Source organism: Nostoc sp. ChiVER01 (genome assembly GCF_034531155.1).
GTDB lineage: Bacteria > Cyanobacteriota > Cyanobacteriia > Cyanobacteriales > Nostocaceae > Nostoc.
In genome coordinates this window covers 108,623-166,293 of sequence record NZ_JAVRBS010000002.1, presented here as the reverse complement: position 1 = coordinate 166,293, position 57,671 = coordinate 108,623, and the positions used below count along the sequence as shown (strand labels likewise).

48 protein-coding genes and 2 pseudogenes (1 of these 50 cut by a window edge) are annotated in these 57,671 nt (G+C 41.4%); 25 read left to right on the top strand and 25 right to left on the bottom strand.

The window, feature by feature from the left end; genetic code table 11:
* Window positions 1–555: the 3' portion of a hypothetical protein gene (locus tag RMY00_RS03030; RefSeq protein ID WP_322646159.1), read on the top strand. Its footprint begins 408 nt before the window's first position; 555 of the gene's 963 nt are visible here — the last part of the coding sequence; its start codon lies off the left edge, out of view; its stop codon occupies window positions 553–555.
* Window positions 556–733: 178 nt separating this feature from the next.
* On the opposite strand, the gene metK is transcribed toward RMY00_RS03030, so the two are convergent.
* Window positions 734–2,008 carry a methionine adenosyltransferase gene (gene metK, locus RMY00_RS03025; protein WP_322646158.1) on the bottom strand — a complete coding sequence of 425 codons (1,275 nt, stop codon included), beginning with the start codon at window positions 2,006–2,008 and terminating at the stop codon, window positions 734–736.
* 416 nt (window positions 2,009–2,424) lie between these two features.
* A complete protein-coding gene (locus tag RMY00_RS03020) occupies window positions 2,425–3,429 on the bottom strand; it encodes a phosphoribulokinase (RefSeq protein WP_322646157.1) in 1,005 nt (334 codons plus the stop codon).
* Window positions 3,430–4,580: 1,151 nt separating this feature from the next.
* On the opposite strand from RMY00_RS03020, the gene petH reads away from it, so the two are divergent.
* The 3 genes from petH to RMY00_RS03005 all read left to right on the top strand — a co-directional run bounded on the left by petH (window position 4,581) and on the right by RMY00_RS03005 (window position 8,274).
* A complete protein-coding gene (gene petH / locus RMY00_RS03015; protein ID WP_322646156.1) occupies window positions 4,581–5,891 on the top strand; it encodes a ferredoxin--NADP reductase in 1,311 nt (436 codons plus the stop codon).
* A gap of 211 nt (window positions 5,892–6,102) precedes the next feature.
* Window positions 6,103–7,389 (top strand): homoserine dehydrogenase, encoded by a 1,287-nt coding sequence (locus RMY00_RS03010; RefSeq protein WP_322646155.1) that lies wholly within the window; start codon window positions 6,103–6,105, stop codon window positions 7,387–7,389.
* A gap of 162 nt (window positions 7,390–7,551) precedes the next feature.
* Window positions 7,552–8,274 carry a Uma2 family endonuclease gene (locus tag RMY00_RS03005; RefSeq protein ID WP_322646154.1) on the top strand — a complete coding sequence of 241 codons (723 nt, stop codon included), beginning with the start codon at window positions 7,552–7,554 and terminating at the stop codon, window positions 8,272–8,274.
* 7 nt (window positions 8,275–8,281) lie between these two features.
* Here the strand turns inward: RMY00_RS03005 and RMY00_RS03000 are convergent, their stop codons facing one another.
* The 3 genes from RMY00_RS03000 to RMY00_RS02990 form a co-directional block, all read right to left on the bottom strand.
* Window positions 8,282–9,412: a CO2 hydration protein gene (locus RMY00_RS03000; protein WP_322646153.1), complete on the bottom strand. Its 1,131-nt coding sequence runs from the start codon at window positions 9,410–9,412 to the stop codon at window positions 8,282–8,284.
* 158 nt (window positions 9,413–9,570) lie between these two features.
* Complete coding sequence (locus RMY00_RS02995) at window positions 9,571–11,076, bottom strand: NADH-quinone oxidoreductase subunit M (RefSeq protein ID WP_322646152.1); 1,506 nt, start codon at window positions 11,074–11,076, stop codon at window positions 9,571–9,573.
* Between the two features lie 151 nt (window positions 11,077–11,227).
* Complete coding sequence (locus RMY00_RS02990) at window positions 11,228–13,084, bottom strand: NAD(P)H-quinone oxidoreductase subunit F (protein ID WP_322646151.1); 1,857 nt, start codon at window positions 13,082–13,084, stop codon at window positions 11,228–11,230.
* Window positions 13,085–13,711: 627 nt separating this feature from the next.
* Between RMY00_RS02990 and RMY00_RS02985 the strand changes: the two genes are divergently transcribed.
* The 11 genes and pseudogenes from RMY00_RS02985 to RMY00_RS02935 all read left to right on the top strand — a co-directional run bounded on the left by RMY00_RS02985 (window position 13,712) and on the right by RMY00_RS02935 (window position 22,946).
* Entirely contained in the window at window positions 13,712–14,020 is a 309-nt protein-coding gene (locus RMY00_RS02985; protein WP_012410633.1) for a carbon dioxide-concentrating mechanism protein CcmK, read from the top strand.
* A 95-nt stretch (window positions 14,021–14,115) separates the two neighbouring features.
* Window positions 14,116–14,460, top strand: coding sequence for a carbon dioxide-concentrating mechanism protein CcmK (locus RMY00_RS02980; RefSeq protein WP_039748664.1), 345 nt, complete (start codon window positions 14,116–14,118; stop codon window positions 14,458–14,460).
* 6 nt (window positions 14,461–14,466) lie between these two features.
* Entirely contained in the window at window positions 14,467–14,769 is a 303-nt protein-coding gene (locus tag RMY00_RS02975) for a EutN/CcmL family microcompartment protein (protein ID WP_322646150.1), read from the top strand.
* Between the two features lie 95 nt (window positions 14,770–14,864).
* Window positions 14,865–16,529 (top strand): annotated as a pseudogene (locus RMY00_RS02970) (ribulose bisphosphate carboxylase small subunit); the annotation flags it as partial.
* Window positions 16,503–16,877 (top strand): ribulose bisphosphate carboxylase small subunit, encoded by a 375-nt coding sequence (locus RMY00_RS02965; RefSeq protein ID WP_322646410.1) that lies wholly within the window; start codon window positions 16,503–16,505, stop codon window positions 16,875–16,877. The pseudogene RMY00_RS02970 and the gene RMY00_RS02965, both read left to right, overlap by 27 nt.
* A 169-nt stretch (window positions 16,878–17,046) precedes the next feature.
* A complete protein-coding gene (locus RMY00_RS02960) occupies window positions 17,047–17,829 on the top strand; it encodes a transferase (protein ID WP_322646149.1) in 783 nt (260 codons plus the stop codon).
* A 57-nt stretch (window positions 17,830–17,886) separates the two neighbouring features.
* Window positions 17,887–18,675, top strand: coding sequence for a BMC domain-containing protein (locus RMY00_RS02955; protein WP_322646148.1), 789 nt, complete (start codon window positions 17,887–17,889; stop codon window positions 18,673–18,675).
* A gap of 243 nt (window positions 18,676–18,918) precedes the next feature.
* Entirely contained in the window at window positions 18,919–19,860 is a 942-nt protein-coding gene (locus tag RMY00_RS02950) for a LysR family transcriptional regulator (RefSeq protein ID WP_322646147.1), read from the top strand.
* A 102-nt stretch (window positions 19,861–19,962) separates the two neighbouring features.
* Window positions 19,963–21,585: a mucoidy inhibitor MuiA family protein gene (locus RMY00_RS02945; RefSeq protein WP_322646146.1), complete on the top strand. Its 1,623-nt coding sequence runs from the start codon at window positions 19,963–19,965 to the stop codon at window positions 21,583–21,585.
* A 105-nt stretch (window positions 21,586–21,690) separates the two neighbouring features.
* Window positions 21,691–22,191, top strand: a complete 501-nt coding sequence (locus tag RMY00_RS02940) for a GNAT family N-acetyltransferase (protein WP_322646145.1) — start codon at window positions 21,691–21,693, stop codon at window positions 22,189–22,191.
* Between the two features lie 56 nt (window positions 22,192–22,247).
* Window positions 22,248–22,946: a Uma2 family endonuclease gene (locus RMY00_RS02935; RefSeq protein ID WP_322646144.1), complete on the top strand. Its 699-nt coding sequence runs from the start codon at window positions 22,248–22,250 to the stop codon at window positions 22,944–22,946.
* A gap of 38 nt (window positions 22,947–22,984) precedes the next feature.
* On the opposite strand, the gene RMY00_RS02930 is transcribed toward RMY00_RS02935, so the two are convergent.
* The gene (locus RMY00_RS02930) at window positions 22,985–23,185 is read right to left on the bottom strand and encodes a hypothetical protein (protein ID WP_322646143.1); all 201 of its coding nucleotides are present in this window, start codon (window positions 23,183–23,185) and stop codon (window positions 22,985–22,987) included.
* 349 nt (window positions 23,186–23,534) lie between these two features.
* Between RMY00_RS02930 and mnmE the strand changes: the two genes are divergently transcribed.
* Complete coding sequence (mnmE, locus tag RMY00_RS02925) at window positions 23,535–24,956, top strand: tRNA uridine-5-carboxymethylaminomethyl(34) synthesis GTPase MnmE (protein WP_322646142.1); 1,422 nt, start codon at window positions 23,535–23,537, stop codon at window positions 24,954–24,956.
* Between the two features lie 108 nt (window positions 24,957–25,064).
* Here mnmE and RMY00_RS02920 read toward each other — a convergent pair whose 3' ends face one another.
* The 5 genes from RMY00_RS02920 to RMY00_RS02900 form a co-directional block, all read right to left on the bottom strand.
* A complete protein-coding gene (locus RMY00_RS02920; protein WP_322646141.1) occupies window positions 25,065–25,634 on the bottom strand; it encodes a Uma2 family endonuclease in 570 nt (189 codons plus the stop codon).
* Window positions 25,635–25,682: 48 nt separating this feature from the next.
* Window positions 25,683–27,263, bottom strand: coding sequence for a DHA2 family efflux MFS transporter permease subunit (locus tag RMY00_RS02915; RefSeq protein WP_322646140.1), 1,581 nt, complete (start codon window positions 27,261–27,263; stop codon window positions 25,683–25,685).
* Window positions 27,264–27,357: 94 nt separating this feature from the next.
* The gene (locus RMY00_RS02910) at window positions 27,358–28,617 is read right to left on the bottom strand and encodes an MFS transporter (RefSeq protein WP_322646139.1); all 1,260 of its coding nucleotides are present in this window, start codon (window positions 28,615–28,617) and stop codon (window positions 27,358–27,360) included.
* 292 nt (window positions 28,618–28,909) lie between these two features.
* Window positions 28,910–30,388, bottom strand: a complete 1,479-nt coding sequence (locus RMY00_RS02905) for an HlyD family secretion protein (protein WP_322646138.1) — start codon at window positions 30,386–30,388, stop codon at window positions 28,910–28,912.
* 162 nt (window positions 30,389–30,550) lie between these two features.
* Window positions 30,551–31,018 carry a MarR family transcriptional regulator gene (locus tag RMY00_RS02900; RefSeq protein WP_322646137.1) on the bottom strand — a complete coding sequence of 156 codons (468 nt, stop codon included), beginning with the start codon at window positions 31,016–31,018 and terminating at the stop codon, window positions 30,551–30,553.
* 504 nt (window positions 31,019–31,522) lie between these two features.
* On the opposite strand from RMY00_RS02900, the gene RMY00_RS02895 reads away from it, so the two are divergent.
* On the top strand, window positions 31,523–33,187 hold the full coding sequence (locus RMY00_RS02895) for a hypothetical protein (protein WP_322646136.1): 1,665 nt from the start codon (window positions 31,523–31,525) through the stop codon (window positions 33,185–33,187).
* 40 nt (window positions 33,188–33,227) lie between these two features.
* On the opposite strand, the gene RMY00_RS02890 is transcribed toward RMY00_RS02895, so the two are convergent.
* Window positions 33,228–34,886, bottom strand: coding sequence for a glycosyltransferase family 39 protein (locus tag RMY00_RS02890; protein WP_322646135.1), 1,659 nt, complete (start codon window positions 34,884–34,886; stop codon window positions 33,228–33,230).
* 137 nt (window positions 34,887–35,023) lie between these two features.
* Here RMY00_RS02890 and RMY00_RS02885 point away from each other — a divergent pair, with 137 nt between their 5' ends.
* Window positions 35,024–35,668 carry a class I SAM-dependent methyltransferase gene (locus RMY00_RS02885; protein WP_322646134.1) on the top strand — a complete coding sequence of 215 codons (645 nt, stop codon included), beginning with the start codon at window positions 35,024–35,026 and terminating at the stop codon, window positions 35,666–35,668.
* Between the two features lie 150 nt (window positions 35,669–35,818).
* Window positions 35,819–36,274 carry an EVE domain-containing protein gene (locus RMY00_RS02880; RefSeq protein ID WP_322646133.1) on the top strand — a complete coding sequence of 152 codons (456 nt, stop codon included), beginning with the start codon at window positions 35,819–35,821 and terminating at the stop codon, window positions 36,272–36,274.
* 108 nt (window positions 36,275–36,382) lie between these two features.
* Here the strand turns inward: RMY00_RS02880 and RMY00_RS02875 are convergent, their stop codons facing one another.
* The 3 genes from RMY00_RS02875 to RMY00_RS02865 form a co-directional block, all read right to left on the bottom strand.
* Window positions 36,383–37,207, bottom strand: a complete 825-nt coding sequence (locus RMY00_RS02875; protein WP_322646132.1) for a M90 family metallopeptidase — start codon at window positions 37,205–37,207, stop codon at window positions 36,383–36,385.
* 142 nt (window positions 37,208–37,349) lie between these two features.
* Window positions 37,350–39,272, bottom strand: a complete 1,923-nt coding sequence (locus RMY00_RS02870) for an Hsp70 family protein (protein ID WP_322646131.1) — start codon at window positions 39,270–39,272, stop codon at window positions 37,350–37,352.
* Between the two features lie 14 nt (window positions 39,273–39,286).
* Window positions 39,287–40,192 (bottom strand): hypothetical protein, encoded by a 906-nt coding sequence (locus tag RMY00_RS02865; protein WP_322646130.1) that lies wholly within the window; start codon window positions 40,190–40,192, stop codon window positions 39,287–39,289.
* Between the two features lie 454 nt (window positions 40,193–40,646).
* Between RMY00_RS02865 and RMY00_RS02860 the strand changes: the two genes are divergently transcribed.
* Both RMY00_RS02860 and RMY00_RS02855 read left to right on the top strand, forming a co-directional pair.
* On the top strand, window positions 40,647–41,438 hold the full coding sequence (locus RMY00_RS02860; RefSeq protein WP_322646129.1) for a hypothetical protein: 792 nt from the start codon (window positions 40,647–40,649) through the stop codon (window positions 41,436–41,438).
* 111 nt (window positions 41,439–41,549) lie between these two features.
* A pseudogene (locus tag RMY00_RS02855) lies at window positions 41,550–41,783 on the top strand (DUF2945 domain-containing protein).
* A gap of 344 nt (window positions 41,784–42,127) precedes the next feature.
* Here the strand turns inward: RMY00_RS02855 and RMY00_RS02850 are convergent.
* From RMY00_RS02850 to RMY00_RS02820, 7 genes are all read right to left on the bottom strand, one after another.
* Window positions 42,128–42,691: a hypothetical protein gene (locus RMY00_RS02850; protein ID WP_322646128.1), complete on the bottom strand. Its 564-nt coding sequence runs from the start codon at window positions 42,689–42,691 to the stop codon at window positions 42,128–42,130.
* Between the two features lie 290 nt (window positions 42,692–42,981).
* The gene (locus tag RMY00_RS02845) at window positions 42,982–43,836 is read right to left on the bottom strand and encodes a protein-glutamate O-methyltransferase CheR (protein ID WP_322646127.1); all 855 of its coding nucleotides are present in this window, start codon (window positions 43,834–43,836) and stop codon (window positions 42,982–42,984) included.
* Window positions 43,836–44,897 carry a chemotaxis response regulator protein-glutamate methylesterase gene (locus RMY00_RS02840; protein ID WP_322646126.1) on the bottom strand — a complete coding sequence of 354 codons (1,062 nt, stop codon included), beginning with the start codon at window positions 44,895–44,897 and terminating at the stop codon, window positions 43,836–43,838. The genes RMY00_RS02845 and RMY00_RS02840 overlap by 1 nt, the downstream gene beginning before the upstream one ends.
* Window positions 44,898–44,962: 65 nt before the next feature.
* A complete protein-coding gene (locus RMY00_RS02835) occupies window positions 44,963–45,376 on the bottom strand; it encodes a four helix bundle protein (RefSeq protein ID WP_322646125.1) in 414 nt (137 codons plus the stop codon).
* Window positions 45,377–45,443: 67 nt separating this feature from the next.
* A complete protein-coding gene (locus RMY00_RS02830; protein ID WP_322646124.1) occupies window positions 45,444–46,748 on the bottom strand; it encodes a HAMP domain-containing methyl-accepting chemotaxis protein in 1,305 nt (434 codons plus the stop codon).
* A 17-nt stretch (window positions 46,749–46,765) separates the two neighbouring features.
* Window positions 46,766–47,236: a chemotaxis protein CheW gene (locus tag RMY00_RS02825; protein WP_322646123.1), complete on the bottom strand. Its 471-nt coding sequence runs from the start codon at window positions 47,234–47,236 to the stop codon at window positions 46,766–46,768.
* Window positions 47,229–49,439: a chemotaxis protein CheW gene (locus RMY00_RS02820; protein WP_322646122.1), complete on the bottom strand. Its 2,211-nt coding sequence runs from the start codon at window positions 49,437–49,439 to the stop codon at window positions 47,229–47,231. The genes RMY00_RS02825 and RMY00_RS02820 overlap by 8 nt, the downstream gene beginning before the upstream one ends.
* A gap of 798 nt (window positions 49,440–50,237) precedes the next feature.
* Between RMY00_RS02820 and RMY00_RS02815 the strand changes: the two genes are divergently transcribed.
* Genes RMY00_RS02815 through RMY00_RS02805 form a run of 3 tightly spaced genes read left to right on the top strand, consistent with a single transcriptional unit; the run spans window position 50,238 to window position 52,886 of the window.
* A complete protein-coding gene (locus tag RMY00_RS02815) occupies window positions 50,238–50,603 on the top strand; it encodes a response regulator (RefSeq protein ID WP_322646121.1) in 366 nt (121 codons plus the stop codon).
* Between the two features lie 6 nt (window positions 50,604–50,609).
* On the top strand, window positions 50,610–51,224 hold the full coding sequence (locus tag RMY00_RS02810) for a chemotaxis protein CheC (RefSeq protein ID WP_322646120.1): 615 nt from the start codon (window positions 50,610–50,612) through the stop codon (window positions 51,222–51,224).
* Between the two features lie 48 nt (window positions 51,225–51,272).
* Window positions 51,273–52,886 (top strand): ATP-binding protein, encoded by a 1,614-nt coding sequence (locus RMY00_RS02805; RefSeq protein WP_322646119.1) that lies wholly within the window; start codon window positions 51,273–51,275, stop codon window positions 52,884–52,886.
* A gap of 59 nt (window positions 52,887–52,945) precedes the next feature.
* On the opposite strand, the gene RMY00_RS02800 is transcribed toward RMY00_RS02805, so the two are convergent.
* Window positions 52,946–53,791 carry a GNAT family N-acetyltransferase gene (locus tag RMY00_RS02800; protein ID WP_322646118.1) on the bottom strand — a complete coding sequence of 282 codons (846 nt, stop codon included), beginning with the start codon at window positions 53,789–53,791 and terminating at the stop codon, window positions 52,946–52,948.
* A 490-nt stretch (window positions 53,792–54,281) separates the two neighbouring features.
* Here RMY00_RS02800 and RMY00_RS02795 point away from each other — a divergent pair, with 490 nt between their 5' ends.
* A complete protein-coding gene (locus tag RMY00_RS02795; RefSeq protein ID WP_322646117.1) occupies window positions 54,282–54,692 on the top strand; it encodes a peptidoglycan-binding domain-containing protein in 411 nt (136 codons plus the stop codon).
* 134 nt (window positions 54,693–54,826) lie between these two features.
* On the opposite strand, the gene RMY00_RS02790 is transcribed toward RMY00_RS02795, so the two are convergent.
* Entirely contained in the window at window positions 54,827–57,112 is a 2,286-nt protein-coding gene (locus tag RMY00_RS02790; protein ID WP_322646116.1) for an FUSC family protein, read from the bottom strand.
* Window positions 57,113–57,488: 376 nt separating this feature from the next.
* Window positions 57,489–57,671 (bottom strand): hypothetical protein (locus RMY00_RS02785; RefSeq protein ID WP_322646115.1); only part of this gene is annotated, 183 nt, incomplete at its 5' end.

The following is a 57,671-nucleotide window of genomic DNA, read 5'->3' as shown; positions in this document are numbered from 1 at the left end:
ACCACTTTCAATGGAGAGGTAAAACAGTATCTTCTCAACCCTGAAGGTAAGGTGGATGGGCTATTACTCAATAATGGGCTACAGGTGAAATTTCCTCCCCAGATGGCGGACAGTTTAGTGGGGATAATTACCCCAAACACGAAAGTGAGCATTTTTGGCGATCCTGGCTTTTCCACTCGCTTCGGACAGGAAGTGAGAGCCAAAAGCATCACCAATTCTCAAACTGGACAGACTTTAGTCGAACAACCTCCCACAATAGCCCCCCAACCCCCCAACTTAAACAACTACAGTACTTTATCTGCGGAGGGAACTGCTCAGAATTGGTTGGTGGGACATCGAGGAGAAATTAACGGCGTTATTATTTCTAATGGCACTATTGTCAAGTTCCCGCCCCATGTAGGCGAACAGCTAACCAGTATGGCGAACATAGGAAACACAATTCACGCCAAAGGATTCGGCACTCGCAATCGTTACGGCCAGATTTTAGAAGCTACAGCATTGTCAGTTAATGGGCAATCTGTATCTTTGCAACCAAAAGCTATCATCGATCCGTAATACCATTAACAAAAATCTTTGCAACAGATGAATCTACTGTCGGGGCGTTTAGCTTGACAAAGTAGTAGTTTTACTTTTGGATATTCAGATGGCTAGCAAAAAATGAGGGTATCGCTAACTTGTTAAGTTGCTAATACCCTCACGTAGATAAACTAAGTTTTTGCAGTAGCGTACAAGTCTAAGTTAATGCCTGAGCAACTACTGCCGAAAGTGACTCGTTTGCTGCTTGCTTCAACAATTCAGCTTTATCGGTCTGTTCCCAAGGCAACTCTAAATCAGCCCGCCCAAAATGACCGTAAGCCGCGACGTCCTGATAAAAACGTCCGCCTCTTTCACTTGGTAGGTTACGTAAGTTGAAGGCATGAATTATCCCCGCCGGACGGAGTTCAAAGTGCTGGTTGATTAATTCCAGTAAGGTTTCTTCATCCACTTTACCGGTGCCAAAGGTATCCACCAGAATGCTTGTTGGTCGCGCTACGCCAATAGCATAAGACAACTGAATTTCAACTTTTTCTGCTAACCCAGCAGCGACAATATTTTTCGCCACATAACGAGCAGCATAAGCAGCAGAGCGGTCTACCTTGGTGGGGTCTTTGCCAGAAAAAGCGCCGCCACCATGCCGTGAATAACCACCGTAGGTGTCAATAATTATTTTCCGTCCTGTCAGACCAGAGTCTCCCTGAGGGCCACCAACGACAAATTTGCCAGTGGGGTTAACTAAAAAACGTGTTTCCTGGTTAGGCTTAATTTCAATGTCACCAAAAACAGGTTCGACCACTGCTGACCAGAGGTCTTGTTTTATTTTGGCTTGTACCGCCGCCTCATCCGTGATTTCCCCAATACTGGCTGTATGTTGGGTAGAAATTAGAATAGTATCAATACCTACTGGGCGTCCATCTTCGTAGACCACAGTTACTTGGGTTTTACCGTCAGGACACAGGTATGACAATTCACCTGTTTTACGGACTGCTGCCAATCGGCGAGCAATGCGGTGAGCAAGACTGATGGGTAAGGGCATCAGTTCTGGTGTTTCGTTACTGGCGAAACCGAACATTATACCTTGATCGCCCGCACCAATTTTGTCAAATTGTTCATCACTATCTTGTTCGCGGGTTTCTTGAGCGGTGTTAACGCCTTGGGCAATATCTGGTGATTGTTCGTCTAAAGCCAGCAGAACGCTGGTGCTGTTAGCAGAAAACCCATTATTGGCATTGGTATAGCCAATTTCGGCAATTTTCTGACGGGCGAGATTGACGAAATTCACATTGGCTTTGGTGGTTATTTCACCAGTGATTAGCACTAAACCAGTATTAACTACTACTTCAGCAGCAACACGGCTGCTGGGGTCTTGTGTCAGTAGAGCATCCAGAATGGTATCAGAAATCTGATCGCAGATTTTATCTGGATGACCTTCGGTGACTGACTCCGAGGTAAATAGATATCGACGGGACAAAGGAAATTCCTCCTGACTTGAGTTTTTGGCTGAACTAAATGTAGTATTTAGTTCAACTACCTAATTTAACGTGAGTTAGATGAACCCTAACTTTAACTAAAGTTCAAGCCTGCCCCTCTCTGAGTCAGAGAGACATGGTTTTGGGTAGTAAACCTTTTAAAGGTTGTTTGATTCGGCTCGTTAGGTGAAAACCATATAAGCAGTCGAACTCACATTAATTTATGAAATCATAACAATATTTATACTTCAGTAGTTAGTATCTTATTAATATCGATAAAAACCACTAGCTATCAGGTAAGTATCTGTAAAGAAGATCAATTTATACTAATTATTTTGTAGTTAAAAGTATTTAATAACACAAAAAAAGGGGACACTCAGAAGCGCCCCCACAAACTTTGACACAAACACTGCTACTTTTAAACTTGAACTGCTAACTTTGCTTCGGTAGTTGTCAATCGCTCATAGGCAGCACGCATTTTCAAACCTGTAAGCACTTGGAAGAAACCAGTACCATTATTAGAACCTGGATACTCGCGGTGCTGGAGTAACAAGTGAGTCAATTCACCCTGATATTTAGTGGATGTATTGCTGAGATGGGTTTCGATATAAATTACTTCTTCTAAGTTGTCAAATTGACCATCGACCTCTAGCACTGAGACATAGCGGCCGTAGTAAACATCTGAACCGTAGTACAGTTGCATACCAGGATAGGAACAGGTCAGCTTGCGTCCACAAGGAGTCCAATTAATTGTTGACCCTTCATCAAATAGGTAGGTTGGATCAAAGCCTTCCTTACCTTCGCGCTGGAGCATACGTACTCGCAAGACTCTGCGCTCCGTGTCGTTTTTGATCAAGTTCGTGGGTAATACTTGCAGAACCACATCAGCAAATTCTCTTTGTGGTTCAATAAACTTATCAAAGTCAGGTTTGCGGGAATTGATTTGCGCTAAGACATCTTCGTAGCGATGGCCACGTTCAGCCATATCTCGCTGGATTTTCCAGGCAATTTTGACTTCATCGCTAATGTCAAAATAAACACTGAAGTCGATTAGCGATCGCACCCGCTCATCATATAAAGGATGCAGCCCTTCAACAACTATAATGTGATTCGGCTCTATCCGCTCTGGCGGATCAATCAAGCCAGTTTCGTGGTTATAAATCGGCTTATCAATCGCTTGACCACTTTTGAGCGCTTTAATTTGCTCATACATCAGGTCAAAATTGTTTGCTCTGGGGTCTAGTGCCGTTATCCCAGTTTCTTTACGTTGTTTGCGATCAAGAGAATGATAGTCATCCAAGCAAATGACTGTCATTAAATCTTCACCAAACAAATCTATCAAACGACGCAAAAACGTAGATTTTCCGCACCCAGAGTCTCCGGCTACTCCAATCAGTACCACGCGTTCCGGCTTATTTGTCATAAATCTCCTCTAAAATACTAAAATTGTCTCAATATTTTTTCACACAGCAGATTCTGAAGCCAGGAGTTTACCCCTTTGGTTTATCCTGCGTTCTTGCTACCTAGCACATCTATAAGACACCAAGCAAGCAAGCAACAAAAGTAATTAAGTTGCTACTCGTCGGACTAGCCTGAATTTTGGTGCCGGTAAGTATTTAATCCTAGTGGTATATTTGATTTTAACAGAAGGGGGTATCCCATACAAGATTGCTCTCAATAAGAATTAGGGTAGTTCATCAATCATTTTTTTGTTGATTTAGTTGTTAATTTAAAAATGGGGATCAGCATTGCCCATCAGCGTTGCGCCTTTACCAGTCCGCTACTTATGACTATAAACAAGACTTAATGGTATAATTGATTATTGCTGCTAATTTTTTGATATTCCTAAATTGTAATTCCTGCTCGACAATACTTAATATATTCAAAGCAAAAATCTATCCAACGAATGAGCAAAGAACTCAGATTAGTCAAATTTGTGACTGTAAATTTATAAATATGCTCAGATAGAAGCGTTGACGTTATGGCCAAGTACTGATAGGGTTGAAAGATTTTTCACATCAAGTGAAACTGATTACAGTTGCTAAAATCACGATTCTCTATATCGTTATATTTGTAGCTTAAGTTGTCATAGTGATGTCATTGTCCATAGACAGGTCATGAATATAGCTAACAACATTCCCAGATAGTAGATTTAAAGAAGTAAAACCAATTGCAAGAAAACCTTCTGGAATTGGCATTTCTGATTTAAACTCTTGGAGTAGGCAAGCGCAACCACAATTTTTGGAAGTCAACTGAGCAGTATGCTCGTTGGATAATCAGGTAAAAAACTATCTCCCTAATGGGGGTGGTAGTTAACGAAAAAAAGATTAAATTGACTCATTATTAACATTCTCCACAAGACTTATCCTTTACCTTAGAAGGTGAACAGGTGTGTTTTTTGCTATGCCTGCATGTCTTTGGTGAGTGTACTTAGCTAGGCATCAATTTAATGATGCCGTTTTTCCATCATGGCTAGTTTTGTGAAACGAAAATCCGGTAAACTAAAGCTGGCAAGGTAGGGGAATAGTTTTTTTTTGAAAAACGGTTAAGTAAATTATCGGAGTGGTAGAACGAATGTACAATCAAGGTGCTGTTGAGGGTGCTGCCAACACAGAATTAGGTAGCCGTATCTTCCTTTATGAAGTGGTGGGTTTGCGTCAGAGCGAAGAAACTGATCAAACTAACTACCCAATTCGGAAAAGTGGCAGTGTGTTCATCAGAGTGCCTTACAACCGCATGAATCAAGAAATGCGACGTATCACTCGTCTAGGCGGCACAATTGTTAGCATCCAGCCTGTAACTGTTTTAGAACCAGTTAATGGTAAAGCCTCATTTGGGAATGATACAAGCGTTGTCAGTGAGTTAGCTACATCTGGGCAAACTGCTAACAGTGAAGGGAATGGTAAAGCCACACCTGTGAATGCTCATAGTGCTGAAGAGAACAAGGACAAGAAAGGCAACACCATGACTCAAGCGAAAGCCAAAAAAGACCACGGTGACGTTCCTGTTAACACTTACCGTCCCAATGCTCCGTTTATTGGTAAGGTAATATCTAATGAACCGCTAGTCAAAGAAGGCGGTATTGGTATTGTTCAACACCTTAAATTTGACCTATCTGGCAGTGATTTAAAGTATATAGAAGGTCAAAGTATTGGGATTATTCCGCCCGGATTAGACAAGAACGGCAAGCCGGAAAAACTCAGACTATATTCCATCGCCTCGACTCGTCATGGCGATGATGTGGATGACAAGACAGTATCACTATGTGTCCGCCAATTGGAGTACAAGCATCCAGAAACTAGCGAAACAGTCTACGGTGTTTGCTCTACACACCTGTGTTTCCTCAAGCCAGGGGAAGAGGTAAAAATTACCGGGCCTGTGGGTAAGGAAATGTTGTTACCCAATGACCCTGATGCTAATGTCATCATGATGGCAACCGGAACAGGTATTGCGCCAATGCGTGCTTATCTGTGGCGTCAGTTTAAAGATGCAGAAAAAGCAGCTAACCCAGAATACCAATTTAAAGGATTTTCTTGGTTAATATTTGGCGTACCAACAACTCCAAACCTCTTATATAAGGAAGAACTGGAAGAAATCCAACAAAAATATCCTGATAACTTCCGTCTCACTGCTGCTATCAGCCGCGAACAGAAAAATCCCCAAGGCGGTAGAATGTATATTCAAGATCGCGTAGCAGAACATGCTGATGAATTGTGGCAGTTGATTAAAAATGAAAAAACTCACACCTACATCTGCGGTTTGCGCGGTATGGAAGAAGGTATTGATGCAGCCTTAACTGCTGCTGCTGCTAAGGAAGGCGTAACCTGGAGTGATTACCAGAAGCAACTCAAAAAAGCTGGTCGCTGGCACGTAGAAACTTACTAAATTTAGTCATTAGTCGTTAGCGAAGGACAAAGGACAAATGACATAGACGCGCTAGCGGTGAAGCAGCGCGGTCTTGGGGGTTTCCCCCATGAGCGACTGCTGAACCCGAAGGGCTTCCCGCAGGGTAGGACAAATGACTAAGGAAGCAGGATAATCAGTAGGTAGGGCAAACGCTCTACCTACAATTGTTATTAGTGAAATTGGGTGCAAAATGGGTGTGAAACTAGGAATACTGGGATTAGGCACCGTGGGAACGGGAACAGTGCAGTTGTTGCAAGATAGCGCTGGGCGTCACCCATTGTTGCAAGAGATAGAAATCTATCGGGTGGGAGTACGATCGCTCGATAAACCCCGTGCAGTAGAATTGTCTACGGAAGTCTTAACTACAGATTTAGAATCAATTGTCAACGATCCGGCGGTAGATATAGTTGTCGAGGTGATGGGTGGACTGGAACCGGCGCGATCGCTCATCCTCAAAGCTTTAAGTAATGGGAAGCATGTAGTCACTGCCAATAAAGCAGCGATCGCCCGCTTTGGGGCAGAAATTTTCACAACGGCTAATGAAGCTGGCGTATACGTCATGCTAGAAGCTGCTGTGGGTGGTGGTATTCCGGTGATTCAACCCCTAAAGCAGTCTTTAAGTGTTAACCGTATTCATACTGTAACTGGCATCGTTAACGGTACAACTAACTACATCCTGACACGGATGCAAACAGAAGGCAGCAACTTCAATGATGTCTTAGCTGATGCCCAGCGCTTGGGTTATGCTGAGGCTGACCCCACAGCCGATGTCGATGGCTTAGACGCAGCAGATAAAATTGCTATTCTGGCATCATTAGGCTTTGGTGGACGCATCAACCTACAAGATGTTTATACCGAGGGGATTCGGCAAGTTAGCAAGACAGATATTGCCTATGCCGAGAAATTGGGATTTGTGATTAAATTGTTAGCGATCGCTAAACGTGATACTCCCTCATCTCCTCTTTCTGTGAGAGTTCACCCTACTTTAGTGCCTCAAGCCCACCCTTTGGCTAGCATCAACGGCGTTTACAATGCCATTCTTGTCGAAGGAGAACCCATCGGACAAGTAATGTTTTTTGGCCCCGGTGCTGGTGCTGGTGCAACCGCCAGTGCTGTGACATCAGATATTTTGAATTTAGTTGCTGTCCTCAAAACTAATACAGCAGTTGCAAATCCCTTATTAGCTTGTAGACATCAGGAATACTGTCAAATTGCGCCGATGGCAGAATTGATAACTCGGTTTTACGCCCGTTTCCTTACCAATGACCAACCTGGAGTTATCGGTAAATTGGGTACTTGCTTTGGTAACTATGGCGTTAGCTTAGAGTCAATTGTCCAAACTGGCTTTCAAGGGGAACTTGCAGAGATTGTGGTTGTTACACATGATGTGCCAGAAGGTAATTTTAGGCAAGCTTTGGCAGAAATTCGGGATTTGTCAGCGATCGAAAGTATTCCCAGCTTACTGCGTGTACTTTAAGATTAGTCGGGAGTGAGGCTCGTCTAGTCGCTTTGCTCCAATTTCTAATTACTCTAAAGGAGTATAATCTCCATCTGATACAAACCAAGCTGCGAGTAAAACTTGCTTAACTACGCAAGCTAAACTAAAAAATAAACTTCACCCCAGCGCGAGGCTAGACTTATGACCTCTGCAACCGACCCATCCATCATCCTCACTCCTTTCCCCGACCATACGCAACTACCAGAGTCAGATGGTACTTTCGTGAAAAATTGGCAAGAGCATCCCCAAAGCATTTTACTCACTGACTCGATTACACCTATCCTTAAACAATTACATCCTGAGGGTGAATATTGTATAGGTCAGGACTTAGGTATTTACTGGCGCTTGACAGATCCGCCAGAACGAGGCGCAGAAGCACCAGATTGGTTTTATGTAGGAAATGTACCGCCCTTGCTTGATGGACAAATGCGGAGGTCTTATGTGTTGTGGCGAGAATTTATTGCCCCTTTAATTGCTTTAGAATTTGTCTCTGGAGATGGTAGCGAGGAGCGAGATAAAACTCCTTGGAAGGGGAAATTCTGGATTTATGAGCAAGTTATTCATCCGGCTTTTTATGGCATTTATGAAGTGAAGAAAGCCAGTGTAGAAGTTTATAAATTAATTGGTGGACAATATCAGTTATTAGCAGCAAATGAGCGCGGACATTATCCAATTACGCGCTTGGGAGTTGAGTTAGGCTTATGGCATGGAGTTTATCAAAACGCCCAATTGCCCTGGTTGCGTTGGTGGGATTTGCAGGGTAATTTGTTGTTAACTGGTGAGGAAAGAGCCGAGCAGGAAAGACAAAGAGCCGATCGCTTAACTGCTCAATTGCGATCGCTAGGCATCGAACCAGAAGTCTAATCTTTACCTATTTATTCACATCCAGTAACCGGGAAGTTTCTAAGCGATTCATCCACTTTGCGAAATAAACTCGATTCGCTTTTTCCTCGGATGGATCTTTAGTATCTATTGGATAAGGCGCTAGTCCTAAAATCGCTGCTGTGGTCACGCAAAACATCGATTTTTGGAAAGTCATACAAATTTGCACTCGCAAATCATCTTCACCCCGAAGACTGCGACGATAAACTTCATGCAAGTACTCTGGAAGATAATGACGCATATCTTGCATCAACAAGGTAGGAGGAATACCTGCACCGCCGATGGGTAAAGGATCGGCGTATAATGCGCCATACTGGAATCGACTTTGATCTGGGGAGATTTGATAAGCTTGAGCGTTGTATGAAACTGTGCCCTGGAAAGGTGTTCCCCTAAAGAAAACTGCTTCTACATAAGGTATTGCTGTGTCTGCTAAGAAAGTCAAACCAACGTCTTGGGGAATGATTTCATAGAGTTTTTCCCGAACTTTGACAGTGTAGGTAATTGGCTTGGATGCATTTTCCACTAACCCTGCTTTAATATGGTCTACAATTTGGGGAATTGATTTGATTTCGCCTTTATCGTAGCGGTCTGATAAGCTGAGGAAAATATCAGCCATGACTCGCCAAAATTGACCTAAACCAGTGTAGTAAGCAGAAACGCGTAACTGTTCGGTCAAAAAGTCTGGAAACAGTTGGTTAATGCCTAAAATTAAAGGATTATTTTTAAATTTAGCTGTGATGACAGCTTGTGCTGTTTCTTGAAATTCTTTTGTATCTAAATATGTATCTAAACCGCCGCCACCGTGCCACATCATGCCTTTCATACAATACTCGGCATATTCAAAATTAATCCGATCATGCCACCAGTGACGAAGTAATTTCTGAAAAGATACTTCTCCATTAAAGTATTTAAAAAATGGGAAAAATACTAAAAACTGATGTTCGGCAATATAATTCAGATTTATTGAATAGGCATCTATAACTACGCCATAGCTTTTGAGAATACCAACTACTTCCACCACATTTTCTGGACTATCGGAAAGTAATGCCTGTCCTGTTTGCAGGCGTTCAATAAACTCAGGCAAAGGTTCGTTTGTGAATTTCTTTCTAATAGTTACCATTGCGATTTCTCCATAAAGTATAGGGTATTGGGCATGGGGCATTGGGCACGGGAAGAGGCAGGACAGGGGACAAGGGGGAGAATGAAAAATTACTTTTTTCTCCTTTGCTCCCTGCTCTCCTGCTTTAAGAGCCTTCCCATCTCCCTATTCTCTACTTTCTACTTCCCATTCCCCATTTTCTTATCCAAGGACACTGTTGCTACAACGCTTTGAGTATTCACCATTGCTGTAATTGTTGGTTCAGTCCAGCGTGCTAACCAACCAGGTTGAATGCCGAAAATAACAATTAGCACAGCTAAAATAGCAGCTGGGCCGCGATCGCTCCAATACACCCGTGGTAGGTTGGTAACTTGTGCAGACAAGCGTCCAAAAAAGGCACGGTTGAGAAGTATTAAAAAGTAAACCGCAGTTAAGCCTGTGCCAATCATTGATAGCAGCGTTTGCACTGGAAAAACTGGAAAACTGCCCCGAAAAATGATGAATTCGGAAATAAAGCCAAGCATTCCTGGTATACCTGCGCTGGCCATTACCCCCACAACAATCAAGCTACCAATTACGGGCATACCTCGTTCTGGGTTCAGCAGTCCTTGAAGGACTGCTAAATCTCGGCTTCCGGCTTTTTTATACACAACCCCTACCAGCAAAAACAGCATGGCAGAAATCAAGCCGTGGCTAATCATCTGCATTACAGCACCCAAGACGCTTAATGGTGTGGAAGCCGCCGCCGCTAAAAGTACGTAGCCCATGTGTCCAATAGAACTGTAAGCCACCATTTTTTTCATATCGGTTTGAGCGATCGCGCAGGATGCACCATATAGTACACTTACTACTGCCCAAATCGCTAACCAAGGAGCCACATAAGCCCAAGCTTCTGGCAACAAGTTCATGCCAAACCGCAGTAAGCCATAAGTTCCCAACTTCAACAACACTCCAGCCAACAGCACAGAAATTGGTGTGGAAGCTTCAACGTGAGCATCTGGCAACCAAGTATGGAAGGGAACTAAAGGAATTTTAATCCCGAAACCTATCAAAATTCCCCCTAGCAGTAAAAGCTGTGTCGCTAAAGGTAAAGTCGTTGGGTTCAAGGTTGCTAGTGCAAAGCTAGAGGAGCCACTCAGCCAAACCATGCCGAGGAAACTTGCCAAAATCAAAATTCCTGAAACGGCAGTATAAATGAGAAATTTTGTTGCAGCATAACCCCGCTTTTCCCCACCCCAAATGGCTATCAAAAGATATAGGGGGATTAGTTCCAATTCGTAAAATAAGAAAAATAATAGTAAATCCTGTGCCAGAAAAGCTCCAGTCACCCCAGCGCTTAATAATAGTATTAAAGAATAATAAAATTTAGGACGCTGAAGAGATTCATCGCTGCTGTAGATGGCAATGCAAGTTAACAATCCATTCAAAACCAGCAGTGGCAAAGATAAACCATCTATTCCCAGATTATAGTTCAAGCCTAAAACATCTATCCAAGGTACAGACTCGGCAAACTGTTGAGTGATTTCCCCTGGATGGAACTGAATTGCTAGTATGATTGTCCACAAAAAAGCGATGCTGGCAAAGACTAAAGCCACCCCACGGGCGAATTTCCCATTGATGCCAGAGGGCGAGAAACCAATTAAAGCTGCGCCGATTAACAGCACCAGAATTAAAACACTAAGCATAGACGGAATTCAGGTAAGGGGAAGCATGAGGAACAGGGGGAGCAGGGGAAGCAGGGGGGAGTAAAAACTTTTAACTCCTAACAGACGCGATTAATCGCGTCTCTACTCCTAACTCCTGTACAGACGCGATTAATTGCGTCTCCTAACTCGCTTAAAAAGGTAATTTATCTAGTAAACCCGATGACCAGCTGATGAATAAACCCAAGACACTGACGACCGCTAAGATGGTCAACATATAGCCCTGAGATTGTCCAGAAATGCTGTACTTTAAAGTTTGTCCGCCGAGAATTGTCGCAAAGCCAACTAAGTTTACTAGACCATCGACTAAATAGCGATCGCTCCAAGCAGAGATTTTAGATAACAGTGCGACTACACCCACTACTGTTAACCGATAAACTCGGTCAATATAAAAATCATAACCTAACAAGTCCTGCACAAATCTCCACGCCAAGATTCTGGATCTTGACCAAGCTTTATGTAGATGAACTGTAGACCCTATACCTACCCCCACGACGGTAGAACTAAACAACGCTAATGCCACATACCAATTAATACTTTCCCAATTCGGTAGCAAGTACCATTGCTGTAGCATTAAAGGCACAAGCAGAGTCAAGACTGTGAGAATCACCATTGGTAAGGCCATCTGCCAACCAACTTCTGGGGTGCGACGGGTCTTTTGTTGTGGTTTACCCCAAAATACTAATCTAAATACTCTGGTTAAGTTCAATGCTGTCAAGCCATTGACTAATAATAAAACCCCAATTACCCAAGGGCTAATATTCACAAAACCGTCAGCCCATGCTAACATTGCCCAAAAACTTCCTAATGGTAGCAGTGTTACCATCCCGGCTGAACCGACAACAAAGGCAGTAGTTGTGGCTGGCATCCTTGACCACAGACCGCCCATTTCTGTTAGGTCTTGGCTTTGGGTGGTCAAAATTACTGAACCAGAACTCATAAATAATAATGCTTTAGCGATCGCATGAGTTAACAGCAACATCAAGGCTACTCCCCCTTGCTGTAACCCCACTGCCAAAAACACTAAGCCCATGTATGCACTAGTTGAATGAGATAGCGATCGCTTAATATCAATTTGAGCTATGGATACTAATGTTGCTCCAATCGCTGTCACCGTTCCCATAATTACTAATACATCCAAGGCAACTGGCGACAGGGCTAACAATGGTTGTAGTTTATACAGTAAATAAGCACCACCAGCTACGACTAGTGAGTTTCTCATTACCGAGGCGGGGTTGGGCCCTTCCATTGCCTCATCCAACCAAAGATGCAGGGGAAATTGGGCGCATTTTCCAGCAGGCCCAGCAATTAACGCCAACCCCAGCAATGTTGATGTCACTGGGCTTAAATTAGCCGTTTGCGCCCACTCATATAAATCTGAAAAGTTCAAGCTCCCGGCTAAGGTAGAAAGCGTCACCACAGCCATCAGCAACAACAAGTCTCCCACCCGTTTGGTTAAAAACGCATCCCGCGCCGCCGTCACTACTAGCGGTTGAGCATACCAGAATCCTACCAGCAAGTAAGTTGAAAGTGTCAGCACTTCCAAAAGGCAATAGCTGAAAAACAAAGAATCACTGATTGCTAAAGCACTCAGCGCTGCTTCAAAAAATCCCAGCAGTGCAAAAAAACGCGCCAACGACCAGTCTTTTTCCATGTAACCCAGAGCATAAACTTGTGCAAGTAAGCTTAACCCTGTAATTAAAACTGTTGCCCCAATACTGACTGCCGAAAGTTCCAAGGCAAAAGATAAGTCTAAATCCGCAGCTTTAAACCACGTCACTAGTAACTTTTCTGGCTCTCTATCCCAGATAATATTAAATACAAACAGACTATGGGTAAAAGCCAAAACTGTCATCAACAAGTTTATGTATGCCGCAGGTCTTGGCCCGGTTCGCCGAATTATTCCTATTCCCCACGGCAACGTCAAAATTGCACCTAATAAGCTATATAAAGGCACAAACCAACTTGTTGAAAATAGATATTGATCCATTTAAATTCACCTTGACGACTCAGCCTTGATTTTAAAAAAGCTTTTATATTATTATTTTATTTATTTCTTAATTTAAACTAAAATATCATTAAGTATTTTTACTTTACTTTCCCCTATTAAACTTCAATAAAATATAACTTCACATAGGTTAAAGCATTTACTTCCTTTAACCTCACCTTTGTTTTTACATTTTTATTTCTACTTTGAACAAAGTAATTTATACGATATATTTGAAAAAATTATATATTTTTTACTTAGTCCTTGTACATATACCAAAAATTGGCATAACCTAGACACAGCATAACATATAGCAGCTTGTCTTCCCTCCCCAGATAAAATTACCCTTGGTTATGAATATCGTTTTGTAAATGTGATAAAGAAATTATAAAGCATAAGTGGCTCCTCTAGGAATCAGTGAACTTTAATTGCTCAGGAGGGCAGATAAATTTTTGTTAAGTTTTTTAAAACTTTCTTATCATAAACTATTATAGTAATTTATATTGCCAGGAAGGCCAACTTTTCCTATGCTTAATTTGGAAGTGTTTTCTTAGCTATTAAGATAAAGCTCTCCCCGTCAAAAATTTCAAGCGACAGTACAGATTGGATTAATATTGTAGGAGTTCTGCGATGCCAATTGCAGTTGGGATGATTGAAACGAAGGGCTTTCCAGCAGTAGTGGAAGCTGCTGATGCGATGGTGAAAGCCGCCCGTGTGACTTTAGTAGGGTATGAAAAAATTGGTAGCGCTCGCGTCACCGTGATAGTTAGGGGAGATGTATCGGAAGTACAAGCTTCCGTAGCTGCTGGAGTTGAAGCGGCGAAAAGAGTATTTGGTGGTGAAGTGTTATCCACTCATATCATTGCTCGTCCTCACGAAAACCTAGAATACGTCTTGCCGATACGTTACACAGAAGCTGTGGAACAGTTCCGTACCTAAAAGCTGTTTAAATAAAGAAATTAACACTCTTTACCTTTTTGAGCATCGCTTTCTCTTGTCCAGGGCTAAAAACTTTAAATAGGGATTAAAATCTAATGTCAATTGCAGTGGGAATGGTTGAAACGCTAGGCTTTCCAGCAGTAGTGGAAGCTGCTGATGCAATGGTGAAAGCTGCCCGTGTAACTCTAGTAGGCTATGAAAAAATTGGCAGTGGTCGAGTTACCGTAATTGTTCGGGGTGATGTGTCGGAAGTGCAAGCTTCCGTAGGCGCTGGTGTTGAGTCAGTGAAGCGAGTCAATGGTGGACAAGTGCTATCTACTCATATCATTGCTCGTCCTCACGAAAACTTGGAATACGTCCTACCAATTCGTTATACCGAAGATGTAGAACAATTCCGGGAAAATGTGAATGCAATTCGTCCTTTCGGTAGAAGACCGTAATTTGTAATGCAAGTCGCCAAAGTTCGCGGCACAGTAGTTAGCACCCAAAAAGATCCAAGTCTTAGAGGTGTAAAACTACTGTTGTTACAATTAGTGGATGAAGACGGAAACATCCTGCCAAAATACGAGGTAGCAGCAGATACTGTAGGAGCAGGAGTGGATGAGTGGGTACTTGTCAGTCGTGGCAGTGCCGCTCGTCAAGTTATTGGCAATGAACAGCGACCATTAGATGCAGTGGTAGTAGCAATCATAGATACTATTCACGTTGAAGATCGCCTCATTTACAGCAAAAAAGATCAATATCGATAGTCATTAGTCATTAGTCATTAGTCATTAGCTCTCGATAAAAGGCAAATGACAAAGGACAAAGGAAAAATGACAGACAATACAGGAGGAATCTCGAAATGGCAGTCCGCAGCACGGCGGCACCTCCAACCCCGTGGTCGAGGAATTTAGCTGAAGCCAAAATCCATGAAACAGCCTTTGTACATTCATTTTCCAATCTAATTGGAGATGTACGGATAGGTGCAAATGTGATCGTTGCTCCGGGGACTACGATTAGAGCGGATGAAGGCACACCTTTTTATATTGGTGAAAACACTAATATTCAAGATGGTGTTGTGATTCATGGGTTGGAGCAAGGTCGAATAATTGGCGATGATCAAAATAAATACTCGGTGTGGGTAGGTAAAAACAGTTGCATTACCCACATGGCTCTAATTCATGGGCCAGCTTATGTAGGGGATAATTCCTTCATTGGCTTCCGGTCTACGGTGTTTAATGCCAGGGTGGGTGCAGGTTGCATCGTAATGATGCACACTTTGATTCAAGACGTAGAAATTCCCCCAGGTAAGTATGTACCTTCGGGAGCGATCATTACCAATCAGCAGCAAGCTGACCGCTTGCCAGATGTGCAAGATCAAGATAAAGACTTTGCTCATCATGTGGTTGGGATTAATCAGGCCCTGCGAGCTGGTTATCTTTGTGCTGCGGATAGCAAATGTATTGCACCAATTCGGGATGAGAACACTAAATCTTATAAGGGTAATGGTGTTACTGTTTTAGAGCTAGAAAGGAGTAGTGAAGTGGCGAGCAATAGCTTGGGTGGAGAAACAATAGAGCAGTTGCGTTATCTATTGGAACAAGGGTATAAGATTGGTACAGAACACGTAGACCAGAGACGGTTCCGCACGGGTTCTTGGACTAGTTGCCAACCAATTGAACCGAGATCCATCGGTGAAGCGATCGCAGCATTAGAAAGCTGTGTCAGCGAGCATAGCGGCGAGTATGTCCGCCTGTTTGGTATTGACAAAGATAGACGACGTGTGTTAGAAAGCATCATCCAACGCCCGGATGGTGATGTGAAACCAGCCAGCAATTTTAAGGCTCCGGCTAGTAGTTATAACAGTAGTCATAGCAATGGCAGCTATAGTAGTAATGGAAATGGTAACGGCTCTAGCAGTGGCAAAGTCAATGGCGAAACTGTAGAGCAAATCCGCCAACTTTTGGCAGGTGGTTACAAAATTGGCATGGAACATGTAGACGAGCGCCGTTTCCGTACTGGTTCCTGGACTAGCTGTAAGCCAATTGAAGCAACTTCTATAAATCAAGTAATTTCCGGCTTAGAAGAATGTATAGAAAGCCATCAAGGCGAGTATGTGCGTTTAATCGGCATTGATACCAAAGCCAAACGACGGGTATTAGAGAGCATAATTCAACGTCCGAATGGCCAAGTAGCTCCTTCTGGTAGTCAAAAATCATTTACTAGCAGTGGAACTTCTGGTCATGCTACGGCAACAGCTACCAGTAACCGTTTGAATTCAGAAGTGATAGACCAACTGCGGCAATTATTGGCTGGTGGGTATAAAATTAGCCTTGAACACGTAGACGAACGACGATTCCGTACAGGTTCCTGGACTAGTACTGGTCAAATTCAAGCCTCCTCAGAAAGAGAAGCGATCGCAGCTATAGAAGGACACCTTGGCGAATACCAAGGAGAATATGTACGCTTAATTGGTATTGACCCCAAAGCCAAACGGCGGGTGTTAGAGACCATAATCCAACGTCCAAATGGTCAAGTAGCATCCTCTGGCAGTCAGAAATCATTTACTAGTAGTGCGCCTTCTGCAACAGCAACAGCAACAGCTACCAATACCCGCTTGAGTAGTGAAGTTGTAGACCAACTCCGACAATTATTGGCTAGCGGCTCTAAAATTAGCCTTGAACACGTAGATCAACGACGCTTCCGTACAGGTTCTTGGACTAGTACTGGTCAGATTCAAGCCTCCTCAGAAAGAGAAGCGATCGCAGCCGTAGAAGGACACCTTGGCGAATACCAAGGGGAATATGTGCGCCTAATTGGTATTGACCCCAAAGCCAAGCGTCGGGTATTAGAAACGATTATTCAAAGACCATAGTAGGGAGTGGGGACTGGGGAGTAGGGAGTAGGGAATGGGGCATTGGTCATTGGTAGATTAATCAATAAATAATTCTTCCTCCCCTGCTCCCCCTGCCTCCCCTGCCTCCCCTGCTCCCTTTGCCCCCTCATCTCCATTCCCCACTCCGGCTTCCGAGGTTAAAATTTCCATGTCTGTGCCGCTACTGCGCCTCAGCAATAACTTTGATTCTTACATTAGTGGTGAGGTGACTATTCATCCAAGCGCAGTACTTGCACCTGGGGTGATCCTCCAAGCGGCTGTAAACAGCAAGATCATCATTGGGCCAGGAGTCTGTATTGGCATGGGAGCAATTCTCCAAGTCCATGAAGGAACCTTAGAGGTAGAAGCAGGCGCAAACTTGGGAGCTGGTTTTTTGATGGTTGGCAAAGGCAAAATTGGAGCAAATGCTTGTATTGGGGCAGCGACAACAGTTTTTAACTGTTCAGTTGAACCTGAACAAGTAATTCCACCTGGTTCGATTTTAGGAGACACCAGTCGGCAAGTTGCCCAAACAGGCCAAACAAAAGAACCAGAATCAGCCATAAATAACCCAACTTCTACAAGTGCTGCACCGGAGAAAGAAAAGGAAAATGGCTTAGGTGGAGGTAAGGAAAAAGAAGTTTCCTCAACTCAATTCTCAGCTTCGGCTTTTGTGGATTTCAAACAAAACAAGTCGATTTCTTACTTTAAATCTCCCGCCACTCCAGAAAGCCAGCCTCCTCCCGTAGAAAAATCAGCCAATGATGTTAACTCCACCTTGCAAGAATCTACCCAAGAGTCTACAGAACATGACTCAGACCCCAATCAGCTAGCTACAGAACCCTCTAACGGTTTCGGGACTCAGATTTATGGGCAAGGGAGCATAAACAGACTGCTGACTACATTGTTTCCCCATAGACAATCCCTGAACAACCCAAACTCTGACGATTAGTCCAAGTAAGTGTTAATTGTAAGTTGTCAGCTTTGTGATTATCTGGGAAAGTTCATAATGGAAACATCTAATCAACGGTCTTTGAAAGCCATCGAGGGAGTGAGTAATCGAGACACCTTCCAAGATACTGCTTTGGGTTTAGTTTCTACCCGCAGCTTTCCAGCAATAGTTGGGACGGCGGATATGATGCTAAAGTCAGCAGGAGTTCATCTAGTTGGGTATGAAAAAATTGGTGGCGGGCATTGTACTGCGATCATCCGGGGTGGAATTGCTGACGTGCGTCTTGCGGTAGAATCTGGTGTCCAAACAGCTGAACAGTTTGGTCAGTTGGTTTCTAGCTTGGTGATTCCCCGACCTTATCCCAACCTAGATATAGTACTTCCCATCACAACTCGTTTTACTAAATTGATGGAAGAGGGGAATTATAGCCGTCTCAGTAATCAAGCAATTGGTTTGGTAGAAACGCGAGGATTTCCGGCAATGGTAGGAGCATGTGATGCCATGCTCAAAGCTGCTGATGTTCATTTGGCAGCTTATGAAAAAATTGGTGGGGGTTTGTGTACAGCGATTATTCGGGGTTCCGTAGCAAATGTAGCAGTAGCAGTGGAAGCAGGGATGTTTGAGGCAGAACGCATTGGGGAATTAAATGCAGTAATGGTAATTCCCCGACCGCTAGATGAAATGGAGCAAACCTTGCCCTTAGCAAGCTGCTGGATAGAAGAACGCGAACCGTTAAACTTACCAGTGAATATTAAAGAACAAGTTGCCGAAATTGAAGTATTAAGATTACCAGATTTAACCAAGCTCCCGACAAAAATTGCCGAAGAATTATGGAATGATGAATGATGATAGATGAATTTGGGAAAATCATCATTCATCGGGAAGTGGAAGGAATCTTACGCTTTTCTTGTTGTTCTGATAATAGCTTCTTAAATCCATAAATAAAATACCTTTGTTTTAATAGAAGTGATAGAGTTTTATCTATAATATATAAAACTCATAATTTTCTATGAGCATTGCTATAGCATTTGCAAGTGTTTAGTAATCTAGTTTTATATCGATGAATAGCTATTTACAGGAGAACCAGCTTTGAAGCAAGCGACGCTGCACCAGTTAAAGGTATTCGAGGCGGCAGCACGGCACAGTAGCTTTACTCGCGCTGCTGAGGAATTGTTTCTCACACAACCTACCGTCTCGATGCAAATTAAGCAACTTACAAAATCAGTAGGGTTGCCATTATTTGAGCAAGTAGGGAAGCGGTTGTATCTCACCGAGGCAGGACGAGAATTATTTGCTACTTGTCGGCAGATTTTTGAAAATATAGCCCAGTATGAAATGAAGGTAGCAGATTTAAAAGGGCTAAAACAAGGACAATTACGTTTGGCAGTGATTACAACAGCAAAATATTTTATCCCACGTTTGTTAGGGCCGTTTTGTAAACTTTATCCAGGGATTGATATCTCGCTGCAAGTAACGAATCACGAACAAATCTTGGAACGGATGAGTAGTAATCTGGACGACTTATATATTATGAGCCAAGTTCCAGACAATATGGATGTGACTTGTGAACCATTTTTAGAAAACCCTTTGATAGTTTTTGCACCAGTTAATCATCCGTTATCTAAAGAAAAAAATATTCCAATTCAACGCCTGTCTAACGAACCTTTTATTATGCGAGAACCAGGTTCAGGAACTCGTCGCGCCGTTCAAAGTCTATTTGAAGAACAAGGGGTGACAGTAAAAGTCAAGCTAGAATTGGGAAGTAACGAAGCAATTAAACAAGCGATCGCAGGTGGTTTAGGAATTTCTGTTTTATCTCGTCATACCTTACTATTAGACGCTTCAGAGTTTAGCATTTTAGATGTACAACACTTTCCCATTGAGCGATATTGGTACATGGTTTACCCATCTGGCAAGCAGCTATCGATCGTTGCTCGTGCCTATTATGAATATCTACTAGGTGCGGCAAAAAATTTTGCAGAGCAAAACGCTGATAGTGCTTCTAGTACGCTTGAACCAACTCACGGATAATTCGTAATTTGTAATTACGAATTACCTCAAGGGGTTGACGGCTAGACCGGGAAGCATTGACAATTAACCAGCAGAATCATTAAAAATGGGGGAAAACTGGCAGTGGTTAACCCGGAAATACCGTCTTGGCGCAAAACAGTACAAAGCGAGATTGTAGCTGTTACCGTGTATGCTGACAGAGCATTGGTTACACGGCGGGGTGTAGTTGATTTAACAGGAATTGAACAGGAACTAGTAATTACTCCAGTGCCAGAGATGGAAACTGAGTCTGTCAGAGTTAGTGGTAATGGTACGGTAGGGGTGCGAATGCTTGGAGTAAGTAGCGATCGCATCTACACCACTGAACCTGTAGCGGAAATTGCACATTTAACAAGGCAAATTCAGCAGTTAGAAGCAGAAAAACGCCACCTGCAAGCCCAAGTGGATGCTTTAGCATTGCAGTCTAGTTTTATCGACGGATTGCGTGAAAAAACAGAAGAACCCTTTGCACAGAGTTTGTCTCGAAAAAATCTCAGCCTTAGTGAAACTTTAGATTTTTTGAACTTTCTCGGAAGCCAGTATAGTGAGTATGCGATCGCATCTGGAGAGTGCAAAACTCAACAGCAGGAATTAGACAAACAACTCCAAGCACTCCACACCTCATTGCAAAAAATCCAAACACCCCATCCTAAAGAAAGTTTTAGCTTAGTTGTAGGAGTTGAAGTTGCAGGTGAAGGCGAGTTTGAGCTAGAAATATCATATTTGGTGAATCGCGCCAGTTGGACTCCACTATATGACTTGCGCTTTAGCACCACCAGCGATATTGTCCATTTGAGCTACCTTGCAGAAATCACTCAAAGTACCGGCGAAGATTGGATTGGTGCAAATCTCACCCTTTCTACCGCGAAACCGGGATTAGGTACACTCCCACCCAAACTTGAACCCTGGTATATTGATGCTCCACGTCCACAACTGTTACGACAACGACGATTTTCTGCCCAGCCACCATTGCTACCTCCTATAGCAGAACCGCCTGCTCCTGCTGCCACAGATTGGCAAGAAGAAGACGAAGTTGGACAGGATAATTTCATTCCAGCAGAAACCGTTACAGCAGAAGTATCCAAAGAAGGGAGTGTAGTTACCTTTAAATTAAATGGTGGCGGGAACATTCCCAGTGACGGCGCACCTCATAAAACTACAATTTTCAATGATGATTATCCTTGTAGCTTCGATTATGTGGCAATGCCACGCTTAGTAAGTTTTGCTTATCTGCAAGCTAATGTAAAAAATAATCCCAACGGTGCGACTCTATTACCAGGCAAAGCGAATATTTTCCGCGACAATGTTTTTATTGGGATAACTCAACTAGAAAATATTGCACCAGGGCAAGAATTCAAACTGAACTTAGGGATTGATGAAGGTTTTAAAATTGAGCGCGATTTGGTTGAACGTCTGGTAGACAAAAGATTGATTGGCAACCAGCGCCGGATTACTTATAGTTATCGGTTATTCATTACTAACTTATTAGAGAAAGAAGTAAATCTAAAACTAACTGAACAATTACCAGTTAGTCGTAACGAGCAAATCAAAGTGCGTCTGAGCCGCAGTAATCCGCAAATTCAACTTGGTGAAATGGGGCTTTTAGAGTGGCAATTAACTCTTTCACCCCAAGAGCGACGAGAAGTATATTACCAATTTATTATTGAACATCCGCCTGAGTTAATGGTTGTTGGGTTAGATATTTAGAGTCAAGGTTAGCGTTATTGTTCAAGTGTGTTCCTGATATTAAGCAAACAAATATTATTAAATATAACTGCCAGCAAAAGCACTCACCTCTAGGAGACACCGAAAATGAATGTGCTGGTTCGAGAAGCGCGACTTAATGATGCAGCAGCGATTGTTGGCATTCTAAACCCAATTATAGAAGCTGGTGTATACACCGCATTTGATACGCCGCTCACAGTCGATGCCGAACGTGAGTATATTTTAAATTTTCCTCAACGTGGGGTGTTTCATGTCGCTGTGCGCTTACCAGATCGAGCGGTTGTTGGGTTTCAAAGTATGGAACCATTTGCAACTTTCACACATGCCTTTGACCATGTGGGAATTATCGGAACATACGTAGATATCTTATACCGACGACAAGGTATTGGTAAAAGTCTATTCGAGGCTACTTTTGAGACTGCTCGTACCAAAGGATACGAAAAGATATTAACCTACGTTCGCGCCGATAACGCAGGAGCGTTAGCTAGCTATCTCCAACGTGGTTTTCACATAATTGGGACGGCGCAAAGACAGGCTAAAATCAAAGGAACGTATGTGGACGAGATTATCATCGAACGGTTTTTATAGATAGCGTCTACGCTCCTCGCTGCTACGCTAAACTTATAGCACTGAGACACTTTATCATGTCTGTCACCAAAGATTTTGAAGTCCCAAAAGATGTTATATATCCGCCAGGGGATTTATATAGTGACGAACCGCCTTTGGAAACTGACTTGCATCGGCTACAAATGACACTGCTCATCCAATGCTTGGAGTGGTTGTGGCAAAATCGCAATGACTTTTATGCATCGGGTAATCTCACTATTTACTACAGTCCACGCCAGCGCAAATCAGAAAACTTCCGGGGGCCAGATTTTTTTGTCGTACTGGGGACTGAACGCAAACCCCGTAAAAGTTGGGTTGTCTGGGAGGAAGATGGCAAATATCCTAATCTAATTATAGAAATCATCTCGGATAGCACAGGCGACACTGATAAAGGCTTAAAAAAACAAATTTACCAAGATATATTTCGCACACCAGATTACTTCTGGTTTGACCCGGAAACCTTAGAATTTTCAGGGTATCATTTGCTTGATGGTAAATATCAATCGTTGGAACCCAATCCTCAAGGCTGCTTGTGGAGTCAACAGCTAGGTTTATATTTAGGGATTTATCAAGAAAAGCTACGCTTTTTCACCCCTGAAGGAAAACTGGTTCCCACACCCGAAGAAGTCGCACAACAGGCTGAACAAGAAAAGCAACGCGCTGAACAAGAAAAGCAACGCAGCGATCGCTTGGCGGCAAAACTGCGAGAATTAAATATAGATCCAGATACTATTTAATCTTTACGCTATCTTGCTTGTGCCTGTTGCCGCTAATATTATATATCTTCAGGAAGAACCCATTTTGGCGGTTCCGTCATTTTTTTACGCAGCCGTTCTTGTGCCAACTCCAACATTTGATCTAGCGGAGTATCTTCAATAAATTTTGTAGCGGCCTCTCTAAACTCGATATTGGGGCATTTATCCCCTAAAACACATCCGTTAACACAGGCTACAGCGCAGTTAATTTTTTGCTCCACAGTAAATTCCTCTTTCTATAAGTTATGAGCAGAGACGCGATTGATCACGTCTGTACAGGAGTTATAATATTTACCCCTAACTCTTTACTATCAGGCATGACTCTCCAGGTAAATTTTACCTTGGCACTTGCCATCTCATTAGTCTAAATACTTACCATTTAGAAAGTTATCAGTTATGAGTTATGATTTTGACTCTTAAGTACAGACGCGACGCCAGTCGCTACAACGGGGGGAACCCCCCTTCGGGTTCACCAGTCGCCTACGGCGGGAAACCCGCCTACAGCGCTGGATTCACCGCAACGCGCTGGCTCATTAATCGCGTCTCTCCTCACTCTTATGAAAGGCGCTCATGTCAGAAGTTTTTGCTACTACTGGAACTATCGCTGCGATCGCCACTGCTGTTGTCCCTCAGCAGGGTAGTGTTGGTATTGTGCGGGTGTCCGGTTCTCAAGCAATGGCTCTAGCCCAAACTCTCTTTCACGCACCAGGGCGACAAATTTGGGAAAGTCATCGGATTCTTTACGGTTACATTCGCCATCCCCAGACGCAACAACTGGTAGATGAAGCCCTGTTGTTGATTATGAAAGCACCCCGTTCTTACACCCGTGAAGATGTGGTGGAATTCCATTGCCACGGGGGAATTATGGCAGTGCAGCAGGTATTACAACTGTGTTTGGAAAACGGCGCTAGACTAGCCCAACCTGGAGAATTTACTCTCCGCGCCTTTTTGAATGGGCGATTGGATCTAACTCAAGCCGAAGGTATTGCTGATTTAGTAGGAGCTAAATCACCTCAAGCTGCCCAAACTGCCTTAGCTGGTTTGCAGGGAAAATTAGCTGATCCGATTCGGCAGTTACGCGCCAACTGCTTAGATATTTTGGCAGAAATCGAAGCTCGAATTGATTTTGAGGAAGATTTGCCACCGTTGGATGATAAAGTCATAATATCAGAAATTGAGAAAATTGCCGCAGAAATCACTAGATTATTGGCAACCAAAGACAAAGGTGAGTTGCTACGCACAGGTTTAAAAGTGGCAATTGTGGGGCGTCCGAATGTGGGTAAGTCAAGCTTATTGAACGCTTGGAGCCAGAGCGATCGCGCCATTGTAACTGACTTACCTGGTACAACCCGCGATGTGGTGGAATCTCAGTTAGTTGTCGGGGGAATTCCCGTACAAGTGCTTGATACAGCAGGGATTCGGGAAACAACAGACCAAGTGGAAAAAATTGGTGTCGAGCGATCGCGTCGGGCTGCCAATGCAGCTGATTTAGTCTTGCTTACCATTGATGCTTCAGTCGGTTGGACGGAAGGCGATCAAGAAATTTATGAGCAGGTGCAACACCGTCCATTAATTCTAGTTATTAACAAAATCGATTTATTAGAAGAAGACGAAAGCAAAAATATTCAATCCAAAATCCAAGTTGCACTGGAAGCGCACCAAAGCTGCGGCCTAAAATCTAAAATTGCCACAGCCGCATCCAAAAATCAAGGTATTGATGCTTTAGAAACAGCAATTTTAGATATAATTCAATCGGGAAAAGTTCAAGCTGCTGATATGGATTTAGCTATCAATCAAAGGCAAGCAGCAGCCTTAACTCAAGCGAAAATTTCTTTAGAACAAGTACAAGCAACAATTGCCCAGCAGTTACCTCTTGATTTCTGGACAATTGACTTACGGGGTGCGATTCAAGCACTAGGAGAAATCACCGGAGAAGAGGTTACAGAATCAGTTTTAGATAAAATTTTTAGCAAATTTTGTATTGGAAAGTAATTTATCTATAAAAGACTAGCTCACAACAATAGTTTCAAGGTTTCTAACCAATTTTTGACTATTTCTCTTGAACAACCATACTTTTAACATTGACCTCTATATGTTAAATTAGGGTACTAATACTACATCTTCATATATTTCTGCGATCGCACACCGAAAATCAATAGTAGCTAAATGCACTTCTTGTTCTTTTTCATAAGGGTAAAGTACCCAATGTCCTTCTTCGTTGCGGCGGAAGGATTCGACACTCATTCGGTCTGGTGAAATTAGCACATATTCTTGTAATGATTCTAAGTGCCGATAACTTGCAAATTTCTTACCTCTGTCATACGCTTCTGTTGATTCAGAAAGCACTTCGACAATTAAGCAAGGATGGGACTTAAAATATTCAGATTCTCTATCTCGTGGATCGCATGTCACCATCACATCGGGATAGAAATAGCGATTTATGACATCAATTTGTGCTTTCATATCTAACATGTAGACACGGCAACCACTACCCCGGAGATGGTTTCGTAGAAGGATAAACAAGTTTCCTACTACTGTGACATGGGCATCACTTGCCCCTGCCATTACGTAGATTTGCCCATCAATATACTCGTGTTTGATTTCACTAAATTTCTCGCCTTCTAGATATTCTTCTGGGGAGATATAGTACTCACTTTGGCTAACGACCATTTTAGTACCTTAGTAGTTTTATCAGACATTGTAACCTAGTAAACAAATTTAATGAGCAACAGCGCCACCAGTGGGTTTAACCTTTTTAAGGAATAAAATAGCAAGTCCACTGAATAATAAGGCAATACCAATAAAATAGAAACAATCGTTAAAAGCCAGCACAAATGCTTCCCGGCGGACTATATTAGATATGGCTGCGATCGCCTGATTTTGTGCTGTACTTAAATCTGCTCCTTTACTGACAAAATACTGCGTCATTTGATCAATTCGCTGTTGAGTTTCTGGGTTATATAAAGATATTCCATCACCCAATCTATTCGAGTGAAATTGCTCTCTATTAGTTAACAATGTGGCTAAAGATGCAATTCCGATAGAACCGCCCATATTCCGCATCATATTAAATAAACCACTTGCCGAACCTGCTTCTTTCGGACTTAATCCAGCAGTGGCAATAGAACTAAGCGGTACCATAATTAAAGGTTGTCCCATTGCACGCACAATTTGCGACCACCGTAACTGATCTAATCCTGTTTCATTAGTCATCCCAGAGTTCATAAATGCACTGATGGAAAACAAAGTCACACCAACAGCTACCATTAACCGCACATCAATGCGTTGCATCAATTTGGGTATGAGGGGAATAATAAACAGTTGAGGAATACCAGCCCAAATTAACACTTCACCAATTTGTAGCGCATTGTATTGTTGAATTTGGGCAAGATACAACGGTAAAACATAAATTGAACCATATAATCCTACTCCTAACGAGACGTTGACAACACTGGCTAAACCAAAATTACGTCTAGACAAAAGCCGTAAATCAATAAATGGTTGCTTTCGAGTTAATTCTATATAGAAAAATATCACCAAAAAAATTACCGCAATCACACTTAAGCGCACAATCAACGCTGAACCAAACCAATCCTTACGGCTACCTTCTTCTAAAACAACTTGCAGGGAACCTAACCCAATAGCCATCGCAATAATTCCCCACCAATCACCTTGTTTCAGTAAATTAATTTGGGGTTTTTCTTGCTTAATTCCATACCAAACACCAGCTAGCATTAATGCCCCAGGAATTACATTTATATAAAAGTTGTATTCCCAACCAAAGTTTTCTGTTAACCAACCTCCTAATGTTGGGCCAATTGAAGGTGCAAAAACTGCACTAAACCCAAATGCAGCTAGTCCAACTGATTGCTTAGATTGGGGTAAAGTCGTTAATACAACTGTCATAGCGGTGGGGATTAATACTCCTCCGCTCAAACCTTGTAAGGCGCGAAAGAAAATCATGGAATTGAGATTCCACGACCAAGCACAGCATATAGAAAAGAAAATAAATAGTGCAGTATTTACTACCAAATAACGACGTAAAGAAAATACTCGTGATAACCATCCTGTTAAAGGAATTACCACAATTTCTGCTACAAGATACGCTGTAGAAATCCAAGAACCTTCTTCTAGGGTTGCTCCTAAACTTGCTTGAATATCTTGCAGGGAAGCATTAGTTATTTGAATATCCAATACCGCCATAAATGCACCAAGCATACTGGCTAATACACCAATCCAGGTTCTTAGCGGTACACTCTCTGGTGGTGCTTGCTGACGAATTACACCTGTATTAGCCATAGGGTTGTTCCTGTTTCAAACTTAAGTTGTAAAAAATCTCTTAATTACATTTTATCCTTATCTCTGCACAGCGAGAATAAAATATGATTTCTATTTAAACTTTCTGAGCTTTGATAATACCCTTTTCCTCATAGATTGGACGCATCATTTTCCTTAAAGCAGGTAACTCTCTGCTAAAAATGATCGACCCTAAAATACAAACTATACCATCAATTATTAAAGTGTTAGGAGCGCCGATATGACTGGCTACAAAGCCTCCCAATAAATTACCCACGGGAATCATCCCCAAAAATGACATTGTGTATAAGCTCATCAATCGCCCACGTTTGTCATCTTCAACAATTGTTTGTAAAAAGGTGTTGCTAGCAGCAATTTGGAGAATTGTACCTAAGCCAACAAACAACATTGTAAATAAAGAGAGTGGCAAAAATCGAGACAATGAAAAGGCAATTAGACCAATTCCTAAAATTGCTGGTGCTAAAGCAATCAATTTACCAATCCCTAAGATTGTTTGGCGCGTAGTCAAATAAATACCACCAGTTAAGGCTCCAACTCCAGAAGCCGCCATCAAAAAACCCAAACTTTCTGCACCACCTTTGAGAACTTGTTCTGCAATAACTGGTACTAAAATAGTGTTTTGCAGCCCCATGAGGCTGACTAAAGCTGATAGCAATAAGATTGCTCGAATCGGTGGAAAGCTAAAGGCATATACAAATCCCTCCTTGACTTTTTGTAAGGGATTACCGTCAGTTACTACATTTTTCCAAGGTTTAACTTTCATTGCCAATAAAGCGGCGATTACAGCAATGTAGCTCAAACCATCAAATAAAAAACAATAAGCAGTTCCAACCCTGGCAATTAGTAAACCTCCGATCGCAGGGCCAATTAATCTAGCACCGTTGATCATCGTGGAGTTGATAGCGATCGCATTGCCTAAATCTTCTCTACGTTCAACCAATTCTGGCACAAATGCTTGGCGGGCTGGTGCATCTAAAGCGTTAATAAGTCCTTGAAATAAACTCAAGGCAATGATGTGCCATACCTGAATCACACCAGTCAGCGCCAGTGCTGCTAATGTTAACGATTGAATCATCGCCAAGACTTGTGTACTAATTAAAGTACGATACCGAGAAAAGCGATCTACAAATACTCCGCCAAAGGGAGCTAAAAAAAAGCTAGGAATTTGACTCGAAAATCCTACAACTCCTAACATTAATGGGGAGTTTGTCAAATCATAAACTAGCCAAATTGTGGCAAGTTGCGTCATCCACGTCCCAATTAGGGAAATACCTTGTCCGGCAAAAAATAGTTGATAGTTTCTTGACCTTAAAGCAGGTAGTAGCGATTTTTTCATGTAAGGCTTACTTTATACCAATCTGCTTTTATAAATATCATCTCACCTCATCTCTATACGCCTGTCTTTAGATGTATGAAAATTTCATAGGTAGAAAGAGGTTTTTATCTGTTTACAGGCAATTTTAGTATTAATGATATCCGGTTGATTATTTACTAAACCCCAAGAACCCCACCCTAACCCTCCCCTTATAAAGGGGAGGGAACTAGATTTATTTTCTTGTTTCCCCCCTTTATAAGGGGGGATTAAGGGGAGTAATTCGACTATTATGGGTAATTTAGTGGACATGATATTACTTGACTTCCACAGCAACTTCCGCAGACATCCCCGGAGTAATCCGTGATTCGTACCCTTGAATGCTCTTTTGATCGAAAACTACTTTTACTGGAATGCGCTGCACAACTTTGGTAAAGTTACCTGTAGCGTTATCCGGTGGTAATAAGGCAAACTGAGCGCCGGAAGCTGGGGAAATACTGTCAACATGACCAGTAAAGGTATGATGAGGAAAAGTATCCAGCTTGATTTCTACTGGTTCTCCTGGGCGCATCTTTTCTAATTGAGTTTCTTTGAAGTTCGCAACTACCCAATAGTTGTTATCCACGATCGCCATTAATGGTGTTCCTGCTTGGACTCGGTTGCCAACTTCCGCAGTTTTTCTACCAACTCGTCCGGCACTAGGAGCGGTAATATTAACATAAGATAGTTGCAATTGTGCGTTTTTGAGCGATGCTTCCGATTGTGCGATCGCCGCTTTTGCCGCTTCATATTGGCTACGTTTCACTGTGGTATCTTGTCCACCTGCGGTAGCTTGTTGCAATCCTCCCTTAGATGCTGCCAATTTAGCTTGGGCGTTGGTAACATTCTCTTGCGCCTGTGCTAATTGAGACTGGGCTTGAGCTACACCAACTTTGGCAGAGGCTAACTTGGCTTGGGCTTGTTGTACTCCCTGAATCGCGGCGTTTTTCTGTGCGGTAGCCACATTATAAGCTGCCTTGGCTGTATCTAGCTGTTGGCGAGGAATCGCACCTGTTTTATACAATTCGTTGTAACGATTGTAATCTGCTTGGGCTTTTTCCAAATTCGCATTTGTTTGCGCTACTTGGGCTTGGGCGGCAGGAATACCAGCTTGGGCTTCTTGTACTGCTGCTTGGGCGGCAGGAATACCAGCTTGGGCTTCTTGTACTGCTGCTTGTGCTGTAGAAATTGCTGCTACCGCACTGCTAACATCACCCTGTGCTTGAGTTGTCTTACCCGTAGTGGTTTGTGAACTTAAAGCAATATTTGCTTGGGCAGCTTGCGCCTGTCCACGAGCATTTTCTAGGGCGGCTTGTGCTTGTTGTACCTGACTTTGATAGTCTCGTGGATCTAACTTCACCAATAATTGTCCTGGTTGCACCAGTTGGTTATCATCCACCAGCACTTCACTTACAGTTCCCGGAATGCGGCTGCTAACTTGGTGGATGTTTCCAGCAACGGTAGCGTTGTCTGTTTCCTGATGGGTGGAGGCATATTGCCAATAGTGATAACCAAAACCACCTGCGGCGATCGCACCCACACCTAATGCTGCCAAAATTAAATTATTCGGTCTTTTCCGCTTCGGTGGAGTTGCTTTTTCTTTTTCTTTCTCTATCTCAGGTGTTACAACAGGTGCTTCTGCTGTTGTGGATGTTTTTATGGTGACAGTTTCTAAAGTCTCGGAATCAGGAATCAATTGTTTTTCGATAACTGGGGTTTTGTGTCCGTTGCGTCCGTTAAAAGTATTAGTTTTCATGATTGTTAACTTGTTTCTTCTTGCAGTAATTTGATTGATAGGCTTTTATTTAGAATGCGTAGTATTTCCAGAAAAAAATTTTTATTTCCTTAGTATGCGTATTATTATCTCAAAACAAATCTTTACAGCACCTCCCCCGGTCGGGTGATTATGGGATCATCTTTAGGAGAGGTTAGCGATCGCCCGGTTCAATATTTGGGAAAATAGTTCTCGGTCAGCAAAAGAAATACCATCCATCGCTTCATCACGCACTGCTGCGGCGATTGGGGGTAAAACAGCTTCTAGTTCCTTACCTGCATCCGTTAGCCAGATTCGCCAGATGCGGCGATCGTAAGTGTCGCGTTCTCGACGCACCAAGCCGCGTTCTTCCATGCGATCGAGTACGCCTGTTAAAGTCCCTCCTACTTGTTTGAGTTTGTCCCCAATACTAGAAGTCGGTAAACCATCTTCTTGCCATAAACAGCACAACACTAGCCAGTGAAATGGCGTAAGTCCAAAAGGTTCTAGTTTATCTGTAAACTTGCGACTGAGGAGTTGCGAGACTAATTTGATTCTGTAGCCCAAATTGTATGGTGCCAGATTTTGCTGCCACGAATCTAAAGGTGGGGAGTGATTAGATGTAGAAACCATTTAGCAAAATACTTAGTATGCGTACTATTATTATAACTAAACTTGTTCTTTTAGCAATAGTGCTTGACATCTGTCTTAGGGAATAAATCCATTCAACTGATACTCTTTGACAGTGCCAATAATGCAGTAAGGTCGAGATAATTTAGGAGACTGCTTACCCTATATCCAAATCATAGCTCAAAAGAGGCATTTGGGAGCAACGCGAAAAAGTGAAATCATCGTGAAATGAGCAGGGGAGCAAAGAGAAATTTTTAGTAATTTTTATTACCTGAATAGTCCTGAATACATTTGTTGTGCTTAGAAAACAGAGTGCTACTAGAATTATTAACTAGAAATGACTCCTCAATACTTGAATATTGTACAATCATAAAAATTGAAAAAAGCTTTTGATTTTCTTAATTAACGCAATTCATTGAGACATGGGCGTGCATAATGCTAATTCCACAATTACAAAAATTTTTCATAACGCCTATTACTCAAAAAAGCAGACCAAATAAATCTAAATTGACTATCCTTTTTTGGTACAGTCTAAGTCTAACTTTTGCTGTCGGCTATATTCTTATGGGGCTGCAAAAAGCTTTCAGCAGTAAATATATAGTTAGCGACGATGCACGGGAATATATTTCTTGGATGTATCGTTACTTTAATCCAAATTTATTTCCTGGGGATTTAATCGCGGATTATTTTCAGTCAGTGACACCAATTGGATATGGGATTCTTTATAAGATAATTGCAGCTTTAGGCATCAATCTAACTTTTTTTAGCAAAATTTTTCCAATAGTAGTAGGGCTAATTACTACTAGCTATTGCTTTGCAGTCTCTATGCAGATACTACCAGTTCCAATGGTGGGGTTTATCGCATCCTTACTTTTAAATCAAAGTCTTTGTATGCATGATGACCTATTTTCTGCTACTCCTAGAGATTTTATTTATCCTCTATTTTTAGCTTTTCTATATTATTCAATACGAGCTTCTGGGTTAGGTATCTTAATTGTACTTGCACTCCAATGTTTAATGTACCCTTTAATAGGTTTTGTGGATTTATTAATTTTAGCCCTAAGATTATTTCGCTGGCAAAATGGGCAGATAACTATCTCTCAAAACCGAAAAGATTTTATTTTATTTGCAGCAGCCATTATAGTTACTGGAATTGTAATTTTACCTTATGCCATTCAATCATCACAATTTGGCCCGCCAATTACTGCTGCTGTTGCCAGAACTATGCCGGATTACTGGCCTGGAGGAAGAGTTAGCTATTTTAGTCATAATATTATTAATTATTGGTTTTTTGGTAGAGATAGCGGATTTATTGCTTTAATTGCACCTCCTCAATTATTATTAGGTTTATTATTACCAATAATCTTAAAATTTAAGTCTAACTTTCCTCTAACTAAAGAAGTAAATAATGAAGTAAAACTATTACTACAGGCAGTAATAGCTAGTTCAATAATGTTTTTTACTGCCCATGCCTTAGCTTTTAAACTGCACTGGCCTAGCCGCTACACCCATCATACTTTTAGGATGGTACTTGCTATTGCAACAGCAATTTCTATTATCTTGATTCTAGATGCTACATTTCGATGGGCACGAGAAAATGAGAAACAAATCCTCATCTTGGGAACTATTATAATCCTTGGTGCAGGACTCATTTTGTACCCTAGCAGCTTCAGCTTAAAAGTTTTTCCTAAAACCCTTTATGTACAAGGTCAAGTTCCAACATTATATAATTTTTTGCAAAAGCAACCGCAAAATATTGTCATAGCCTCTACTTCTGAAGAAGCAGATAACATACCTCTATTTGCCCAAAGAACAATTTTAGTGGGTAAAGAATATGCTTTACCTTTCCATACCAAATATTACGCTCAATTTCGTAAGCGGATGATTGACCTTATTAATGCTCAATATACTGAAGATATTAATCAGGTTAAAGACTTTATCCAAAAATATCATGTAACTTTTTGGTTATTAGAACGTTCTGCATTCCTTCCAGAATATATAACTAAAAACACTTGGCTACAACAATATCAGCCAGCAGCACAACAAGCCAACGCAAATTTACAGAAAGCTTTACCTGTTTTAGCGACATTAATGAACTCTTGCGCTGTTTTTGAGACTGATAATTTAGTTCTTCTCAAAACAGAATGTATCAAAGTAGTGACGAAGACTTGAACAAAATACCCAATTACAATTAAAGGTTTTTCCATCTGTCTTAGGGAAGAACTTGAATTAACTGGTACTCTTTGACTGTACCCAGAATGCGGTGAGGTCGAGATAAATTAGGGGACTGGTCAGCATATATCCAAGCATAGCTCAAAGCTGGTATTTGGGAAAAAGATGCTACTTGTTGAGGGTGAATAGAAAGATAGAAATTAAGCAATACTTGGGTTTTTGGGTCTATTTCCACATAGTAGGTAGGATGAGATTTAAGAATTGGAGCGATCGCACCTTGTTGTAAAAAACTTCTTAAAACAGGGTTATAATCACTTAAAAGCCCTATGCTACCAGTCATCGCCAAAGCTAACCAACAAGGAATTAACCAGCCTGCAATCCAATAACGCGCTGTGAGAAACTTCTTGCCAAAGTGGTAACGACTAATCCACACCACAGGTAAAATTAACCAACCCAAACCCATAGCCAAGCCAATAGATGCATACTTGCGGATGTCAAAACTACCCCAATTAAGAACACCAATACTGACTATTACAAGTAGAACACCGAACCCACCAAAGCCATAACTGAGATTTCGAGGAAAATTCTTTTTTGCAAAAAGGCTTAATATATTTCTTTTACCTTTTTCAAGAGGTAATTGCGGGGTAATTCCTGTTTCGTAAATACTACCTAACCAATTTAAACCCACAGATGCAAGCAAAGCTACAAACGGATAAAGGCAAAGACTATAGTGAGGAAGACGAGTACTAAAAAGGCTAAGTTCAAAAAATAGGACAAGTGGAAAGCCAACTAATATTAACTGATAACGATTAATAGGATGACGGAAAGTAAGAAATAAACCTAAAAGTCCGAAAAAAGGCCAAGGAAATGCTTTTAAAAGAATATTCCATAAATAAAACAGCCGATCATTTCTATAATTATTTTCAGAACCTAGCTGCACAACAAACTTGAGCAACTCTTCAAAACTTTGATTTCCGTAGTGCAGCCAACTTAACCACAGCCAAACACAGGTAGGGATTAAACCTACAAAAAAGCCTAAATACAAAAATGGGTTAGTAAGATGATGATGACGGCGATGTTCCCAAATTAAATAAGGGAATAAAGCTATAATTGGCAAAAAAATCATAAAGCTTCTGACTAAGAAGCCTAAACCTAAACTTAAACCAGCTATAAAACTCCAAAAATAGCGATATTGAAGATATAATTCCGCTTTTATTAAAGACAAAATCGCTAAAAGTACTAATAAAACCATCGGTATATCAGGTGTACTTAAGCGAGAGTATTGCAGCCAGAAAAACTCCACACTTAAAATTGCCGCAGCTAGCCAACCTAATTTTTTGCCTAGCATAATTTTGCCGATTTCATACACCAGCCATAAACTAAAAATGCTAGCAATCATACTAGGAAGACGCGCACTAGTATCACTCATTCCAAACAGCTTGTAGAAACTGGCAATTATCCAATAAGGGCCAGGAGTTTTATGATGTGCTTTTTCCCAAGGAGTTATCCAATTACCAGAATCAAACATCAAACGCGCACGCGAAGCGTAAAGCGCTTCATCATGTGCCATCAGGCTATTGTGCCCAGAAGTAAATAATAATAAGGGAAGTATCCAAAGTAACAAGCTCAAATATGGTAATAATCCCAATAGGCGCGTTTGTTGCCAAATATGCCGCAAAATATGTAATTTATATAACATTGAATTAATAAAATTGAATGCTGCTATTTAGACTCGTCTATGTGTCTTGCTGTTATTAAAATATGTTACATAGTGTTTTTTGAACAATACCTGAAATTGCCGCATTTTTTGAAGAAAGTACTCCAAAACAGAGATTTATGCAATTAAGACCGAATCAACGCCAGAAATTAGACGACAAAGACGATAAGCTGTTCTATGCCTATCCTCGCTTTGTTACCCATGTCGATGAAGGATTTATTCAACAGCTAACGGATTTATATCGCGATCGCCTCAAACCCAACATCCGCATCTTTGATATGATGAGCAGTTGGGTGTCTCATCTACCAGAAGAGATGCAGTTTGCCCATGTGGAAGGACACGGACTCAACGCTGAGGAATTAGCACGAAATGCCCGTTTAAATCATTACTTTGTGCAAAATCTTAACGAAAATCCGCAGCTACCTTTACCAGATGAAGATTTTGATGCTGTTCTCAATTGCGTATCTGTGCAATATGTGCAATATCCAGAAGCAGTATTTTCTGAAATTTACCGTATCTTGAAACCCGGTGGTGTTGCAATTATCAGCTTTTCTAACCGGATGTTTTTTGAAAAGGCGATTCAGGCTTGGCGAGAGGCTTCAGAAGCACAGCGAGTAGAATTAGTCAAAGCTTACTTTGCATCAGTTCCAGGATTTACAACCGCAGAAGTTATAGCTCATAAGTCAACATTACCGAATTTATTACAGTGGTTGGGTGCACCTGGAGGAGATCCGTTTTATGCTGTTATAGCTTACCGCAGTTAAGCCAAATATTCACTAGTACAATGTCTAAGCTAGTACAAGAAGGTTTGTAGTAAGCACTTTAATGCTAAAAAATAAGGACTAAAGTCCTTACTACGAACTTATTGACCTACTCAAAATTAAAATGCTTTTGTATATACATAATTTCTCTAGATGAATTATTGGCTAATGAAATCAGAACCAGAAGCCTATAGTATTGCTGACCTTCAACAGCAGAACGAGACTATCTGGGACGGTGTTCGCAATTATCAAGCTCGCAACTTTTTGCGCCAAATGGATGAAGGAGACTTAGCTTTTTTCTATCACTCCAATGCTAATCCTCCTAATATTGCTGGGTTAATGCGTGTAGTGAAAAAAAATATTGCTGATCCGACACAGTTTGAGCCAGAAAGTAAATACTACGATCCGAAATCAAGTTCCGAATCCCCTCGGTGGCAAACAGTTGTAGTGGAATTTGTTGAGGCTTTTTCTAACCCCATCTTGCTATCAATACTCAAAGAAGAGTTTAGCGCCGAAGAGTTGATGTTGGTGAGACAAGGAAATCGGTTATCAGTGATGCCCATCCCTGAAGCAGTAGCTTTGAAGATTCTAGCGAAGAAAAGCTCTTAGTTAAGATAATTCGTAATTCGTAATGCGTAATTCGTAATTCATAAAATATTTTGAAGGAAGGTTGATTAACTGGACATAATGTGATTTATTGTTGCCTAATTACTTATTTTACACCCATTGCACAGGATCTAATTGATAGTAACGTTGCAATTGTTCATAAAGTGCCGGATGCTTAGACAGCAATTGGTGTGGTTTCTCAAAAAATGTCTCAGTTGCTACGGCAAAAAATTCTGCGGGATTCGTTGCACCATAGCTATCCATTACTGTCTTTGCGCCTTGTAGAACATCATTACAAAGTTGCTGATATGCTTCTGTCATCACCTTCACCCATATAGTATAGTCTGAGTTGCTTTGGAGTATAGGAACTCCTTCAGCTTTACCATCTTCTTGATCTAACTGATGGGCGAATTCATGAAGCACAACGTTACGTCCGTCTTCCCAGTTATTAATGTCTTGTTTCACCTGTTCCCAAGACACTATTACTTGGTCATTCGCCCACGATTCACCCAGTCTTGCCACACGTCTTTCTTCAACAACATAATTTCCGATAGAATTCGTTTCTTGAACAAAATAAGCATTAGGATAGACTAAAATTGAACGAAGTCTAGGGAAGTATTGCCCACGTTCATTTAATAGGAGTAAACAGGCAACACCAGCAATGGTCAGTTTCATTTCCTCCGTCACCTGTAATCCTCTACAGCCAATAAATTGCTTTTCTGCTAAGAATACTTGAATATGTCCCTGAAGTCGTCTGATTTCATTGGGAGAGAGACACAGATAAATAGGAAGATTATTCTCAATAATTGCATTCCACAGTGGGGGAAAAGGACGGTATTTGAGACGGTTTCTTCGCCTTTTTACTAGAACAGGATTGATTAAAATCCCGGTGAGAATCAGCCCAATAATTATAAAGACAACTATTGTTTGAATCATTAACTTCTAAACAGGTTACATATTTAAGTCACTGTAAAACAGAAAATTTAGATAACATAATTGTTATTGTTGTGTCTCAATAACTAAATTTAAATGGGGCTTTTCTCTCTTTTCTAAAGTTTACTAATGTTACATATCACCACTATTGGATCAGAATTATACAAGATTTAACTTTGGTAGAAAGGGTTTTTTGCAGACCTTGCTCAACTTTGCTAATCAGTTTATCAAAAGCCTCTTGATCTGCTGTCAGTTGTTCTTGAAGAACTTTCTCTAACTCAGGCTTTATTTGCTCACACATCTCCTCAATTTTTTTGTCACTCAAAAAACTAGAACGAACCCAACTAGGTACATCCACATTTGTCTTGATTACTTCTTGAACACTCTTGCGATTTAGCTCCATTCCTGCCGCCATAACCGAAGCCCCATATACTAGTGCGATAGGCCAGGTTAAATGTCCAGTTAATATAAGAGTGATGATGCTAGCTACAGTTCCTCCGCCAATTACTACATTGACAATAAAGCCCACTGTTTCAGCCAGAATAGCATCTCCAATTCGTAACTCTGGGTTAACAAAATTTGGGTCAATACTATCCTGAAACCTTAAGCTGCTTCTAGGTATGTGAAACTTTCGACAGATTGGATCGGTTTGTGCGGCTAAATCGGGTTGGATTTTATTGCTAAACCAAGAAGCGCATTGATGATTAATTATCTGCACAGCGCGTTCGCTTTTGAGCCACTGTTCTGCCCGACTGATTAAAGCTGTTTCCAAATCGGCTAAAGTCCGTATTTTGTTTTTTTGCCAATCTTTTAAAGCTGGTTTAACTGCGTTGACAATCAAGCCATCTGTCAAAGGCTTAGTTAATGATTCGATTAACTCCGGGATATGCCTTTCAATCAAACCTTTAAGCGTATTCGAGGTAAATAATTTGTTGACTTCTTCCTTAAAAGCAGCAGCACGCAGATCCCATCGTCCTACTCGTGCTAATCCCAGTGCAATGCACCGTTCTGGTTCAGGATCGGGGCGAAGTAGTGTTTCTGGTTCGGGAAACATTTCTTGACAAAGAACGTGCGTGAACTTCATGCGAGATGCACCACCAGTCATCAGCAAAAGTTTCGGCACAATTCCAAGTTTTTCTAGCTTTTCTTTCGCCTCAGTTAAAGAGTCGCTAAACGATCGCACCCAACTATGATGCCCCAGTTCAGGTAAAGGCTGGTTTAAAATTTCCTCCATCATCAATTTATTAACTTGAGGAATAAAATAAATCTGTTCGTTAATCGACTCGAAGCCACGCGCAAAGGATTCAGGATCGCTGTATAGCTGTTCATTAGAAAAGTAATCTTCTTTAGCTTTGCGACAAGCAAGTTCACAACGAGCTTGGTGATGCGGATATTCCTTAAATACTTTTTCGAGTAATGCTTTTTGCTCGTGGTTGGCGAGAGTCCGGGCAAAAATAGCTTTGTCAATTAGCGATGCACCTAAAGTATTACTCCCGAAATCTATCGGGATCTCTTCTAAGCTCTTAACCAGAGTAAAATCTGTGGTTGAAGAACCAATATCGACAATTAGCACCGATGCAACAAGTTTGTCATACTCCAGTTTTCCGGCTTCTTTGGCTTGCATGAAAGCAGCCCGCGATTCGGGTACAACATTTAGTTGGGGAATACCAGCTTCTTGAAGTAGCTTTTGGTATTCGGTGCGATCGCTAAGTGACCATCCTGAAGGGCAACCTATGTAAAAATAGCTACTTTCCCCGCTTTCGAGTTGTTTGCTTTCTTTCAAAAGTCGGTAGTAGGTTGCTACAAAAGTGCTAATTGTTTCTCGATATTTAGGATCGTTGTTGGGTTTTTGCTTGAAAGAAATTGTCAGTTGGGTAACGCCAGCTTGAATTAATGCTTGTTCACCGACAAGATAACCAAGTTTAGGATGCCAACCAAGGGCTGTAATTTGGTTCTTCCTGTTATTAATCTCCAGCATCTGGGGGGGGTCGATGCTTTCCACTACAGCTTTAGCTACAGCCGTTTCACCGTGCCCCAAATCAAAACCGATTGTTTCTAAAATTTCCATACCCTTATTGTCTATTATTCTTTAGAAGCGGAATATGCTGGCTCAATTACCCTACCGCGACGAATTAAGCGATCGCCTTTCAATAAAGCCGGAGTTAGAGTTACGTGATCTTTGGTATCGGGGTCGATACTTGGCTCAAAGTCAAAATAATTGCGATCGCTATGCGGGTCATTTGGTCGGTAAATTTGAGCGTTAATTCCTTGAGACATTAAAATCTGTGGCAGAAGTTTTGCTAGTTCATAAGCCATTTGGGGTTTATCAAGTTTTGATGCGCCCATTAGCCTTTGCAGAAAATTCAATAGCTCTGGCAGTTCTTCTATTGCTAAGTCGCCTTCATGTTTATTCCATTCTTCTACTCTAGCTACTGCTAGGTCGATAGTGTTGAGAGCATCGCCAAGATGATCTAAAAATACTTTGCTATCAACCTGGAGCATAGGTTTAGGTAATTCCAATAGCTCTGAAGATATAGAATTTTGCTGGCTCTTTGACTCAAGTTGAAGCACAACTTCTATCCCTAGAAGTATAGAGGTTAGTAAGATAGCCATCCATGCACCTGGGGTAGTTTTAGTTAAAGAGAACAACGAACCTAAGATGCCTATATAAATTAGCCCTTTTAGCAGTTTTAGGATTAATCTGCTGGAAAAAAGGTTTGTACCTGAGTTAGGAAATTGCTTTTGCTCTGCTGGAGTAATTTGAGAATAGTTAGCCGCAGCAAGAGTAGCAATGGACTGCCGCAGGGTATCTAGGAAAAAGGAAGCAAGACGAACTTGAGCTAAATTAAGTTTTTCAATGTAAATTCTTTCGAGATTATCAAGTCGATTCTGAACCAACTTAACTATCTCCTCGATGTTAGTCGTGTTATCAATATCTGTCTGAAGTTGGTTGCGTTCTTCGCTAAAAAGTGAAGTAATTGTTTTCATTGCGTTGACTAGGACTTTAAGGTTATTAATAGGAGTGAAATGAGCAGACAACTGCTTATTTAAACCTGTAATCACATGATGACTGATGTAATTAATCTAAGTTGTGTAGTTCCAGTATTTTTTGGCTGGAAAATTGCGCTCAATGTTATCTAGAAATCTTGCATATAGTTGAAATCACACGTAGACTGCTGATGAGGCAAGTTCACCAAAGAAGCAGAGGGGAAGGGGGCAGGGAGCAGGGGGAACAAGCCCTTCCGTTTTCTTTCGTGAAGCGGAGCGAAGCATGGGTAAGAAGCCCCGTTATGAAGGGCGCAAGACTTAGGTGGAGTACAAGCTCCTTCCCAGTCTCTCCCCCTTGCTCCCTGCTCCCCTACCTCTTTTGACTGGAGCTTTTGAAGACCAACCATTGTCTAACCATTGATTGCAAATTACACCCATTAGAAGGAGTAGCAGAATGTTTATCTGCGTCATTGCAGACTACGGTACAGGAGATCCGGCATTTACAGAAGTCACACAACGTCTGCTGATGGCTTTTCCTGATGCCCAAATTCATTTGCTTTCGGTTCCAGCATTCAGTACCTTGGCAACGGGATTCTGGATTGCTCAACTAGGACTCAACCCTGGCCCTAGCGATCGCCTAATTTATCATAACTGTGCGCCTCGTCAGGATGATCCTGAAGCCCGTCGAGACAATGAAGGTGAAGGACTAACTTATGCTCTTTTATCCAATGGTGTAAAAGTAGTGGGTGTGAATGCAGGCTACACCCTCTCCTTTATCAAAAACTATACAAAGGAGTTGCGAGTGGTCAACGTTGCTCGTGGCGGTTCGCAGTTTCGCTCACGGGATGTCTTTCCTCCGGCTGCGGCTGCCATTATGAATGAAGATTTTAGCCTTTTGGGAGATAGCCTCAAGAGTGAGCAAATCCCAGATGTTCCACCAGATCGAATCGCCTGGATTGATGGCTACGGCAACATTAAAACAACTATTGGGGCGCATACACTGAATTTGGAGCCTCAAAGCAAGATCGTGATCCGAATTGGAGATGTGGTGAGTGATGCAGTTTATTCTGATGGCAGCTTCAAGGTGTCTGAAGGAACTTTAGCCTTTGCTCCTGGTAGTTCCGGTTGGTCAAAAGGCGATTCAGGAGAACCATTGCGCTTTTTAGAGTTATTTCTGCGAGGAGGGAGTGCTTGGGAACGCTTTGGCCGTCCCCGTGTGAATCAGCAAGTAACTCGAATTGCATGAAATCGGGTATTAGTCCTATAGGATTCCTATATCACTAGAATGATGGCTACTTTTCCACTCGCAGACATAATGTGACGTTAGTAGATATAAAACATCAGATAGGAGATAAATATGGCTGAACAATTCAAAAAGGGCGATCGCATTGAATGGAACACTTCCTAAGGCAAGACAACTGGCAAAATATTAAAGAAACTCACTTCACCTACAGATATTAAAGAACACCATATTGCTGCAAGTGAAGATAACCCTGAGTACTTAGTTGAAAGCGATGCCTACGGCGGTAAACTACGTACAGGAAAACAAGCTGCTCACAAGCCTGATGCTCTGAAAAAAATAGAAGATTAGCTTTTTTGAGGGACTTCCAGAAAATAAATTATCCAATTTACCCAGATCATATTTTTCTTTCTCCCCCTGCCCCCCTGCCTACACCACGATAGAATATTTTTTTAGTTGGAAGTCCCTGATGTCTGCTAATAAGCTGTTACGCAAATAAACATTGCACATTCCACATCCACTAGTGAGGTTGTCATTTGTCATTTGTCCAAAGTCCAATTGGTAAACACAAATGACTAATGACGGTCTACAAAACTTGGATGGAATACAATTTTTTTGACTTTCGCCTTGCGTTATTAGGCGATTACTTAGAAATTTTGAGGATCGTTAAGACCGTTTATTTTAGCAATTTAAGATTATTGAGAATCAGTCTGGGGAAAAAGCCACGTAGTTTGGTTGTTTGATAACTTACTGTTAAAAGTCAGATCAGATCCTGCTCCACTAGTTAAGACATCATTACCATCAAAGTTGTCATTACCCCAACCACCGTTCAGGGTATTGACTCCAGCATTTCCTGTTAAGCAGTCATTTCCATTACTTGCGATAACGTTGTCAAAGTTCACAACTTGGAAATTTAAAGAATCGAAAACGGAAATATTGCTGATGTTGACTTGTTCTACACATAAATCGCTAATTAGGTGTACATTGCTTGCAGAAGCGTTTATTGTATCTATCGCAGTTGCTGAACTAATAATTTTTTCACTACTAAGAAGTTGGTCTGTACCATTACTTTCTTGAACTGTATCTGTTGATAATACTGTGACACCACTACTAAGGCTGTAATCTACGGTGTCTTGTCCCTCCCCGGCATAAATAGTGTCATTACCAGCACTAGCATCAATTATGTCAACATTGATTACATCGTTGTTGAGGGTATCGTTAAGAACATCGTTTAGAGAGGTTCCAGTGATAATAGACATGCTTATTTACAAGGTAATTGGTGTTTTAGGTTACATAGTCTGAAAATTAGAGATATACTTACGCATCGCAAGCATTCAGTATTTTCTTTTATCTATGTGTGTATGGTAAAACACTATTTTTCCGAAAAAAATAAATATATAATGTTTTTTATACTAAGGAACAATAATAAAATAATGAAGGCTAATTATTTTTTTTGTAATGATACTAATTTGCTGGTCTTGGTTTGGAAATTATGATTGTTTAAGCGAATAGGTGGCTGCAAACAAACAGCAGCCTGCTAGTTTTGACCTTAATCGGCAATGTTAACTTCAGGATTATGCAATCGATAGCAGATAGCTTTGTCAAATAAAACCCGCTTGAATGATTCATCTAAGCTGATAGTTGTCTCACCACTACCCAAAAACAAATAGCCATCCGGTCTTAATTGCTGCTTGATCTTTTTTAGCAAGGCTTTCTTAGTAAGAATATCAAAGTAGATTAAAACATTCCGTAAAAAGATAACGTCAAATTGCGGCAGAGATGACCAAGATTGTAAAAGATTCAACTGACGAAAATCAACAATTTGGCGGATTTGTTCTTTTATTTGCCAGTCAGTATCTAGCTTTTGAAAGTAGCGATCGCGAATATTTTTAGAGAGTCCACGATTCATTTCAAGCTGGTTATAATGCCCTTCGCGGGCACGGGCTAAAACCTTAGTAGAAAAATCAGTTGCAATTAATTTTACAGACCAATTGGGAAGCATGGGGAAATGTTCATTAATTAGTATGGCGATGCTATAAGGTTCTTGTCCATTAGAGCAGGCAGCACACCAAATGTTGAGCGATCGCTCACTTTTTCGTTGTTTAATTAACTCTGGTAGTACGTATTTTTTCAGTGCTTCAAAAGGGTGGCTATCACGGAAGAATGAGGTTTCGTTAGTGACTAGCGCCTCGATTGTCTGGATGTGAAGACTATTAAACGGGTGAGTTCGTAAGTAAGTAACCAAATCAGGGATAGAAGCGAATCCTGCCGATTCGATAATTGGCTGCAAATGTAACTCTGCTAGATAGCTTTTATCACCAAACAACACAACGGCTGAATGATGCTGAACTAACTCCCGAAGATACTCAAAATCAGTGCTATTTACACCCATAATCTTTGTCATTACAGGTCTGTAGGAGGAACTTGATTTAAACGAATTCTGTGCATAATTTCATCTGCGATTTGGTTAAGTGGAAGAATTTTATTGGCAAGTCCGGCATTAACGACAAAACTAGGCATTCCCCAGACGACGCTAGTAGCTTTATCTTGTGCAAGTACCTGTCCACCCGCCTCGCGTATGCACTGACAGCCATGCAACCCATCTTGCCCCATACCCGTGAGGATAACTGCGATCGCCCCAGCACCATAAACCTGTGCAACCGATCGCAACAGCACATCGACTGAAGGACGACAAGAATTTTCGGGGGATGCTTGATGGGTAACAAGTCGAACTCCAGTTTTGTCGCGTTGCACAATTAAATGAAAATCTCCTGGTGCAATCCAAGCATGTCCCGGTTTTAATATCTGTCCAGAAACCGCTTCATCTACTGGAATTTGACACTTGGAAGCTAATTGTTTAGCTAGTAGTTTCGTAAACATTGGCGGCATGTGTTGCACAATCAAAATCGGCACTGATAAATCTGCTGGAAACTCCTTAAGCACTACAGCTAGAGCATTTGGGCCTCCCGTAGAAACCCCAATTGCCACAACCTCCACCTGCTGTATATCGCTATGAAGGGGAAAAATAACTGGATGAGTAATGATGCTTGGTGTGAAAAATGCACCAAATACCTTAATTTTAGGAATTAAATCATCCCGAATATGTTGGGTTGCTGCCTCTACACTTCCTAAATTACTAGGTTTTGTGGCATAATCTGAAGCACCTAAAGAAAGAGCTTCCAGCGTTGCGATCGCTCCACTGTGGGTGAAGGTACTATACATAATGACTGGTAAGCGTGGATATATTTTTCGGATAGCGGCTAAGGTTTGCAAACCGTCCATCTCCGGCATCTCGATATCCAAAATGATCACATCGGGATTAACATGGGAAATCTTGGCAAGGGCAATACGACCGTTAGCCGCTACTCCTACCACCTCCAGTTCTGGATCGCTAGACAAAATTTTACTTAATCGACTCCGTACTACTACGGCGTCATCGACAATTAGTACCCGAAGTTTGGGCATTGGGGAATGGGGGACTAGGGGACTAGGGGACTAGGGGCAGGGGGAGCAGGGGGAGCAGGGGGAGATTAACGATTCATTAACCAAGGTAATGGATGATTAATCATATTTACTAGACCAGATAAAACTTGGTTGTAACTTGCGTAAAGCTCTCGTCCTGTTTGCACATCCATATAGTTGCATTTGACGGCAAATTCAATCCAAGTTTGAGTTTCAGCTGCCTCAGCTTGTCTACGACACGCTCCGCGAACACAGTCATTCAACTTAGCTACAAATGCTGCCTCATAACGGCGTTTCCGCCAAGCTTCTGTTATGTTCGCACATACAGAGCGAGAAGAACGACGAATTTGGTCAGTTAAAGAATATCGTTCTTCCACAGGAAACTTTTTTGATAGCTCAAAAATTTTCATTGCTGTTTCAAAGGCAATTTTATGAATTCCTAAGTCTTTACGGTCTTTAATAACTTCTTTATCTTTAGTCATTGTCTTGCCTCCCCTGCCTCCTCTGCTCCCCCTGCCTCCTCTGCCACTTCTTCAAGATTACCTTCTCTTAATACTTAAACTGATTGACAACTTTCTGCAAATCTACTGCCATTCGAGATAGTTCTGTAGCTGCCTCTAAGGTATTACTGGTTCCAGTAGTCGTACTCTGAGTATTAAGTGCCACAATTCCAATACTTTTAGCAATATCTGATGTTCCTTTGGCTGCCTCAGCCATATTTCGACCAATTTCATTTGTTGTTGCTGTTTGTTGCTCAATAGCACTGGCGATCGTGCTTTGAAAGTCGTTGATTTGATTAATAATGCTAGTAATCTGAGTGATGGCTTGAACGGCGCTTTTTGTATCTGTCTGAATTGCTTCAATTCGCAAGCTTATGTCTTCAGTAGCACTTGCCGTTTGCTTGGCTAATTCTTTCACCTCGTTTGCGACTACGCCAAATCCTCTACCTGCATCTCCGGCTCTGGCTGCCTCAATGGTAGCATTGAGGGCTAGCAGGTTTGTTTGCCCTGCGATCGAGGTAATGACTTTAATAACTTTACCAATTTCGATGCTGCTTTGACCGAGTTTGTTAATTGTCTCGTTCGTGCGATCGGCTGTTTTAACTGCCTCAGTCGTGACTTTTGCTCCTTGGGTAACGGTCTTAGAAATTTCTCGAATACTAGCATTCATCTCTTCCACGGCAGTCACAACTGTATTGGTATTCCGACTTACCTCTTCAGCAGAGGCAGAGGCAGAAGTGGCTTGTTCGGCTGTTTGTTCGGCGTTCTCAGTCATTTCTTTGCTGACTGCGGTTAGTTCTTCTGCGGAAGACGCAACTGCTGTTGCCACCTCTGTCATCTGTCTAATTGAAGACTTGAGGCTGCTAATCATCTGATTTGCATTATCCGTAAGCTGCTTAAACTCTCCTGCATTGCTTACCTCGATTTGCTTGGACAAATTTCCTTGAGCAACGGCAAGGCTGACCTCATTAATACCTTTTATCTGCTCTTTTAAATTTGTAGACATCTGATTCAAGTTGTCGAGCGATTCTTTCCAACTCCCACCTGCTCCTTTGACAACGGTTTGAGAACCAAGCTTCCCTTCAATACCAATCTCGGATGCCAAGCGATTAACTTCGTTAGCAAAGTTTTGATTTAAACTCACCAATTCATTAAAAACTGAGGTAATTTCACCCAATTCATTATTCTCATCCGCTAAACGGACGGTAAAATCACCGTTTTTTGCCGCCTTAAGTGCTATTAGTAACGCTTGCAATTGCACTTTTATTACACTGTCATCGGTCGGTTGCGAATCTGCACTATCCACCGAGGGAGATTTTGAGTTGACTGTTTTTCCAGCCCGATTAGTAGTCATTGCAAAGCGCTCCTTAATTACTCAATAATCTGATTTGTTAAATTAACATCTAGAATTTTCTCGGTGTCTAAAACTAACAGAAATCCCTCTGGAAGCGGGTAAGCTCCTGCTAGCATCTGACGCATTCTACCTTTTAACGTTGCGGGTGGGGGTTGAAAGGTGTTTTGTTTAAACTCTAAAACATCTCCCACATCATCCACTAGCAGACTGACTACTTCATGATCAGAATACACAATGAAATTAAATCCCTGCCGCTCATCTCCAAGTTTTGTAGTTGATTGTGTCTGCGGTTCGCTCATCTCTAATCGACGCTGCAAATCGATGACAGTAATAATTTGTCCACGTAAATTAATCAACCCACAAATATCTGGTGGTGCTAAAGGTACACGAGTCGTTGGTTGTGGACGAATCACTTCTTGAATGTGTTGCACGTCAATACCAAAGTAAGCTCCTTTGAGGAAAAATGTGCAAATTTTTTGTTCAGCCATGAGTCGCTAGTTGCAGCAAATGAGGGTTAGCAATCCGAATTACAGTCTCTATATCAATAATTTCTGTGATTTGCCCTTGAATTACAGCACAGAAAAGCACAGCAGGTCTACTAGGAATACCTTTAATGGTTAATGGTTCTTCCACAATATCAAGAATGCGCTCAACTACTAGCCCAACACTAAGTTCTGTATATGGAGAAACAATAATTATCTGGAGCGTTTCTGCAACTGTTGCCAAAGCCTCATCATTAAAGCGATCGCGATTGCCAAATATTTTATAAAGATCAATTAGCGGTAGAATTTGACCATAAGACTGATACACATCCTGATTAGCTACTTTTTCGACAGCAGAAGCAAGAATCTCTTCGAGCCGATATGCGATCGCTAGTGGAATGCCCATGCGTGCGCCTTGGGGGCCTTCAAAGAGTAAAATTGTTTGGCGATCGCCTGCTTGCTCTTGGCTATTTGCAGTATTCTCGCTCAATAACTGCTTTTGTTTGGCGATTATACCAGTTTGGTTTGCCAAACCGACAACATCAATAATTAATGCCACTGTGCCATCTCCTAAAACGGTAGCTCCTGTAAATAGGGATAGCGTCTTTAACTGTCTTCCCAAAGGTTTAACTACAATATCTTGGATGTCTTCAATTGTGTCTACAACCAGTCCAAAGCGATAATTATCAACTTGCACAATTACCAGACTGAGTGTTTCTAAGTTGTTGACACTATTGTGTTGCAATACTTGATTGAGGTAAACCAAAGGCACAAGATTACCCCGCAAGCGATACACAGGCACATCATATAATATCTCAATACTATTGAGTGCTTCTAGGCGTACTAGCTCTAGTAGACTCCCTTGGGAAATAGCATAGCTATTGCTACCACTAGTGACAATCAATGCTGGAATAATTGCCAATGTCAGGGGAATCTTGATTTTGAAGGTTGTTCCTTGTCCCTGTTGGCTGTAAATTTCAACTGTTCCGTTAATTTTCTCAATATTACTCTTGACAATATCCATGCCAACCCCGCGCCCGGAAAGGTGAGTTACCTGTTCAGCTGTCGAGAAGCCGGATAAAAAAATTAAGTTCATCACTTCTGATTCGCTCATGGTTGCAGCTTGCAGTGCGTTGACTAAACCAAGTTGCTGCGCTCGCCCTTTGAGCCGTTCTAAATTTAGACCGCGACCATCATCGCCAATTTCAATATTGACTTTGCCGCTTTCGTGAAAGGCTCTGAGAAATAGCCGTCCTAAGCTTGGCTTTCCACAAGCAACCCGTTCGGCTGGTAATTCTATCCCATGATCGATGCAGTTGCGTACTAAGTGCGTTAAGGGGTCTTTAATTGTTTCAATAATACTTTTGTCTAGTTCGGTATCTGCTCCCTCCATCTCTACTTCAACTTCTTTACCGGAAGCGATCGCTAAATCACGGGTGACACGAGGGAACTTTTGCCAAATGGAACTAATTGGTTGCAATCGAGTTTTCATCACCCCTTCCTGCAACTGGGCTGTAAGTTGGCTCAGATGCTGGCAGGTAGTAGTAAAACTATTATCCTTAAATTTTGTACTAAATCCGATTACCTGGTTACGGGCTAAAACGAGTTCACCCACTAGGTTCATCATCTGATCTAGCAGATTAACATTGACTCGGATATAAGCAGATTCTGATGTTGTCGTTGATATTTCTGTGATTTCGTTATTGACATCACTACCTGCTGTATCTTTTGGAGCTTCTGCATCTATTTGTGGCGTTTGTGTATTAATTGGCGATTGAGAGGGTTTTGGAGTCTGTTTTGCTTGTGACAATCGAGTTAAAGTTGCGATCAGTGCGGAATAATCGCGTAGGCGCAGCCCGTCGTAGACATCGCTATCATGCCTTGTAGCTTGAATTTGAGACAGGATTTGCCGAATGCTATCAACTGTTTGTAGTAAAATACTAATAATCTCAGGGGTGATTGCTTGCTGGCGATCGCGCAGACACGAGAGCAAATTCTCTCCAGCATGAGCAAGTGATTCTAAATTAGGAAACGGTAAAAAGCCGCAATTTCCTTTAAGCGTATGGAGTGAGCGATAAATGCGAACTAATGCTTCTCCATTCGCAGATGTTTTTTCTAGCTCAATAATATCGCCTTCAATTTGATTCAAATTCTCATAGCTTTCAACGAGAAATGCTTCTATATCATCGTCAATTTCATTTAACTCCATCGGTTAATAAAATATAAATTCATATATGTTATTTTAATACTAATTTAATATTAACCCTCAGCAATCTCTATCTAAAGAGAGATGTTTGCCTTTTTTTAGGCTGAAGACATAATATTTGCCTTAATGATATAGTTAAAAGATACGCAATGTTATAGTTGCGATTCAACTCAAACTTTCAAAAATGGTCGTTGTCAATACAGACAATCTTAACAAGTGCAAACAATGCAATGTGCGTTCCGCCCCGCAACTCTTGGAAACGCTGCGCGTAGCTTGCTTCCCCGTAGGGGTACGCTAACGTCAGTTTCTCAAATCATAACAACCTTGGTACTACTTAAACTATGTCAAGCAGGTATGCCTCAAAATGTATCTTAAGGGACTTCCAGAGAATAAGTTAGCCAATTTATTCAAATGATATTTTTCTTTTCCCCCTGCCCCCTGCTCCCCTGCCTACACAGCAATTGATTATTTTTTTATTGGAAGTCCCTAGTGGCATGAGCCTGCCAGAAATCAACCGTCTAACCGATATCCAGCAAACAAGAATTTTGCATTGGCTTCACAAAGTAAAGCTGGAATTAGATTGGATTTCAAATACTTAACAAATTTTAAAAACTTCTATTATTAAAAATTTTAGCTTCATAGCATTATAGTTTCAGCGAGTTTGATAATTTTTCCGAAACTATTATTGATAATTGTAAAATTATATTTATTTCTTCTTTAATTCATTCCTTTTAATTAATAATATAGGCTAATTAGTCTATATTATTAATTGTTAAGCTAAAGCATAAAAGGACAAAGCTGATGGCAATGGTTTTGATTATCGATGATGCAGCTTTTTCTCGCAGAATGATCCGTAAGTTTCTACAAGTAGATGGTTATGAAATTATCGAAGCCACTAATGGGCGTGAGGGATTAGAAATGGTTGACAACTATAAGCCAAATTGTGTATTAGCGGATCTTCTAATGCCAGATATTAATGGGTTTGAATTTTTGAAAGCTATGCAAGATAAAGAATTAAAAATTCCGACCATTATCATTTCCGCCGATATCCAAGAAGGGGCACGTAATCAAAGCTATAACCTGGGGGCAGTCAACTTTATTAATAAACCACCAAAAGAAAGTGAATTGCGAAAGGCAGTCCAGGAAGTTCTTAATACCAAGGAATAAGTTTTCATGAATGTGACAGCAGAAGAACTAGATGCCCTACAAGAGTTAATTAATATTGGAGTTGGTCGAGCAGCAAGTCTACTTAATGAAATGGTAGACTCTCACATTCGTCTAAAAATTCCGGTTGTTAAAGTCTTAACTGCTAACGATGCATATCAAGAATTAACAAAACGATTTCAGGATGATACTTTGGCAGCTGTAAAACTACGCTTTACAGGCTCTTTTTATGGCACTGCTAGCTTAATTTTTCCAACTGACAGCGCATCAACATTGGTTGCAGTGCTTACAGGTGAAAAGCCAGGATCGGCTGACCTAGATGTGGTGAAAATTGGCACACTGAGCGAAATTGGTAACATTGTCATAAATGGAGTAATGGGTTCACTCAGTAATGTGCTAAAAAAGCATCTAAACTATACATTGCCCGTTTATTTAGAAGATACTCTTGAAAATTTATTATTATCTGCGTACGAGAGCGATTCAAAAATATTACTGGCACAAGCTAGTTTCACAATTGAACGCTTTGAAATTATCGGAGATATTATTTTAATTTTTCTGGTTGGCACTTTTGATGCGCTCATCAATGCAATGAATGAGTACAATCCAAATAATTCAATAATATAATTATACTAAAAATAGTTTTAATATTTATTAAAACCCTTTGATAATGCAATGAATATAATTGGACAAGCTCAGGAAAAATTCAGCCTTTTAGATAAAATTCCCTTAGGAGCTTTTGTTCTACAATCAGATTATGTTGTTATCTTCTGGAACTCCTGTTTAGAGGAATGGACAAAAATTCCGAAAAGTAAAATTTTGGGAATTTCTATTCAGGAATATTTCCCTCATCTGAATCAACCTCGTTACGCTAGCCGTTTACACCAAATTTTCCAAGGCGGGCCTCCAACAATTTTTTCTTCTCAACTGCATAAATACATCATTCCAGTACCAATATCCAAAGATAAACACCGCATTCAACACACAACTGTTACTGCTGTATCTGCGTTTCATGGGGATGGATTTTATGCTCTTTTTTCAATTGAAGATTTGACAGATTTAACATTCCGAGTTCAGGAATATAAAAATCTACGCGATCAGGCTCTAGCAATAGCAGAAGAACGCCAACGAGCGAAAGAAGTTGCTGAGAGAGCAAACCGCATAAAAGATGAATTTTTAGCAATTGTTTCTCATGAACTTCGTTCTCCTCTTAATCCAATTTTAGGGTGGGCAAAGCTACTAAAGAATCGCTCATTAAACGAAGCTACTACTTTGCGTGCTTTGGAAACCATCGAACGAAATGCTGAATTACAGGCTCAGTTGATTGAAGATTTGTTAGATATCTCTCGCATTCTCCAGGGCAAGCTAGCACTTAATTTAGAGAAGGTTAATCTTGTTTTTAGTGTTGAAGCTGCCTTAGAGACAGTGCAATTGGCAGCAGAAGCAAAGTCCGTTCAAATTAATGTTCATTTAGATACAGGAGTTGGACAGGTCAAAGGTGATAGTAATCGTATTCAACAAATTATTTGGAATCTGCTCTCTAACGCTGTTAAATTTACACCATCCGGCGGACAGGTGGAAGTTTACTTAAAACAGATTAATTCTGAAGTACAACTGATAGTTAGTGACACGGGTAAAGGTATTAGTCCCGACTTCCTACCATATGTATTTGAATATTTTCGTCAGGCAGATAGTAGTACAACCCGAAGTTTTGGTGGACTAGGACTTGGTTTAGCGATTGTGCGCCAACTTGTCGAGTTACACGGCGGTACAGTTTCGGCAGAGAGTTTAGGAGAAGGACAAGGTGCGACGTTTACAGTTTGCCTACCCGTGTTTCAACATTTGGAATTAGAAAAGGAAAATAACAATTTATCAGATGATTCCTATCCATCCTGTATGCTTTATGCTCCACTAGAAGGAATACGTTTGTTAATTGTAGATGATAATGTTGATACCCGTGAGTTTTTGGCTTTTCTATTAGAACAGCAAGGAGCAATTGTGACGCTCGCAGCATCTGCCAATGAAGCACTGACTGCAATTATGCAATCAAAACCAGATTTGCTATTAAGCGATTTAGGTATGCCAGATGTTGACGGTTACACTTTGATCAAAAAGTTACGAGCAATGCCCGCGAATTTAGGTGGACAAATTCCGGCGATTGCTTTAAGTGCTTACGCCGCAGAAACCACACAAAAACAGGTTTTTACAGCCGGATTTCAACTTCATATCGCTAAACCAGCCGATCCTGCCAAACTAGTAGCTGCGATCGCAGCCCTTGTGAAGAATTGAACTCATGCGCTTACAGTAGGATTGGATAGTAGGGGCGTAAACACGTTGTTTGTCCGTTTCTAACCTAGTTCTACACTTGTCACAGCAAAGATGCGATCAATAGGTAAACTAGGAATTTCTTTAGTGTACATCCGAGCAGTTTGAGAGACTGGCTGCAATTGGTAACGTTGAACTAGGTCAATCGCTTGTGGATTTGCATCCGGCACATCAAAAAACACTGGAGCATGAGGATTTTGTGCAAGCAAGGCTTGAAACAATGTTTCAGCAATCTGTTCATCATTAGCAAATAGTGGCCCAACCCTAAAACCTGTATGGGCAGGTCGGATAACTCCGTAACCAGCAAGAGATCCATTTTTGAGAAACCCGAAAGCAGTACTTTCTGGCTGTTCAATCCAATGTTGTAGAAACAGCGATCGCTCAGAAGGAAAAAATTGGCGATCATAAGCCACCAAATCTTCAAAAGGCACTGTTTTCAGATCCACGATTCCAGCAGGCACAACACCGCCACCCACCCCTTCATAACGAATATGGTTATAAGCGATTTGGAAACCAGACTTTTTATAGTTTTCTTGTTGAGCTACTGCACCATCCAAGCCGATGTTACGATCAGCACCCAGATAGTCCATTGCTGTCTTCCAAATTTTCATACCCAACCCCTGCCCACGAAACTGGGGTTTCACAACGTAAAAACCTATAGTGGCAAAGTGTGGATCGTAAGCAACAGCAGAAATGCACCCCACCGGCTCACCATTAAACTCACCCAAGAAAAAACCGCTCTCGTCAGTTTGATAAAAAGATTGAGCATCATACTTTCCTGGATTCCAACCTTCGATTGCTGCCCAACTAATCGCCAAATCCATTTCCGATCTGTTCATTGGGCGGACGACGAAATTTTTAGTGGTCATAATATCTTCTTCATGCTAGGCTGTTAACTATTTAACTTTGCTTTCGCAAACTGAGTGATAATCCTTAATATTACTTTTTTGTATAGCTGCGACTTATAGTCGCTTGAGCATCTTTTATTCAAATACTACTGTTCTATTACCATACACTAATACACGATTTTGCAAGTGCGATGTCTGACGACAAGGCTAGCGCCAACGCCATTTTTTTAGCGGTGATTTAAGGATTTTAGAGAAATTCTGACAAATCAAGAGTAAGACTTTGTGCGACACAATTCTAAATAAATTAGTCATGCTTTTGTCACAATTTTGCAATAGCTCTGTCAATATAACGTGTGATGCTATAGCTCTGGGTTAAAGAATAGACCCCCCTCTATAATAAACCCACACACCAGAGTCAACCGAGAAGAATCACTATAAGGCATTAATCCTTTTTTGGATGACTCTTCTAATCAAAATTGTCAGAACTCTTATAGTTAGAAGGAACAAAAAGATGAATTGGAAAGTACTTGCATTGCTCCCTGCTTTGGCTTTAGCTACTGCTGCGCCTGCTTATTCTTTAAGCAATAATAAAAGCCACAATATCACTACTGCTACCCAGGTTGCTCAAAATTCCGGTGGCACTATGAAAAAGCAGCCTAATGCTGTCCAAAAGGTTAATACCCATAAGAATAGTACAGCACACCATAGTACCGCAAATCGTAGTACTGCACTCACAGTAGGTAGCAGAGGAGAGAGAGTTAAAACTGCTCAAAATTTATTAAAACAGCAAGGATTCTATACTGCAAGTGTGAATGGTGTTTTCGATGACAAAACACGTTCAGCCGTGATGAAATTTCAGAAATCTAAAGGATTAAGAGCCGACGGAATAATTGGACGCCGGACTTTGGCATATCTTAAATAAAATGGTTTCAGCTTCGTAAAGAAAATTATTCGGCGTTGCATATTTACGGGATGATTTGGCAAGTTTTAAAATTCCCCCCACTTCCTCTGTCTCAAGAGCTTGCCCCAATTCATCTTACTACTTTGCAACGCCAATTATTCTTGCAGACGAGCAATTACACAATGCAGAACTTTAATTTCATTAACAATTCGATCCAGTTCTGTGGAGAGTGGAGTTTGCTCTCGAACGGCTTGTAATGTGGGAGTTAAAGTGTTGGAATTGGTAGCAATTTCTGATAACCGAGCAGTATGTAACTGTTCAATTTGGTTGTGAATTGCTTCAAGATAGCTATCCAGTGCTGGTAATGGTTGGGGTGGCTGTCTCTGCCCAAGGGCATCTGCTAGGTTTTCCAAAACTTGGACAATGGTATCAGCAAGTCGCTTTACTTCAGGAAATTGGTACTCACCGCTAAATTCCCGCAGATGTTCTGCCAAAGTTGTTACCGAACTGAAAAAACCACGAATGTATATCATCAGCGTCATTACAGGTTCGATTTCTCCCTGAATGTGACGAGGTTCGCTGAATAATCGTTGAGCTGCGGCGTTGGCGTTGGCGTTCTCTAGTGCTGCTTGATGGCGTAGCATGTTGATATCAGCGATCGCATTCTGTTCTGGATGAAGATAGTTAGCTATTACCTGTTGAAAGTAAGCAAGATTAGCTCGAATTGTCTTTTCCAGTTGTGCAGGAAGTTGCTGTCGTTCCCAACGAGGAAAAAGCAAATAGCTTCCAAGCAGTGCTAAGACACCCCCAGCGAAGCTATCGAAGATCCGCAATACTCCAACCTTCCAGCCACCTGCACTAATCATGTTGAGTAGCAATATGATGGCGGGAGTCAGCAGGATGATAAATATGCTGTAGCTTAACGATCGCACCGACATCGCAACAAATACCAGCAGCAGGAAACAAACTGCACTCGCTAATGAATTTTTAACTAGTAAAACCAGAGCAATACCGATAATTCCACCCAAAATAGTGCCAACGACTCTTTGTACTGTTGTCTGTGACGTTCCGCCAAAGTTCGGTTTAAGTGCAACTAAAGCTGTTAGCGTTATCCAGTAGCCTCTAGGTAGTTGGAATAGCGAGGCAAGTAATTCAGCAAGGGTTGTTATTAGTGCGAGGCGCAACGCATGACGAAATAGGACTGAATCAAAAGTGAAGTTATTTCGCAGCGTATCAATAATTGTAGAACGTTCTGGTTGGGCTGGGGGAGAAATATCTCGCTGGGCAATGCTGTTACGCAGTTTTCCTTGGCTTAAATCTGTAACAATCTCTGCATCAGTATGAATTTGCTCTACTAACTTTGTCAGACTGGCTGTAATCTTACCAAGGTTGAGGAGATCGGAATAATCATCTGTCTGAGCATTGATAGTTTGATTGAGGACTTGCGAACGCAGAACTTGCCTTTGGTGTTCTAGTGCTTCAAGACTCCGATCTAGATCCCCTAAGTAAGGTGAGTTTTTTCCTTTGGCGATCGCTTGTGATAACATTTCCAGAGCAATTGCCGACTGTTCTAGCACTTGCTGAATTTCTGGCTGTAACCGAGAAAATAGTTGATGTTCGGATGCGATCGCTAATAGTTCGCTCAGTGCTATAACAGAATTGACAATTTGATTTATATCCTCAATTAATACGAGTAACTGATTTCCCCGCAGGGTAGCTCCTCTTTGCCTAGTCCAGATAGTTGTCCAGACGCTACGGGCAGATGTCAAGTTTTGAATGACTGTATCCTGAGCTTGCAAAAATCGCTGTTCCCACTGCTGCTGAGCTTTTGGATTTAATGCTCTCTGGCTTGCCAAGTCCACAAAATTGCTTAATGAGAGATAACAGTTAGCGACTGTCTGTATTGCAGGTACATCAGGACGCACCGCCCACAATCCCAATGACAAGACAGTTGTCCATGTTCCACCAGCTAGACATAGCCCACAGTGTTGAATAAGAGTAGGCAAATTAGAAAATGAAGCGAATCTAGCCAGCGCAATCACAAACATAATCGAAGTAATCAAGCTAACAGATGCAGCCACGTTGCCATAGAGGCTAGCTAAACCTGCTATAAATATTACCAAGAACGTGGTCGGAACAGCTAACCAGAGATGACTGCTAACCAAACTTGCGATTAGGAACATTACAGTCACCCCAATCGTAGCTGCAATCATAGCGATCGCTCGCTGACGGTAGGCTCCGTCAACATTTACCATGCCAACGAACCAAGCTGCCATAGTGGCGATCGCACTTTCAGCAGCATGATTTGTAATGATCCCAATTCCAATCGGCACACCCAGTATAAAAAGGCTACGGAATCCAGAGGCAATGGCGGGCTTACCTGGCTGGAGTTGAAACTGCTGCAACAACCAACTAAGAGGACGTTTATCTGTAAATGACATTATGAGACTGGCGACTATAACAAAGCGCGATCGCTTCTTACAGCATTTTAGCCAGATATAACTGGCTGGAGGATGGTTTTACCGGAAAATTGAGTCAGGCGATTAAACAATGGCGCATTTACTGAGAATGGCTTCCAGCCAACGTTTAATATACTTGTAGATTATTAGTAAGCTAAAGCAACTTACCGAAGTAACTGACTATCGCTTAAACCCAGATACAGAGCAGTTGATAGCGAAACAGGCGCATTTAGGAGAGCGATCGCTCAGGAGCAGTTGCGCCTTATATACAAAGGGCGGCTTTGTGGCTGTGGTGATGTAAAGTGATTGATAAACACTTATCAAGTGCAGAATGAGGTTTCAGTAGTAAGCAATCGCCTTATTTTCCCACATCAGAGCAAGCTCCTCGCTTGCCTACCGTGTACACACAAGTATGACCAGCACAGGTTTCAATTCTAGTAGTTTCGTAGGGTGCGTTATGGACACGCCGAAATAACAAATGGGTATGCCGAAATAACAAATGGGTATGCCGAAATAACAAATGGGTATGCCGAAATAACAA

Bases quoted from the DNA above. Each gene is read 5' to 3' on its own strand.
- RMY00_RS03020 (WP_322646157.1), bottom strand. From the start codon at position 3,429: ATGACAAATAAGCCGGAACGCGTGGTACTGATTGGAGTAGCCGGAGAC.
- petH (WP_322646156.1), top strand. From the start codon at position 4,581: ATGTACAATCAAGGTGCTGTTGAGGGTGCTGCCAACACAGAATTAGGT.
- RMY00_RS03010 (WP_322646155.1), top strand. From the start codon at position 6,103: ATGGGTGTGAAACTAGGAATACTGGGATTAGGCACCGTGGGAACGGGA.
- RMY00_RS03005 (WP_322646154.1), top strand. From the start codon at position 7,552: ATGACCTCTGCAACCGACCCATCCATCATCCTCACTCCTTTCCCCGAC.
- RMY00_RS03000 (WP_322646153.1), bottom strand. From the start codon at position 9,412: ATGGTAACTATTAGAAAGAAATTCACAAACGAACCTTTGCCTGAGTTT.
- RMY00_RS02995 (WP_322646152.1), bottom strand. From the start codon at position 11,076: ATGCTTAGTGTTTTAATTCTGGTGCTGTTAATCGGCGCAGCTTTAATT.
- RMY00_RS02990 (WP_322646151.1), bottom strand. From the start codon at position 13,084: ATGGATCAATATCTATTTTCAACAAGTTGGTTTGTGCCTTTATATAGC.
- RMY00_RS02985 (WP_012410633.1), top strand. From the start codon at position 13,712: ATGCCAATTGCAGTTGGGATGATTGAAACGAAGGGCTTTCCAGCAGTA.
- RMY00_RS02980 (WP_039748664.1), top strand. From the start codon at position 14,116: ATGTCAATTGCAGTGGGAATGGTTGAAACGCTAGGCTTTCCAGCAGTA.
- RMY00_RS02975 (WP_322646150.1), top strand. From the start codon at position 14,467: ATGCAAGTCGCCAAAGTTCGCGGCACAGTAGTTAGCACCCAAAAAGAT.
- RMY00_RS02960 (WP_322646149.1), top strand. From the start codon at position 17,047: ATGTCTGTGCCGCTACTGCGCCTCAGCAATAACTTTGATTCTTACATT.
- RMY00_RS02955 (WP_322646148.1), top strand. From the start codon at position 17,887: ATGGAAACATCTAATCAACGGTCTTTGAAAGCCATCGAGGGAGTGAGT.
- RMY00_RS02940 (WP_322646145.1), top strand. From the start codon at position 21,691: ATGAATGTGCTGGTTCGAGAAGCGCGACTTAATGATGCAGCAGCGATT.
- RMY00_RS02935 (WP_322646144.1), top strand. From the start codon at position 22,248: ATGTCTGTCACCAAAGATTTTGAAGTCCCAAAAGATGTTATATATCCG.
- mnmE (WP_322646142.1), top strand. From the start codon at position 23,535: ATGTCAGAAGTTTTTGCTACTACTGGAACTATCGCTGCGATCGCCACT.
- RMY00_RS02920 (WP_322646141.1), bottom strand. From the start codon at position 25,634: ATGGTCGTTAGCCAAAGTGAGTACTATATCTCCCCAGAAGAATATCTA.
- RMY00_RS02915 (WP_322646140.1), bottom strand. From the start codon at position 27,263: ATGGCTAATACAGGTGTAATTCGTCAGCAAGCACCACCAGAGAGTGTA.
- RMY00_RS02910 (WP_322646139.1), bottom strand. From the start codon at position 28,617: ATGAAAAAATCGCTACTACCTGCTTTAAGGTCAAGAAACTATCAACTA.
- RMY00_RS02905 (WP_322646138.1), bottom strand. From the start codon at position 30,388: ATGAAAACTAATACTTTTAACGGACGCAACGGACACAAAACCCCAGTT.
- RMY00_RS02900 (WP_322646137.1), bottom strand. From the start codon at position 31,018: ATGGTTTCTACATCTAATCACTCCCCACCTTTAGATTCGTGGCAGCAA.
- RMY00_RS02890 (WP_322646135.1), bottom strand. From the start codon at position 34,886: ATGTTATATAAATTACATATTTTGCGGCATATTTGGCAACAAACGCGC.
- RMY00_RS02885 (WP_322646134.1), top strand. From the start codon at position 35,024: ATGCAATTAAGACCGAATCAACGCCAGAAATTAGACGACAAAGACGAT.
- RMY00_RS02880 (WP_322646133.1), top strand. From the start codon at position 35,819: ATGAATTATTGGCTAATGAAATCAGAACCAGAAGCCTATAGTATTGCT.
- RMY00_RS02875 (WP_322646132.1), bottom strand. From the start codon at position 37,207: ATGATTCAAACAATAGTTGTCTTTATAATTATTGGGCTGATTCTCACC.
- RMY00_RS02870 (WP_322646131.1), bottom strand. From the start codon at position 39,272: ATGGAAATTTTAGAAACAATCGGTTTTGATTTGGGGCACGGTGAAACG.
- RMY00_RS02865 (WP_322646130.1), bottom strand. From the start codon at position 40,192: ATGAAAACAATTACTTCACTTTTTAGCGAAGAACGCAACCAACTTCAG.
- RMY00_RS02860 (WP_322646129.1), top strand. From the start codon at position 40,647: ATGTTTATCTGCGTCATTGCAGACTACGGTACAGGAGATCCGGCATTT.
- RMY00_RS02850 (WP_322646128.1), bottom strand. From the start codon at position 42,691: ATGTCTATTATCACTGGAACCTCTCTAAACGATGTTCTTAACGATACC.
- RMY00_RS02845 (WP_322646127.1), bottom strand. From the start codon at position 43,836: ATGACAAAGATTATGGGTGTAAATAGCACTGATTTTGAGTATCTTCGG.
- RMY00_RS02840 (WP_322646126.1), bottom strand. From the start codon at position 44,897: ATGCCCAAACTTCGGGTACTAATTGTCGATGACGCCGTAGTAGTACGG.
- RMY00_RS02835 (WP_322646125.1), bottom strand. From the start codon at position 45,376: ATGACTAAAGATAAAGAAGTTATTAAAGACCGTAAAGACTTAGGAATT.
- RMY00_RS02830 (WP_322646124.1), bottom strand. From the start codon at position 46,748: ATGACTACTAATCGGGCTGGAAAAACAGTCAACTCAAAATCTCCCTCG.
- RMY00_RS02825 (WP_322646123.1), bottom strand. From the start codon at position 47,236: ATGGCTGAACAAAAAATTTGCACATTTTTCCTCAAAGGAGCTTACTTT.
- RMY00_RS02820 (WP_322646122.1), bottom strand. From the start codon at position 49,439: ATGGAGTTAAATGAAATTGACGATGATATAGAAGCATTTCTCGTTGAA.
- RMY00_RS02815 (WP_322646121.1), top strand. From the start codon at position 50,238: ATGGCAATGGTTTTGATTATCGATGATGCAGCTTTTTCTCGCAGAATG.
- RMY00_RS02810 (WP_322646120.1), top strand. From the start codon at position 50,610: ATGAATGTGACAGCAGAAGAACTAGATGCCCTACAAGAGTTAATTAAT.
- RMY00_RS02805 (WP_322646119.1), top strand. From the start codon at position 51,273: ATGAATATAATTGGACAAGCTCAGGAAAAATTCAGCCTTTTAGATAAA.
- RMY00_RS02800 (WP_322646118.1), bottom strand. From the start codon at position 53,791: ATGACCACTAAAAATTTCGTCGTCCGCCCAATGAACAGATCGGAAATG.
- RMY00_RS02795 (WP_322646117.1), top strand. From the start codon at position 54,282: ATGAATTGGAAAGTACTTGCATTGCTCCCTGCTTTGGCTTTAGCTACT.
- RMY00_RS02790 (WP_322646116.1), bottom strand. From the start codon at position 57,112: ATGTCATTTACAGATAAACGTCCTCTTAGTTGGTTGTTGCAGCAGTTT.